This window comes from Streptomyces sp. NPDC001568, from assembly GCF_042893755.1.
Taxonomy (GTDB): domain Bacteria; phylum Actinomycetota; class Actinomycetes; order Streptomycetales; family Streptomycetaceae; genus Streptomyces.
This window is the reverse complement of sequence record NZ_JBIAVF010000002.1, coordinates 1-55,293: the sequence shown is the minus strand read 5'-3', so window position 1 is coordinate 55,293 and position 55,293 is coordinate 1. Positions and strand designations below refer to the sequence as shown.

General features: G+C 73.8%; 49 protein-coding genes and 1 pseudogene (1 of these 50 only partly in view). 23 read left to right on the top strand and 27 right to left on the bottom strand.

The features are described from left to right. Positions 1-585 carry the 3' portion of an alpha/beta fold hydrolase gene (locus ACFY0I_RS03285; protein ID WP_388889459.1) on the top strand. Its footprint begins 243 nt before the window's first position, so the window shows 585 of its 828 coding nt (coding positions 244-828); the start codon falls outside the window, past its left edge; it ends in the stop codon at positions 583-585. A 70-nt stretch (positions 586-655) separates the two neighbouring features. Here the strand turns inward: ACFY0I_RS03285 and ACFY0I_RS03280 are convergent, their stop codons facing one another. Beyond that, positions 656-1,612 carry a helix-turn-helix domain-containing protein gene (locus ACFY0I_RS03280; protein WP_388889456.1) on the bottom strand — a complete coding sequence of 319 codons (957 nt, stop codon included), beginning with the start codon at positions 1,610-1,612 and terminating at the stop codon, positions 656-658. Positions 1,613-1,727: 115 nt separating this feature from the next. Here ACFY0I_RS03280 and ACFY0I_RS03275 point away from each other — a divergent pair, with 115 nt between their 5' ends. Together ACFY0I_RS03275 and ACFY0I_RS03270 are read left to right on the top strand one after the other, a co-directional pair. Continuing rightward, positions 1,728-2,795, top strand: a complete 1,068-nt coding sequence (locus ACFY0I_RS03275; RefSeq protein WP_388889454.1) for a saccharopine dehydrogenase family protein — start codon at positions 1,728-1,730, stop codon at positions 2,793-2,795. Between the two features lie 83 nt (positions 2,796-2,878). Then, a complete protein-coding gene (locus ACFY0I_RS03270) occupies positions 2,879-7,567 on the top strand; it encodes a HEAT repeat domain-containing protein (protein WP_388889451.1) in 4,689 nt (1,562 codons plus the stop codon). On the opposite strand, the gene ACFY0I_RS03265 is transcribed toward ACFY0I_RS03270, so the two are convergent. Then, the gene (locus ACFY0I_RS03265) at positions 7,543-7,998 is read right to left on the bottom strand and encodes a GNAT family N-acetyltransferase (RefSeq protein ID WP_388889448.1); all 456 of its coding nucleotides are present in this window, start codon (positions 7,996-7,998) and stop codon (positions 7,543-7,545) included. The two genes, ACFY0I_RS03270 and ACFY0I_RS03265, sit on opposite strands and share 25 nt — an antisense overlap. Before the next feature lie 226 nt (positions 7,999-8,224). Between ACFY0I_RS03265 and ACFY0I_RS03260 the strand changes: the two genes are divergently transcribed. After that, complete coding sequence (locus ACFY0I_RS03260) at positions 8,225-8,749, top strand: MepB family protein (RefSeq protein WP_388889445.1); 525 nt, start codon at positions 8,225-8,227, stop codon at positions 8,747-8,749. Between the two features lie 96 nt (positions 8,750-8,845). Continuing rightward, positions 8,846-9,337 (top strand): flavin reductase family protein, encoded by a 492-nt coding sequence (locus tag ACFY0I_RS03255; protein ID WP_388889442.1) that lies wholly within the window; start codon positions 8,846-8,848, stop codon positions 9,335-9,337. A 41-nt stretch (positions 9,338-9,378) separates the two neighbouring features. On the opposite strand, the gene ACFY0I_RS03250 is transcribed toward ACFY0I_RS03255, so the two are convergent. The 3 genes from ACFY0I_RS03250 to ACFY0I_RS03240 form a co-directional block, all read right to left on the bottom strand. Then, entirely contained in the window at positions 9,379-10,212 is an 834-nt protein-coding gene (locus ACFY0I_RS03250) for a YhjD/YihY/BrkB family envelope integrity protein (RefSeq protein WP_388889438.1), read from the bottom strand. Positions 10,213-10,427: 215 nt separating this feature from the next. After that, positions 10,428-10,700, bottom strand: a complete 273-nt coding sequence (locus ACFY0I_RS03245) for a DUF4404 family protein (RefSeq protein ID WP_388889435.1) — start codon at positions 10,698-10,700, stop codon at positions 10,428-10,430. Between the two features lie 108 nt (positions 10,701-10,808). Further along, a complete protein-coding gene (locus ACFY0I_RS03240) occupies positions 10,809-11,654 on the bottom strand; it encodes a DUF6597 domain-containing transcriptional factor (RefSeq protein ID WP_388889433.1) in 846 nt (281 codons plus the stop codon). A 62-nt stretch (positions 11,655-11,716) separates the two neighbouring features. Between ACFY0I_RS03240 and ACFY0I_RS03235 the strand changes: the two genes are divergently transcribed. Beyond that, positions 11,717-12,343, top strand: coding sequence for a TIGR03086 family metal-binding protein (locus tag ACFY0I_RS03235; RefSeq protein ID WP_388889430.1), 627 nt, complete (start codon positions 11,717-11,719; stop codon positions 12,341-12,343). 147 nt (positions 12,344-12,490) lie between these two features. On the opposite strand, the gene ACFY0I_RS03230 is transcribed toward ACFY0I_RS03235, so the two are convergent. The 4 genes from ACFY0I_RS03230 to ACFY0I_RS03215 all read right to left on the bottom strand — a co-directional run bounded on the left by ACFY0I_RS03230 (position 12,491) and on the right by ACFY0I_RS03215 (position 14,874). Continuing rightward, positions 12,491-12,757, bottom strand: a complete 267-nt coding sequence (locus ACFY0I_RS03230; RefSeq protein WP_388889427.1) for a DUF4235 domain-containing protein — start codon at positions 12,755-12,757, stop codon at positions 12,491-12,493. Further along, the gene (locus tag ACFY0I_RS03225) at positions 12,754-13,236 is read right to left on the bottom strand and encodes a DUF3618 domain-containing protein (RefSeq protein ID WP_388889424.1); all 483 of its coding nucleotides are present in this window, start codon (positions 13,234-13,236) and stop codon (positions 12,754-12,756) included. Before ACFY0I_RS03225 ends, ACFY0I_RS03230 begins: the two co-directional genes overlap by 4 nt. Continuing rightward, a complete protein-coding gene (locus ACFY0I_RS03220) occupies positions 13,233-13,649 on the bottom strand; it encodes a phage holin family protein (RefSeq protein WP_388890626.1) in 417 nt (138 codons plus the stop codon). The genes ACFY0I_RS03225 and ACFY0I_RS03220 overlap by 4 nt, the downstream gene beginning before the upstream one ends. Before the next feature lie 181 nt (positions 13,650-13,830). Continuing rightward, the gene (locus tag ACFY0I_RS03215) at positions 13,831-14,874 is read right to left on the bottom strand and encodes a YihY/virulence factor BrkB family protein (RefSeq protein ID WP_388889422.1); all 1,044 of its coding nucleotides are present in this window, start codon (positions 14,872-14,874) and stop codon (positions 13,831-13,833) included. A gap of 252 nt (positions 14,875-15,126) precedes the next feature. Between ACFY0I_RS03215 and ACFY0I_RS03210 the strand changes: the two genes are divergently transcribed. Then, positions 15,127-15,612, top strand: a complete 486-nt coding sequence (locus ACFY0I_RS03210) for an ATP-binding protein (protein ID WP_388889420.1) — start codon at positions 15,127-15,129, stop codon at positions 15,610-15,612. A 4-nt stretch (positions 15,613-15,616) separates the two neighbouring features. Here ACFY0I_RS03210 and ACFY0I_RS03205 read toward each other — a convergent pair whose 3' ends face one another. From ACFY0I_RS03205 to ACFY0I_RS03195, 3 genes are all read right to left on the bottom strand, one after another. Beyond that, complete coding sequence (locus ACFY0I_RS03205) at positions 15,617-16,498, bottom strand: YihY/virulence factor BrkB family protein (protein ID WP_388890623.1); 882 nt, start codon at positions 16,496-16,498, stop codon at positions 15,617-15,619. A 73-nt stretch (positions 16,499-16,571) separates the two neighbouring features. Then, positions 16,572-17,393: a DUF1206 domain-containing protein gene (locus tag ACFY0I_RS03200; RefSeq protein WP_388889418.1), complete on the bottom strand. Its 822-nt coding sequence runs from the start codon at positions 17,391-17,393 to the stop codon at positions 16,572-16,574. Beyond that, positions 17,390-17,848, bottom strand: coding sequence for an SRPBCC family protein (locus ACFY0I_RS03195; RefSeq protein WP_388889416.1), 459 nt, complete (start codon positions 17,846-17,848; stop codon positions 17,390-17,392). The genes ACFY0I_RS03200 and ACFY0I_RS03195 overlap by 4 nt, the downstream gene beginning before the upstream one ends. A gap of 447 nt (positions 17,849-18,295) precedes the next feature. On the opposite strand from ACFY0I_RS03195, the gene ACFY0I_RS03190 reads away from it, so the two are divergent. Together ACFY0I_RS03190 and ACFY0I_RS03185 are read left to right on the top strand one after the other, a co-directional pair. After that, positions 18,296-19,450 (top strand): mechanosensitive ion channel family protein, encoded by a 1,155-nt coding sequence (locus ACFY0I_RS03190; RefSeq protein WP_388889413.1) that lies wholly within the window; start codon positions 18,296-18,298, stop codon positions 19,448-19,450. Positions 19,451-19,645: 195 nt separating this feature from the next. Beyond that, positions 19,646-20,026 carry a hypothetical protein gene (locus ACFY0I_RS03185; RefSeq protein ID WP_388889411.1) on the top strand — a complete coding sequence of 127 codons (381 nt, stop codon included), beginning with the start codon at positions 19,646-19,648 and terminating at the stop codon, positions 20,024-20,026. 40 nt (positions 20,027-20,066) lie between these two features. On the opposite strand, the gene ACFY0I_RS03180 is transcribed toward ACFY0I_RS03185, so the two are convergent. After that, entirely contained in the window at positions 20,067-21,221 is a 1,155-nt protein-coding gene (locus ACFY0I_RS03180; protein WP_388889408.1) for an aromatic acid exporter family protein, read from the bottom strand. A gap of 321 nt (positions 21,222-21,542) precedes the next feature. Here ACFY0I_RS03180 and ACFY0I_RS03175 point away from each other — a divergent pair, with 321 nt between their 5' ends. The 3 genes from ACFY0I_RS03175 (at position 21,543) to ACFY0I_RS03165 (ending at position 23,546) form a co-directional block, all read left to right on the top strand. Then, on the top strand, positions 21,543-22,229 hold the full coding sequence (locus ACFY0I_RS03175; RefSeq protein ID WP_388889405.1) for a HemK2/MTQ2 family protein methyltransferase: 687 nt from the start codon (positions 21,543-21,545) through the stop codon (positions 22,227-22,229). A 91-nt stretch (positions 22,230-22,320) separates the two neighbouring features. Next, the gene (locus ACFY0I_RS03170) at positions 22,321-22,518 is read left to right on the top strand and encodes a CDGSH iron-sulfur domain-containing protein (protein WP_388890620.1); all 198 of its coding nucleotides are present in this window, start codon (positions 22,321-22,323) and stop codon (positions 22,516-22,518) included. Beyond that, a complete protein-coding gene (locus ACFY0I_RS03165; RefSeq protein WP_388889402.1) occupies positions 22,518-23,546 on the top strand; it encodes an iron-containing redox enzyme family protein in 1,029 nt (342 codons plus the stop codon). The genes ACFY0I_RS03170 and ACFY0I_RS03165 overlap by 1 nt, the downstream gene beginning before the upstream one ends. 66 nt (positions 23,547-23,612) lie before the next feature. Here ACFY0I_RS03165 and ACFY0I_RS03160 read toward each other — a convergent pair whose 3' ends face one another. The 3 genes from ACFY0I_RS03160 to ACFY0I_RS03150 form a co-directional block, all read right to left on the bottom strand. Continuing rightward, a complete protein-coding gene (locus ACFY0I_RS03160; RefSeq protein WP_388889399.1) occupies positions 23,613-24,056 on the bottom strand; it encodes an STAS domain-containing protein in 444 nt (147 codons plus the stop codon). Between the two features lie 64 nt (positions 24,057-24,120). Further along, positions 24,121-24,564: a hypothetical protein gene (locus ACFY0I_RS03155; protein ID WP_388889396.1), complete on the bottom strand. Its 444-nt coding sequence runs from the start codon at positions 24,562-24,564 to the stop codon at positions 24,121-24,123. Between the two features lie 263 nt (positions 24,565-24,827). Next, complete coding sequence (locus ACFY0I_RS03150; protein WP_388889394.1) at positions 24,828-25,043, bottom strand: DUF6243 family protein; 216 nt, start codon at positions 25,041-25,043, stop codon at positions 24,828-24,830. 345 nt (positions 25,044-25,388) lie between these two features. Between ACFY0I_RS03150 and ACFY0I_RS03145 the strand changes: the two genes are divergently transcribed. Continuing rightward, positions 25,389-26,483 (top strand): DUF4185 domain-containing protein, encoded by a 1,095-nt coding sequence (locus ACFY0I_RS03145; protein ID WP_388889392.1) that lies wholly within the window; start codon positions 25,389-25,391, stop codon positions 26,481-26,483. Positions 26,484-26,523: 40 nt separating this feature from the next. Here the strand turns inward: ACFY0I_RS03145 and ACFY0I_RS03140 are convergent, their stop codons facing one another. Next, a complete protein-coding gene (locus ACFY0I_RS03140; protein WP_388889389.1) occupies positions 26,524-27,510 on the bottom strand; it encodes a helix-turn-helix domain-containing protein in 987 nt (328 codons plus the stop codon). Positions 27,511-27,784: 274 nt separating this feature from the next. Between ACFY0I_RS03140 and ACFY0I_RS03135 the strand changes: the two genes are divergently transcribed. Continuing rightward, complete coding sequence (locus tag ACFY0I_RS03135) at positions 27,785-28,285, top strand: ricin-type beta-trefoil lectin domain protein (protein WP_388889387.1); 501 nt, start codon at positions 27,785-27,787, stop codon at positions 28,283-28,285. 385 nt (positions 28,286-28,670) lie between these two features. Then, positions 28,671-29,807, top strand: a complete 1,137-nt coding sequence (locus ACFY0I_RS03130) for a phosphatidylserine/phosphatidylglycerophosphate/cardiolipin synthase family protein (protein ID WP_388890618.1) — start codon at positions 28,671-28,673, stop codon at positions 29,805-29,807. 37 nt (positions 29,808-29,844) lie between these two features. On the opposite strand, the gene ACFY0I_RS03125 is transcribed toward ACFY0I_RS03130, so the two are convergent. Continuing rightward, a complete protein-coding gene (locus ACFY0I_RS03125) occupies positions 29,845-30,717 on the bottom strand; it encodes a LysR family transcriptional regulator (protein WP_388889385.1) in 873 nt (290 codons plus the stop codon). A gap of 70 nt (positions 30,718-30,787) precedes the next feature. Here ACFY0I_RS03125 and ACFY0I_RS03120 point away from each other — a divergent pair, with 70 nt between their 5' ends. Further along, entirely contained in the window at positions 30,788-31,141 is a 354-nt protein-coding gene (locus ACFY0I_RS03120; protein ID WP_388889383.1) for a nuclear transport factor 2 family protein, read from the top strand. Between the two features lie 107 nt (positions 31,142-31,248). Here ACFY0I_RS03120 and ACFY0I_RS03115 read toward each other — a convergent pair whose 3' ends face one another. Beyond that, a complete protein-coding gene (locus ACFY0I_RS03115) occupies positions 31,249-32,127 on the bottom strand; it encodes an oxygenase MpaB family protein (protein ID WP_388889380.1) in 879 nt (292 codons plus the stop codon). A gap of 343 nt (positions 32,128-32,470) precedes the next feature. Here ACFY0I_RS03115 and ACFY0I_RS03110 point away from each other — a divergent pair. Then, positions 32,471-33,156 (top strand): annotated as a pseudogene (locus ACFY0I_RS03110) (P1 family peptidase). Positions 33,157-33,308: 152 nt separating this feature from the next. Here the strand turns inward: ACFY0I_RS03110 and ACFY0I_RS03105 are convergent. The 6 genes from ACFY0I_RS03105 to ACFY0I_RS03080 all read right to left on the bottom strand — a co-directional run bounded on the left by ACFY0I_RS03105 (position 33,309) and on the right by ACFY0I_RS03080 (position 48,618). Further along, a complete protein-coding gene (locus ACFY0I_RS03105) occupies positions 33,309-34,385 on the bottom strand; it encodes a class I SAM-dependent methyltransferase (RefSeq protein ID WP_388889377.1) in 1,077 nt (358 codons plus the stop codon). Next, the gene (locus ACFY0I_RS03100; protein WP_388889374.1) at positions 34,382-35,617 is read right to left on the bottom strand and encodes a glycosyltransferase; all 1,236 of its coding nucleotides are present in this window, start codon (positions 35,615-35,617) and stop codon (positions 34,382-34,384) included. The genes ACFY0I_RS03105 and ACFY0I_RS03100 overlap by 4 nt, the downstream gene beginning before the upstream one ends. Beyond that, entirely contained in the window at positions 35,614-36,447 is an 834-nt protein-coding gene (locus tag ACFY0I_RS03095; RefSeq protein ID WP_388889371.1) for an alpha/beta fold hydrolase, read from the bottom strand. Before ACFY0I_RS03095 ends, ACFY0I_RS03100 begins: the two co-directional genes overlap by 4 nt. A gap of 3 nt (positions 36,448-36,450) precedes the next feature. Further along, a complete protein-coding gene (locus tag ACFY0I_RS03090) occupies positions 36,451-36,705 on the bottom strand; it encodes an acyl carrier protein (RefSeq protein ID WP_388890616.1) in 255 nt (84 codons plus the stop codon). A gap of 170 nt (positions 36,706-36,875) precedes the next feature. Beyond that, positions 36,876-41,558: a beta-ketoacyl synthase N-terminal-like domain-containing protein gene (locus tag ACFY0I_RS03085; protein WP_388889369.1), complete on the bottom strand. Its 4,683-nt coding sequence runs from the start codon at positions 41,556-41,558 to the stop codon at positions 36,876-36,878. 1 nt (position 41,559) lies between these two features. Beyond that, positions 41,560-48,618 (bottom strand): SDR family oxidoreductase, encoded by a 7,059-nt coding sequence (locus ACFY0I_RS03080; RefSeq protein WP_388889366.1) that lies wholly within the window; start codon positions 48,616-48,618, stop codon positions 41,560-41,562. Between the two features lie 471 nt (positions 48,619-49,089). Between ACFY0I_RS03080 and ACFY0I_RS03075 the strand changes: the two genes are divergently transcribed. Beyond that, on the top strand, positions 49,090-49,302 hold the full coding sequence (locus ACFY0I_RS03075; protein WP_388889364.1) for an I78 family peptidase inhibitor: 213 nt from the start codon (positions 49,090-49,092) through the stop codon (positions 49,300-49,302). A 67-nt stretch (positions 49,303-49,369) separates the two neighbouring features. Here the strand turns inward: ACFY0I_RS03075 and ACFY0I_RS03070 are convergent, their stop codons facing one another. Then, a complete protein-coding gene (locus ACFY0I_RS03070) occupies positions 49,370-50,188 on the bottom strand; it encodes an endonuclease/exonuclease/phosphatase family protein (protein WP_388889361.1) in 819 nt (272 codons plus the stop codon). A 207-nt stretch (positions 50,189-50,395) separates the two neighbouring features. On the opposite strand from ACFY0I_RS03070, the gene ACFY0I_RS03065 reads away from it, so the two are divergent. The 3 genes from ACFY0I_RS03065 to ACFY0I_RS03055 all read left to right on the top strand — a co-directional run bounded on the left by ACFY0I_RS03065 (position 50,396) and on the right by ACFY0I_RS03055 (position 52,246). Next, positions 50,396-50,911 (top strand): hypothetical protein, encoded by a 516-nt coding sequence (locus ACFY0I_RS03065; protein ID WP_388889359.1) that lies wholly within the window; start codon positions 50,396-50,398, stop codon positions 50,909-50,911. A gap of 91 nt (positions 50,912-51,002) precedes the next feature. Beyond that, positions 51,003-51,377: a hypothetical protein gene (locus ACFY0I_RS03060; RefSeq protein WP_388889356.1), complete on the top strand. Its 375-nt coding sequence runs from the start codon at positions 51,003-51,005 to the stop codon at positions 51,375-51,377. 122 nt (positions 51,378-51,499) lie between these two features. After that, positions 51,500-52,246 carry a hypothetical protein gene (locus ACFY0I_RS03055; protein WP_388889353.1) on the top strand — a complete coding sequence of 249 codons (747 nt, stop codon included), beginning with the start codon at positions 51,500-51,502 and terminating at the stop codon, positions 52,244-52,246. Positions 52,247-52,261: 15 nt separating this feature from the next. Here ACFY0I_RS03055 and ACFY0I_RS03050 read toward each other — a convergent pair whose 3' ends face one another. Beyond that, positions 52,262-53,152, bottom strand: a complete 891-nt coding sequence (locus tag ACFY0I_RS03050; RefSeq protein ID WP_388889351.1) for an EamA family transporter — start codon at positions 53,150-53,152, stop codon at positions 52,262-52,264. Between the two features lie 118 nt (positions 53,153-53,270). On the opposite strand from ACFY0I_RS03050, the gene ACFY0I_RS03045 reads away from it, so the two are divergent. Together ACFY0I_RS03045 and ACFY0I_RS03040 are read left to right on the top strand one after the other, a co-directional pair. Further along, positions 53,271-54,119, top strand: a complete 849-nt coding sequence (locus tag ACFY0I_RS03045) for a MurR/RpiR family transcriptional regulator (protein WP_388889348.1) — start codon at positions 53,271-53,273, stop codon at positions 54,117-54,119. A gap of 347 nt (positions 54,120-54,466) precedes the next feature. Next, the gene (locus ACFY0I_RS03040) at positions 54,467-55,111 is read left to right on the top strand and encodes an SRPBCC family protein (RefSeq protein WP_388889346.1); all 645 of its coding nucleotides are present in this window, start codon (positions 54,467-54,469) and stop codon (positions 55,109-55,111) included. Positions 55,112-55,293 lie beyond the last annotated feature (182 nt).

The window sequence follows — 55,293 nt, the reverse complement described above, 5'->3', positions numbered from 1 at the left end:
GACCACCTGGGCCTGCGCCGGACGGATCTCCTCGGCCACTCCGCCGGCGCGAACCTGGCGGTTCAGTACGCGGTCCGGTACCCGACGGGCGTCGGCAGGCTCGCCCTGATCACCCCCGGCACCCGGGCGGTCGACATCCCCGTCACCGGGGAGATGCGCCGGGAACTGGCCCGGCGCCGGACGAACGAGCCCTGGTTTCCCGCCGCCTTCGCCGCCCTGGAGGCGATCACCCGTGGCGCCGACGGCGACTGGGAGGCCGTCGCCCCCTTCTTCCACGGTCGCTGGGACGCCGAGGCGCGCGAGCACCATGAGGCCGCCCGGCCGGGCAACGCGGAGGCCGTCGCCGGCTTCGGCGCCGACGGGGCCTTCACCCCGAAGGAGACGCGCGAGGCCCTCGCCGGCTGCGCGATTCCCACGTTGGTGCTCGCGGGGGAGTACGACCTGAACAGCCCGCCTGCGGCAATGGCCGCATTCGCGGCGCTCTTTCCCGACGTCGAACTCGTCGAGCAACCCGGAGCGGGCCACTACCCCTGGATCGACGACCCCGACCGATTCGCCGCGACCGTGTCGAAGTTCCTCGGCTGACGCCCCACCGGCGCCGAACTCCGTGGCCGCAGCCGCGGTGCGCGGTGCGCGGGCTTTCGCACCGACACCATCAGGCGTCGGCCGCTCGGCTGCGCGCGCGGAAGGTGCGGCGGTAGGTGTCCGGAGGGACGCCGACCGTACGGTTGAAGTGCCGGCGCAGCGTCGTGGCGGTGCCCATGCCGGTCGACTCCGCGATGGCGTCGACGCTCTCGTCGGTGGTCTCCAACAACTCCTGGGCGCGACGGATGCGTTGGGTCAACAACCACTGGAGCGGGGTCGTCCCGGTCGCCACCCTGAAGTGGCGGCCCAGGTTGCGCGAGCTCATCCGGGCCCGGCGGGCGAGGTCCTCCACCGTCAGGGGACGGTCGAGCCGTTCGACCGCCCACGGGAGCAGCTCGGTCAGCGGGTGATCCTCCTGAGCGGGTACCGGGGCGGTGACGAACTGGGCCTGACCGCCGGCCCGGTGAGGGGGTACGACCAGCCGCCGGGCGACCTTGTTGGCGACCGCCGAACCGTGGTCGAGGCGGATCAGATGGAGGCACAGGTCCATCGCGGCGGCCTTGCCGGCGGAGGTGAGGACCCTACCGCTGTCCACGTAGAGCACGTCCGGATCGACCTCGACGCGGGGATGGCGGGATGCCAGGACCCGGGTGTGCGCCCAGTGCGTGGTCGCGCGGCGTCCGTCCAGCAGCCCCGCGGCGGCCAGGACGAACGCTCCCGTGCACAGGGAGGCCACCCGCGCACCCGCCTCGTGGGCGGCGCGGACCGCGTCGACCAGGTCGGCGGGCGGATCCACGTCGACGTCGGCCCAGCCGGGGACGATCACCGTGTCCGCGCGGGCGAGTCGGTCGAGTCCGTGGTCCGGCTCCAGCCGGAACCTGCCGAACCGGACCGGGCCCGGTCCGCACACCAGGACGTCGTACGCGGGGTCGGCCGCGCCGGCGGCGTCGGCGCCGAAGACCTCGTAGGCCACGGAGAGTTCGAAGTGCAGCATCCCGTCGGTGACGGCCAGCGCGACAGTGTCCATGTCCGAAAGTGTACGGCCCATGGCGTTCCGGACACTGGCGGCGGATCATCGGCGGAGAGAGGATGTTGACGGTTGAACAAGCGGTATCGGGTGAGCGAGACAGTGGGAGAACGCGATGGGATCGAGTCACACGGTTGCGGTGTTCGGCGCCTACGGGCACACCGGACGCTTCGTGGTGGCGGAGTTGCTGGACCGGGGATTCGTCCCGATCCTCACCGGACGTGACGCGGACAAGCTGCGCGCCCTCGCGGCGTCCACCCCCGGGCCGGACGTCGACGTCCGGCCGGCAGCGGTCGACGACCCGGCCGCCCTCGACCGGGCGCTGGCCGGAGCCGCCGCCGTGATCAACTGCGCGGGGCCCTTCGCCACGACCGCCGCCCCGCTGATCGAGGCAGCGCTGCGCGCCGGGATCCCGTACGTGGACGTGGCCGCCGAGATCGAGGCCAACCTCGACACGTTCGCGCACTTCGCGGACCGGGCCACCGCCGCGGGAATCGCCGTCGTCCCCGCGATGGCCTTCTTCGGCGGCCTCGGCGACCTGCTCGTCACCGCGGCGATGGGCGATTGGGCGACGGCCGACGAGGCGCACGTCGCGTACGGGCTCAGTGGTTGGCACCCCACCGCCGGGACCCGCACCGCGGGCACGGTGTCCCGCGAGCGCCGGGACGGCCGGCGCGTCGTGTTCGGCAACGGGCGGTTGGAGTACCGCGACGACACCGCGCCGAGCCTGGAGTGGGCCTTCCCCGAGCCGATGGGCGTCCGGCCCGTGATCGGGGAGTTCACCATGGCGGACGTCGTCACCGTCCCCAGTCACCTGGCCATCCCCGAGGTGCGCACCTACATGACGGTCGAGGCGGCGCGGGACCTGGCGGCTCCGGGAACACCGGCGCCGGCCGCGGTCGACGCGCACGGGCGATCCGCGCAGACGTTCCTCGTCGACGCCGTCGTCCGCTCGGGCGGCGAGGAACGACGTGCCGTCGCGACGGGCCGGGACATCTACGCCGTCAGCGCGCCCCTCGCGGTGGAAGCGCTCCACCGGGTCCTCACGGGCCGGACCAGGACGGTCGGCGTCGCCTCCGCCGGCGCGATCTTCGACGCACCCGCCTTCCTCCGCGCCCTGGCCCCGCACATCACGTTCGAACTGCTCGGGGACGAGCGGGCGGTCGCGCACGAGCCGCGTTGATCGTCTACTTCCCGCCCTGCGAGACGCCCGAGGCACCCTGAATCTCGCTGGTGGGGCCCGGCCCGCCCGGCTAGCATCCGACGATGATCACGCCGGCGGACGAACCCCTCCACGACGCGGTGCGCCGAGCCGACTTCAGTCGGCCGACCGGCGACCTCGACCCGCGACTCTGCCCGCCGGCCGCCTTCGGGCCCCTCGTACGGCACGAGGATCCGCACCTGCGGCACCTGGGGCTGGTACTGCTCGCCGAGCGCGTCACCTCCGGCGGGACGGGCGGCGGACCCGAGGCGGCCGAGCTCGCGGAGCTGCTGCCCGTGGAGGTCGACGGACCGCCGGAGGCCGCCCTCGTCCTGGCGCGGCTCCACGAACGACTGTGGCCGCACCTCCCGGCGACCCGGCGGCCGTCATGGCGTACGGCTGAGCTGCCGGCGCGGGTACGGATCGCCTGGCTGCGCGCCGAACTGCTGAACGAACCGACCGTGCTCCGCCATGAGCCGCCGAGCGAGCTGCTCCACCAGGCCGTTCGGGACACGACGGCCACCGCAGCCCGCCGGCCGGAGCACCTCGTCGGCGAGCTGCTGGCCACCCGCGACCCCGAACTGCACGCCGCGGCGCTGCGGCTGGCCCGGGAGGGACTGCACGCCGGACTGTTGGCTCCCGCCCTGGTCCGCGAGCACGTGATCGGCTTGCTCGGCTCCGGCAGCGCGACCGTCGTCGTCGCGGCACTGGACGAACTCGCCCAGCCCTGGGCGCTGTCGCAGAGCCTGCCCGCCGGCCTCCTGTCCTCCTTCCTCGCCGCCGAACCGATGGCCGCACGACCCGAGGCGGCCGCCGCCGCGCTCGTGGTCGCGGCCCACCACGGACACAGCGACCTGCTGTGGCGGGTCATCGAGGACGCGCAGTCGCCGCCGGTGCTTCGCCGGCGCGGGATGGAACTGCTCGGAGACCTGGCGGACCGCGGTGACATCGGCGCGTTGACGGCCGTCGCCGCACGCGATCCGCTCCTGTTCGGCGGCCCCGCGCTGACCTGCCTGCGCGGGCTCCACCGGCGCGGGCACTTCCCCGACGTGCCGCACGTCCCGTCCATCATCGACCTGGCGCTGGCCGACCACTCGATCCCGCCCCAACAGGTGGCGACGATCCTGTTCACCTGCCGACAGGCGATGTGCCGGGCACTCGTGGACGCGGCTCCCGACGACCAGAACTGGCCCCGCCGGCTAGCCCTGTTGGTGGCACTGGCGGGACAGGGGACGGCCGAGCTTCCGATCGGGGACGCCATCACCCGGCTCCTCGCCTCGGCGCCCGCACCCGAACCCTTCCTCCACGCGATCCGTGCCGTGCGCCACACCGACGCCGAGGCCGCCGTGATCGCCCTCCTGCCGACCTCGCCCGCAGCGGCCCTGCACGCACTGGAGGCCATCGGCGGCCACCGTACGGTGACGGCGCTGCGCGAAGGGCTCGGTCTGAGCGCGCAGGACGGCGCGGGCGTGATCGCGCCGCACCTGCGCACCGTCCGCAACCGCGCCCTCGAAGTGCTGTGGCACCTCACCCACGAACCGGCGCAGCGGCGCGCCCTCCTCGTCCGCCTCGATCCCACCGATCTCCCGGCACGCGTCGCGGCGGACCTCGGAGGCCCGGACGAGCAGGAGCTGGCGCTCCTGAGCTCCCATTTGGACCCGGACGAGCCGGTGGCCTCGCTGTGTCGACTGGCCGCCCACGGCAGCGCCGCCACCCTGCCCGCCCTCGCCGACCTGCTCCTGCGCATCGTGACCGAACTGGCGGCCTCCGCGGAACCCGGAGCGAGCGAAGTCCCGCGCCCCGAGCACGGTGAGCGGGCCGGAGAACCGGTCGTACCCCAGGAGATCCTGGACGCCGTCCACGGCCTGGGCCACCGCCTGCACGACCGGGGACGGATCAGGCCGTCCTGCCTCCTCGACGCGGCGAACGCCCGGGAGGCCGGACACGCACTCGTCGCGACGATGGCACTGGACCTGCTGGACCGGCCCGGACTGGCGGGCGCCGAGCAGGCCATCCTGTGCGAACTCCTGCTCCGCGCCCCCTACGCGGGCACCCGGGCGCGGGTGCACCACCTGCTGCGCCACCGGGACCGCCACGTACGCAAGCACGTCATCGCCCTCCTCGCCCGCGATGCCGACGGGCACGACGCGCAGGCGTTGTCGGCGTCCCTGATCGCGCTGACCGCCGCCCGGGACATCCAGACCGTCCGGCAGGCCCTGTGCGCCCTCGGGCACGCGCGGGCCCGATGGGCCTCCACCGCGATCGCCGCATGCCTCGACCACCCGAACATGAACGTCAGGAAGACCGCCGCCGAGGTCCTGGTGCGCACGGGAACAGCCGACGCGGTGCCCGCACTGCTCCGTACGCTCGGACGCCACGACAATCCGGGCCTGCGCCGCGCGCTCGTGGAGGCGCTGCGCGCCATCCTCGGCGCCGCGTACCCGGCGACCGTCCTCGCCGCCGCCGAACAGGGCGAGGGCGCCCGCGGTCGCGAACGGCTTTTGGAAGCACTCGAGGGCGACCTGTCGGCACGCTCGGTCCTTGCCCTGCACGACCAGGTGTCACCGCTCGCACCTTCCCTGCTCGCCCTGGTCGCGGACGGCCGGCTCACCCTCGCGTCCGGCACGGTCGAGGAACTTTCGACGGCCATGACCCAGCACGGGATCAGCAGGCCCGCCGCACCGAGGACGGCCTCGGGCCGGCGGGTGGACCCCGACATCGACCGGTTGCGGAGTGAGGGGTGGGATCCGTTCGTCGCGCTCGACATCGCGGGCAGGAGCGAGCTGCCGCACCCCACCCGGTTGTGGGGGCTGCGGCCCATGCTGGCGGACTTGCTCCGCCTCGCCGGATCCGAACCCACGAACCGGGTCGGCGTACTGCGGCTCACGCTCCGGCTCTGCCCCGCACCGTGGACGCCGGACGAGCTGGCGGCCTTCACCCGGTGCGTCGGCGTCCTCCTCGACGCTCTGGCCGAGGCCGGTCCCGCGGACCGGGACGGCCTCATCGCGGTGGTGGAAGCGGTCGCGCCGTTCCTGCCGGCGCTCGACAGGCCGGCCGTCGTCGAAGCCGTCCGCGCACTGTCCGTCGTACCCGGGGCGAGCCGGTCCACCCTGCCGCTCCTGCGCGGCCTCGGCGCCGTACTGGTCCGCGCCGACCTCGATCGGGCCCTCGCCTCGGCCCGGTCGGCAGCCGACCCCTTGCGGGCCGAGACCGCCGTGCTGCGGGACGCGTTCACCACCGCGCGGCGCGCCGCGGACGCCGGGCCCACCACCGCCGATGCGGAGGCCGATGCCGCAGCCGCCTCCCGGACCCGGGCGTGGCACGCCGCGCTGGCCGTCGCCGCGCGCACACCCGCCGGCCTGGAGGAATTCCGAGGCTCCGGCCGCCCGCGGGAACAGGACGACGTCCCGGGCTCCGGGGACCGCCTGACCGCACTGATCGACATGCACGGCTCCGCCGGCCCCGAAACCCGCGCCGCCCTCATCGACTGGATGACGGCCCTCCAGCCCCTCGACGCACCACCCTGGACCATCACCGAGACCGTTCACGCTCCGGCCCCGAGACCCCGCACCGTGCACATCGACGACCTCGACCAGCCCCGGTCGACCGCCCTGCGGGAGCGACTGTTGGCCATGCTCCGGGCACCCGCCCCGGACCGCCGGAGCGCCGCGGCCTCGGCGCTCCTGGACTGGCCCGAGCCCGAAGCCGGGCGGGCCGTGCTCCGGGCGTTCCTGCGCGGCGACATCGACGTACCCGTCGGCGCCGACCTCGCCCGCACCCTGCACAGCATCGACGAAACCGAACTCCGCGCGGACGGCATCCTGCACGACAGGGTTGCCCTCGCGGCGGGCCGGCTCGATCCGGAGCACCTCGAACCGCTGGTCCCGCTGCTGCTCGAATGGTGGGAGTCCGACCCACCGGCCGGCAGCGCCGCCGCCGGCCTGGCCCTGCGCCGGGTCCCCGCCGACGCACTGGCCGAACGCCTCCGGGCCCGCATCGACGCCGGTGCCCGGGGACACCTCGACCTGCTCGTCGGACGCCCCCTGCTGCGCACCCCCGCGCTGACGCGGACCTGCCTACGCCTGCGCGCCGAGGGCCGGGACGAGCTCGCGGACGGACTGCTCCTCGTCGACGGTCCGCTGCGCCCCCCGGACTGCGCACGCCAGGACCTCGCCACGTCGGCCGCGCTCCGCGACCGGGGCGCCGCCGGGGCCATGTCGACCGGGAGGCCCCAACCCCCGTCCCGACAGGAGCTGTTGGCCCTGGCCCGCACCGGGGACCCGGTACGCATTCGTCGAGCGCTCACGCGACTGGCCGAGGAACACAGCGGTCCGGACGCCGACCAGGACCCCGAACTGCGCGATCTGATCGGTGAGTTGCTGCGTCATCCCAAGCCCGGGGTCCGGATCCGCGCGCACCGGACCTCGCGGGCCCTGCTGGACCGACCGACCCACCTCCACCACACCTCGATCCTGTTGGACGACCCCCAACCGGACCTGGTGCGCACCGCGATCCGCGCGCTCTGCCACGCGAGGTGGGTACCCGCGATCCCCACCGTGACCAGGTTGCTGGAGCACGCCCATCCCCTCGTGCGCAAGGCCGCGGCCGACGGGCTGGTCGCCATGGGTGGGCCGGCGGTCCCCGCCCTGCGGCACGCGGTCGTCCATGTCCGGCCCGACAAACGGCCCCGCTACGCGCGGGTGCTCGACCGGATCACGACCGCCGGGGATCAGACGCCGGGAGCCATGTCGTAGGTGACCCACATGGTCCGGGTGGCGACCTGGTCGTACTTCGACCGCGCCCGGTGGTTGTCGTCGGCGGTGATCCACCGCACCACGCTCCAGCCGCGCTCGGCGGCGATCTCGCGGAGGGCGCCGAGCAGCAGGTCGACGGCGCCCGAACCGCGGTGCTCGGGCGCCACGAAAAGATCGTCGAGGAAGCCGCCCACGGTCGCCGACAACGGCCGGGCGTACGGACGGAAGTGGGCGAGGCCGAGCAGTCGTCCCTCGGCGTCCTCGGCGACGAGCGCCTCGACCTCGTGGCCCGGGTCGTTCACCCACGCCCAGACCGTCCGGGCCGCCCCATCGGTCTGCTCCACCCGGTAGAAGTCCGCGTACCCGCGGTACAGGGCACGCCACTGCGCGAAATCCTCGGGTCGGACGGCTCGGACGGTGATCTGCGGCATCTGCGGGACTCCATGGTCGGACGACGCGGGGCACGTGCTCCGCTTTCGGTACGGGCAATCGATCATCCTGCAACCGGTGCGCCGCCGGATGCGCCGCGGTGTCGAAAGGCGGCCCGCAGAGGCACCCGCATGGACAGGTGACGGCTCCGCCACGGGGTGCCTTCGGCCCTACCGGGCGGTCAGGGGCTCGGGCGACGCCGCGGCAACCGGATGACAGGATGTGGGGATGCCGTCGAACCAACCCTGGACAGGGCTTCATGATGACCTGGCGCAGACGAAGTCACGGGTGTACGACCCCGGCGGCTTCACCTGCTCGCAGCCGATCACCGAACCGGAAGGCACCGAGTACGCGGCCCACGCGTTCACCCTCGACGGGCTGGCGGTCAGGTTCCGCGTGGCCAGGACCACCCCGACGAAGGTCGGCCAGTTCGTCACCGTGTGGCAGCGGTCCCTCGAAGGCCCGATCCGCCCCTTCGACGCCGACGACGGGGTCGACCTCTTCGTCATCAGCAGCCGGGAGGGTGCCCGCTTCGGACAGTTCGTCTTCCCCCGCGAGGTGCTGTGCGAGCGGGGCGTCATGTCGCGGAACGGCGCCGGCGGGAAGCGCGGGTTCCGCGTCTACCCGCCGTGGGTGACGACGGCCAACCGCCAGGCCGGAAACACCCGGAGCTGGCAGGTCGACCACTTCCTGGATCTCGGGGAGCCCGGCTCCGTCGACACGGCACGCGCCCGGAGCCTCTACCACCCGTAGCCGTGTGCCCGGCCGCCTCTCACACCGCCGGGGTTCGGCGGCGATGAGCGGGGTAGGCGTCGCCCGGCGGGGGCGGAGCGGACGAAGGGATCGATCATGGCGGAGACGCGACTCGACGCGTTCGCCGAGGTCCTGGACGGCCCCGTGTACGTGGTCACCGTCGCCTCGGCGGGCGAGCGGTCCGGGTGCCTGGTGGGCTTCGCCTCGCAGTGCTCGATCCGGCCACCGAGGTTCATGGTGTGGCTGTCCACGCTCAACCACACGTACCGCGTGGCCCGCGGCGCCTCCCACCTGGCGGTGCACGTCCTGGACCACGACCAGCGGTCGCTCGCGGAGCTGTTCGCCGGCGAGACGGGCGACGCGGTCGACAAGTTCGCCCGGGTCGACTGGCGACCCAGCGCCGACGGGAGCCCCCTCCTGGCCGGCGCGTGCGGTTGGTTCGTCGGCCGCATCGAGTCACGACACGACGGGGGAGACCACGTCGGGTTCCTCCTGTCGCCCACCGAGGTGTCCGCACCGGCCCCGACCGCGCCGGCCCTGCTGCGCCACGGCGACGTGAAGGACATCGACCCCGGCCACCCCGCCTGACCGGATCCCGGCCCCGCCCTCGGGCACCGCCGCCCCGCCGGCTACATGGGCCCCGTCGACCTCTTCGACCTCGCGGGGCGCTTCAACTCGTCGTGGAGCAGCCGACCGAGGAGCGCGCCGCCGAAGACGACGACGCCGATGCCGACGAGCCAGGACTGGATGACGAGGACGGTGCCGAACGGGCCGTACGTCACGGCGCCGGACGCGATCAGCGGTGAGAAGACGAGCCGGGAGAAGACCCGCAGCCCGAACAGGCCGAACATGGTGGCCACCGCGCCGGGCAGCAGAGCCCTCCAGGGAACCCGACCGGCCAGCAGCAGCCGCTGGGACCACCAGAAGAACAGGGTGCCGATCAGGACGCCGGCGAAGCCGCGGGCGGGGGAGTCGAGCCACGACGGGGTGAACGCCGACAGGTAGAGCACCCCGATCAGCGCCGCCAGCCACAGGACGTGCCGCCACCGGGCCCACCACCGCGCCGGCGGCAGGTCCCAGATCGTTTCGTAGCCGCTCTGCAGCACCGTGCCGAAGGACAGGCCGAAGACCGCGAGCAGGGCGAGACCGAACGCCGTGGTGGTCCGCCACGCCTGACCGGGGAGGGCGAAGAGCCGCTCGATCTCCAGGGTGGCGGGCTCGGAGACCCCGAGTCCGTCCCCGAGCCACTGGGCGAACCCCCGCCCGCCGGCGGTGTCCGCCGCCGACACGACGATCAGCAGCGGTACCAGCGTCAGGAACCCGAGTGCGGCGAACCCCAGCGAGCGCTGCCACAGGTCCAGCTCCCGGACCCGCCCCCAATGGCGTCCGGCCCGCGTCCGGCGGACCGCACTGCGGATCCGGCCGACGAGGGACGGCTGCCGGGGCCCCTCACCCCTGATCATGTCGGTCGGGGGCGCCCCGGGACCCCGGTGCGAGGGACCCGACGGCTCGGCGCCGGCAGGTCGGCGTGAGGTGCATGGCCGCTCCAGCTGCTGCTGCTCCCACGGTAGGACTTCCCGGTGGGGAACTCCACCGCCCCGAGCGCTGGGGGCGGGTTCCGCGTCCGGGCCCGGGGACAGCGGCACCCGAGGGCCGGTCGCGGCGCCGGCCGCGATGCTCAGATGCCGATGTTGGCCAGACTGACGCCGAGGTTGCGCAGGGCGGCCGACAGTGAGGGGTGCTTCACCTCGAACCGCTCGGCGCTCTCGTTCAGCGACTCGCCCACACCCGTGTGGGCCGCCTCCCGGTCCGCTTCCCGGTCCGCCTCCAGCTTGTCGAGCAGGGCCTCCAGGTGATCACGCTCCCGCGGGGGGAGGTGGGGCCCCGTGGCCAGGAGTTCCGCGCGCAGGGCCTTCAGTCGCTCGTCCGTCGTCATCACGTGGTCCGACACGGTGTCTCCCTCGTCACTCGCCGCCCGTACGACGGGGGCTGTCCCCGGGGCGGCTACGGCTCGCATGCCCCGTCGCGGGGTCCGCACGCGCGCCCGACCCCGTACGGATCAGCCGCCGGACAGGGTCGGTCCAGGGGGTCGGACCACCGTCAATGCCTGGGCGTACGCCGTCGGTGGCACGCCGATCCGGGTGGTGAAGTCGCGGACGAGGTGGGCCTGGTCGCTGTAGCCCAGTTCCACGGCGAGCGCCGCCCAGTCGATCGCCCCACCGGCTCCCGCGCGCTCCAGTGCTTCGTGGATGCGATAGCGCAGGATAGCCCACTTCGGGCTGACGCCCAGGTACCCGGAGAACAGCCGCTGGAGCGAGCGTACGGAGAGTCCGACGGCCTCGGCGAGTTCGTCGACGCGGCGTACCGACCGGTCCCGCCGCACCAGGTCGGCCACGGCCATGGCGCGCTCCGCCTGCGGGTCCGGGGCGGGGGACAGGGAGAGGAGGAAGGTGTCGAAAGCGGCGACCCGGGCATCCTCCGAGGCGGGCCCGAGGACGGCGCCGGACGCCGTCGTGGAGCCGGGGTACACCGTCGGCAGGGGCAACCGCCGCCCGGTCAACTCCGAAACCGAGCGGCCCGGAAGGAACGGGCGGAAGCCGCCGGGCCGGAACTGCGCTCCGCACACCCGCCCGCGCCCGCGGAGCTTGCGGGTGAAGAGACCCAGCCCCACCCCCGCGACCTCGCCGCCGTCACGGCTCTCCTCGTCCCGCAGGAAGACGACGTTCACGCAGGGGTGCGGGACGACGTGCGCGGCGTACGGCTCCGTCAGGTCCCAGTCGATCAGCCAGTAGTGCTCCACGTACGGGCGCAGCGGTTCGGCGGGTTCCCGGCGCCGGAACCGGACCCGCGCGAACAGGTCGGGCGCGGCGATGATGCCACGGCTGTCGGTGCGCGGAGGAGCCATGAACCGATCGTATGTCGCGTTCCTTCAAGCCGTGGTTCCACTGCCGTGCCTAGCCTCGCCCCATGAACGAAAAGATCAGTGACCTGCTCGAAGCGGCCGCCGGCGGGGCCTCGCGCGTGGTCCGGGGCGTGGACGACCGGCAGCTGGGCGCGCGGACGCCGTGCGAGACGTACGACGTGGGCGCCCTGCTCGACCACCTCTTCCACGTGGTGATCGGCTTCCGAGCGCTCGCGGCCCGCGAGGAGGCCGACTTCACGCACACCCCGCACTACTTGGACGAGGGCTGGCGCGACCGCTTCGACGTGGAGACGGCGCGGCTCGTCGAGGCGTGGGCGGTGCCGGGCGCCGACACGGGAACCACGGGCGCCATGAACCTGCCGGCCCGGACGGTCGGGTCGATGGTGCTCCTCGATCTGACCGTGCACGTGTGGGACCTGGCCCGCGCGACGGATCAGGAGTTCACGCCCGACGAGGACGGCGTCCGCGCGCTGGACGCGCTGGTGACGGAGATGGGTCCCACCGCCCGGCAGATGAAGATGTTCGCGGACCCCGTCCCGGCGCCGCCCGGGTCGAGCCCCTTCGTGCGGCTGCTGGCGGCGACGGGACGGGACCCGCACTGGACGTCCGACCGGGAAGCCCGCGCGAAGACCGGCGAGGCGGCCGGCCGGGGGAGCGGGCCCACCGCCTGACCGGCCCGCCGCCGGGGAGCGGGCCCAGCGCCTCACCGGCGGCCGGACGACGTTCGGGGCCGGAAACGGCTGGGCGCCGGGCCGCCGGCAGGATGCGCCTGGTGCGCGTGTCCCCGCCTGCGCCCCGGCGCCCCGCGCCGCAGCGGGTCAGCCCGGCCAGGTTCCCGTCACGCGCCTCGTCGCGACCGCGCCCGACCGGTCGACGGCGGCCTTGACCACCGCGAAGATCGCACCCTGGATCGCGGCGGCGGTCAGGATCTCCTGCCAGCTGCGGTCCTCGTCGATGGCGTCGGGGGCGTCGCCCTCCCCTTCGATCAGCTTCCAGGCCTGCTTGAAGGCCATGCCGGCGATCATGCCGCTGACGGCGCCCAGGGCAAGCCCGACCGGACGGTAAGCGATCTTGGCTGCGTTCACTTGCGACCCCGGCCGCGGCGGATCAGCAGGAACACCACGAGCACCGCACCGACGGCGAGCAGCGGGTTCCGATTGGCCCGCACCGCGGTCGCGGCCTGACCGGCTCGTTCGAGGATCGGGTCGGGCGTCTTCTCGGACGCCAGCTGCCCCGCCCGCGCCGTGGTCTCGCGGACCTGCGCGGCAGCCCGGGAGGCCTTGTCCAGGATCGGGTCGGGCGTCTTCTCCCGCACGAGCTCCGCGGCGTGTTCGGCCTTCTCCCGGATCTGCTCCGTGACGAGTGCCGCCTTCTCCGCCGCTTCGTGCTTCACGGCCGCGGTCTTCTCCTTCGCCTGAGCCTTCACGTCCGCCTTGGCCGCGAGCGCCTCGACGGTCTGCCCCAGTTCGTCGCGCGTGTGCGCGATCTGCTCCCGCAGTTCGGCGGGGGTGGGCGCGGCGGTGGGCTCGACGTGGGGCTGCGCCCGGTCGTACTCGTTCGTCATCGGTGTGCCTTCTCCCTGATCACGGCCACATCGGCCTTGACGCTGTCTATGGTCTGCTCGGGCGTGGCCGGTACGGCCCGCGCGATCTGCTTCTTGCCGGCCATGGCCAGAACGGCCGCCGTCGCGGCCAGCACCACGGCGACGATCAGGGCGGAGAGCCACCAGGGCACCACCAGGGCCAACGCGGCGATACCCGCCGCCACCAACGCCTGCGCCGCCAGGACGCCGAGGAGGCCGGCCCCGCCGAACAGGCCGCCGCCCGTCCCGAACCGCTTGCCCTTCTCCGTCATCTCCGCCCGGGCCAGGCGCATTTCCTCCCGGACCAGTTCCGAGATCTGTTGCGAAGCCCGTGAGACCAACACGCTCACCGACGGATCGGCGGCGTGTGCCCGCTGTTCGGTCGTAGTCACGATTCGTCCACCTCGTCCTCGACTTGTTCCGGCCCCGCTCGTGCCGCCGGACGGATACCGGCTCGCGGGGCGCGGGGTCGTGCGTTCCGTCATGTGCCCGTCCATCACGCGGCTACCCGGTAACGGGGCGGCCATCCGCTCGCCGGCCGGCAGGTCTGGGTGCGATGGCCGGCCGGCTCGCCGATCACTCCATGCGGCGGCGCTGCTCGTCGCTCCACGCTGCGGTGTCGCGCGGCCTTACGTAGGGCTCCTCGTCCTCGGGCAGGCCGCCCGCGATGGCGCGCTGGCGGGCGAGTTCCGCGTCGAATTCGAGACCCAGGAGGATGGCCAGGTTGGTGATCCACAACCACACGAGGAAGACGATGATGCCCGCGACCGTGCCGTACGTCTTGTTGTAGGAGGCGAAGTTCGCGACGTAGAACGCGAAGCCCGCCGAGGCGAGCATCCAGATCGCCAGCGCCAGGAAACTGCCGGGGGTCACCCACCGGAAGCCCCGGCCCTTGGCGTTCGGCGCGGCCCAGTACAGGAGCGCGATCATGATCGTGACGAGCAGCACCAGGACCGGCCACTTCGCGATCGACCACACCGTCAACGCGGTGTCGCCGATGCCCAACGCGGAGCCCGCCCGCCGGGCCAGACCACCGGTGAAGACCACGATCAGCGCGGCGGCGCAGGCCAGGACCATCAGCGTCACCGTCAGCGCGAGGCGCAGCGGAAGGACCTTCCACACCGGGCGCCCCTCGGGCACGTCGTAAACGGCGTTCGAGGAGCGGATGAACGCGGCGATGTAACCGGACGCCGACCACAGCGCGACGACCAGACCCACCACTGCCATGAGGGATCCGACGCCGCTTCGACCCTGCAACTGCCGCACCGCGTCGCTGAGCACGTCGTTGACCGAACCGGGGGCCAGCTGCTGCACGTTGTCGAGCACCTGCTGGGTCGTCGACTCGCCGGCGATGCCCAGCAGGGACACCAGGACCAGCAGGGCCGGGAAGAGCGCCAGCACCCCGTAGTACGTCAGCGCCGCGGCGCGGTCGGCCAGCTCGTCCTCGGTGAACTCCTTGATCGTCCCCCGCAGCACCGCCCCCCACGATCGTTTCGGCAGTGAGGTCGGCTCGTCGGGGGCCCGCCGCTCGATCTCCTCGCCGGGCCCGGCGCCGTCACTTCCAGGGGTGTCCCGGTCCGCGTGTCCGCCACCGCGACCTGTCTGCGAGATGCGTGTCATACCTTGCGGCTGTCCACCATCACGCCACTCATGCCGCTCCGAGGCGCGCCGAACGTGGCGCGGCGCGCGGGCGCCGTCATGCACCCGTACGGGGAGACCCGTGAAGCAGACGGTGTTCGGGCGGCCAAGGCGGGCATACGCGGTCCGGGGACGACGGTCACCCGCGGCGGCCGCCCGGCGGCCCGCGGACGGAGCCGCTTCCCCGCACCGCACGGCAACTCATCGCACACAGCAACGCAAACGGTCGGGGTGATGACAGTGAACACGACGGGAGCAGCCAAGGGCGGACCTCCGGGCGCGGCGGTACCGGTCATGGGGCAGAGCCGCAGGCTCACCCTGGGCAGCATCCGGGGCGCGGTCGGCAAGGGCCGCGACTTCACCCGCCGGACCCTGCGGGACTGGGGGTGGGACCACGACGAGAGCGCCGAGGACGCCCTGCTCGTCGTCTCCGAGCTGGTCGCCAACGCCACCCTGCACGCCGGTGGCTGCCACGAGCTCGTCCTGACGGCCGGAGAGGCCCTGCGCATCGACGTGGTCGACGGTACGGCGGTGCCGCCCCGCCCCCGTTCCGTACCCCGGCCGGGCGTACCCGGCGGCCACGGCCTGCGCATCGTGCAGGTGCTCTCCGACCGGTGGGGTTCCTACCGCCACGGCAGCGGCAAGGTCGTCTGGGCGGAGATCGACGGTCGCCGGTTGGCCGGCGGCCGGGGCCCGGCGTTCCCGGCCCCGGCCGTGTGAAGGCTCAGGCGGCCTGCCGCAGGGCTTGCGGTGTCCGCGCGCGTTCGGCGTTGAACTGGGCTCCGGTGAGCAGGGCCAGATTGGCGAACCAGAGCCAGACCAGGAACACCACGATGCCGGCCAGCGAGCCGTAGAGCCTGCCGTAAGTGCCCAGCTCCGTGTAGAGCGTGAAGAGCCCCGAGGCGGCCAGCCAGAGCAGCGCCGCCAGTACGCCGCCGGGCAGGCCCCGCCGCGTACCCCGGCTCTGGGCCGGGCCGGTCCGGAAGAGGATCAGCACCAGGAAGGTCACGACCACCAGCAGCACGGGCCAGCGCAACAGCGCGATGACGTGCGGGCTGTCCCCACCCGTGACCTGCACCACCCACCGACCCACCGGTCCGGAGACGACCAGACCGACGGCGCCGGCGACGAGCAGGACCAGCAGCGACAGCGCGTTGACGACCAGCATGTGGGCGGCCCGCAGCGGGGGCCGCGTCTCGGGTACCCGGTGCATGGTGTGCAGGGCGCGGCGGAACACCGCCAGATAGCTGCACGCCGACCACAACGAGCTCACCACACCGCTGATCAACAGGGCCACCATCGATGAGCGCTCCGCCAGGAGACCGCCGAGCGCGTCGCGCAGCACCTGCGCCGACTGGGGCGGCGCGTAGGAGGTCAGTTCGGTGATCAGCCGGTCCGTCGTCGAGCCACCCAGCAGCCCCACCAGGGAGACCGCGATGGCGAGCGCGGGCAGCAGCGCGAGCACCGCGTAGTACGTCAGGGCGGCCGCGTGGTCGGCGAGGTTGTCGTTCCAGACACGGACGGCCGTGCGGCGCAGCTCGGCGCGGGTGCGGGCCGCGAGGCCGGCGGTGGGCCGGCCGACGGGGCGCGGGGCGGTGCGGGGGATCTCGGTCACGCTGCGCAGGTGCCCGACAGGGCCCCGCGCATGCGTCCGCTACCGCCCCCGCGCCGCCCCGGGATCAGACCTCGCGCCAGCGGGCCATCGCCCAGGAGAACACCCCGAAGAGCATCAGCCCGAGGGCGACCGCGACCAGCAACCAGGGCCCCGCCGCGGTCTGGGTGAACGACCTCAGCGTGTCGTCCATGCCCTTCGCCTGCGCGGGGTCGTAGCGCACCGCCGCGTACACGATGAAGCCGCCGACCGCCGCGAACACGGCGCCGCGGGCCAGTCCACCGGCCACCCCGACGAAGGTGACGGCCTTGCGCACCCCCTGCGACACGCCGCCCATGGAAAGGTGCTTGAGGAACGTGCGCCGGGCCGCCTGTACCGCGATGACCACGCCGGCGACGGCTATGCCGAGTCCCGCGGCGCCCACCAGCCACTGACCGGCGGGGAGGTCGAGCGCCTTGGCCGTCACATCGCGTGACTGCTGGTCCCCGGAGCTTCCGCCGCGGCCCGTCGCGAACGACAGCACGGAGAAGGCGACGACGGCGTAGAAGACCGTCCGGCCGGCCGAGGCCAGCCGCTTCGTCGCCTTGCCGCCGTCGGGTCCGGCCGCGCCGAACACCGCCTCCGACAGGCGCCACAGCATCATTCCGACGAGCCCGATGCCGACGGCCCAGATGAGGACGATGCCGAAGGGCTTCTCCGCGAGTTCCTGGAGGGCGCCCTGACGGTCGGCTTCCTGGCCCCCTTCACCGAAAGCCACGCGCAGGGCCAGCAGCCCGATCACCACGTACAGCACCCCGCGCGCCACCAGTCCGCAGCGCGCGGTGACTTCCCTGCCGCCCCCGCCGCGAGCGGCGGAACGCAGGCCCTTGTTCACAGTGGCGTTTCTCATACCGGTCGGACCTCGCCCCGCCAGGCGCCGGTTTCGGTTCCGCGCGACTCGATGAACACCTTGAACCTCTTCAGATCGCCGGCCACCTGGCGCTTGACGACGCCGAGCTTGTCGGCGGCGGTCTCGGCCAGACCCTCCGGCATCCAGGTCATGTGCAGGACAACCTTGGTGGTGGTCGCGTCGATCGGTTGGAAGGTGACCATGCCCGCCTGGCGCGGTTCACCGTCCACCGTCATCCACGTGACGCGGCGGTCCGGGAGCTGGTCGGTGATCTGCGCGTCGAACTCGCGATGCACCCCGTTCACGTTCGTCACCCAGTGGGTGAGGGTGTCGGTGTGCTGGTCGACCCGCTCGACGCCTTCCATGAAGGCCGGGAACGCGTCGAACTGCGTCCACTGGTTGTAGGCCGTGCGTACGGGGACGTTGACCTCGACGTACTCCTCGACGTGCGACATGCGCACCCCTTCCGTGTCGTGGGCGACCCGCACCGTGGTGCGGACCGTCGCGCTGAGGGTCCTTTCAAGGCTCGGCTACCCGCCGCCTTGCGCCGCATGCGCAGGTGACCGGGCCCGCGGCCCAGGTCAGGCGTACCGGCGACGTACGGGCCCGGAACGCAGGACGGCGGCCGCACGCGGCGCCCGGGGGGATGGGACACCGGCGTGCGACCGCCGATCTCGGCGACTCGCCGCCCCGCTCGAGCGGTGACTCGCCGACACTGACCCGTATGGCCCGGATCCGCGGGGCCAAACCGTGACACCGGAAAAAGATTCCCGCCGATCTCCGCCCCCGGCCCGTCGCGCGCGTCGCGGTGCCGTGGTGCCGTCGGTGGCGGACGCGGTGTCGGCTCCACTCGGCGGGGCAAGCGCGTGGGAGTCCATGCCGCCTACAACCGCTGAGGAGATATGAACAACGCTCTTCGCCTGCTGACCGTCCTGGGGGGCTCGCTCCTGCTGACCTTCGTGGCCGGCTGGGCCGTCGACCTGCTGCTGCGCCGAGCCGACGCGCGCCACCCCGAAACGCCCCTGTGGAACCTGCTGCGCCGCTGCCGCCGCTCCCTGCAGATCGTGCTGCTCGCCGCCCTGCTCCGGGGCGCGTACCGGCAAATAGCCTGGCCGCCGCTGCAGGACAACGCCGCCACCGTGGGCCGGATCCTCTCGCTCACCCTGATCGGCGCGGGCGCCTGGCTGATCGTGGCCGTGACCTCCGCCGTCGTCGAGTCGGCTTACGTCCGCTACGCCACCAGCACCCGCGACCCGGCCCGGGTGCGCCGCGTCCGCACCCAGGTGACGCTCATCATGCGGGTCGTGACGGTCGTGGTGGCCGTCGTCGCGATCGCCGCGATGCTCCTCACGTTCCCGAGCTTCCGCGCACTCGGCACCTCGATGCTCGCCTCCGCCGGAATCATCGGAATCGTGGCGGGCGTCGCGGCCCAGTCCACCCTCGGCAACCTGTTCGCCGGCTTCCAGATCGCCTTCGGCGACATGGTCCGCATCGGGGACACGGTCGTGGTGGCCGGTGAATGGGGCGTGGTGGAGGACGTCACCCTCACCTTCCTCGCCGTCCGGACCTGGGACGAGCGCCGGATCACGATGCCCGTCTCGTACTTCACCACCCGCCCCTTCGAGAACTGGTCCCGGGGCGGTGTCCAGATGACCGGCACCGTCTTTTTCCACTGCGACCACTCCGCCCCCGTGGACCTCATGCGCGACAAGGTGCACGAGATCCTGAACCACTGCCCGGAGTGGGACGGCCGGGGGTGGGACGTCGCCGTCACCGAGACGACCCCCTCCACCATGGTCGTGCGCGCCATCGTCACGGCCAAGGACGCCGACGACCTGTGGACGGTGCGCTGCGCGGTACGGGAACAGCTGATCGGCTGGCTCACGGAGAAGCACCCCGACGCCCTGCCCCGTCTGGCCTTCGCCCCGGCGCCGCAGTCGGGCGCCGGACCGCTCGCCGGTCCGTTCGGCGAACGGTCCGACGGTCGGTTCGAGAGCCGGTTCGAGAGTCGGTTCGACGGGCCGGCCGTGCGCGGTGCGAAGGGCGGGAAGGGCTGACGCCCTCCGCGCACCACGTGATGCACGGAGCGAAGCCCTGTGTGAGCGTGGAAGTGCCCGACCCAGGAGCGGGTGCCGAACCCGACGTGAGTGGCAGGGGTCCGGCCGGGCCGCACGGCCCGGCCGGACCCCTGCCACTGCCGCACGTTCAGCGGCGAAGCAGGGCACGGCACCGTAAAAGAGAGGTGGCACCCGATGCACAGCCAGGACCAGGACGACCCGGCGGCCGAAGTGGGCGTGACGGTCGGCGACTGTTCTCCGCAGGACGCGCACACCATCCTCGACCTGCTCGAACACTCCTTCTCCGGTGAGTCCGGTGAGTCCGGCGCGGGACGCTCCGCCGCGGGCGACGGTGGCACCGCGACCGTGTGGAGCGCGACCCTCGACGCGGCGCGGCCGGCGGAGGGGCGGGCAGCCCCCGTTCGGCTCACGGACGCGGTCAGCGTCACCCTCCAGGGAGGCCCCCGCGCGGTGGAACGGGTGAAGGAGGCGCTCGCCGGTCACTTCACGGTCGAGGACACGGGCAGCGTATCGGGCGACCAGGAGCAGCAGATCGGACTCCGCGTCCGCTCCTGACCGGTCGGCTGGATCCGGGAGCAGCGGCCGAACACCAGGCTCAGGACACCCCGGTGAGGGCCTGCCGCCCCGAGCGGAGATCGGCCAGCAGGCGCGCGGCGTCCGTGAGGAGCGTGCCCTGCAACGCGTGGACGGACGGCGAGGCATCCGCGGCGGTCCGTTCCCGCCGGTTGACCAGGTCCAGTGTCCCCGCCGCTTCGTCGATCCTCTCGTCGAGCCGGTCCCGATCCGTGGGGGAGGTCCGGCCGATCTCCCTCATCGCGGAGGCCAGCGCGCGCAGCACCGCGCCGTAATCGGGCCGGAAGGACGTCGGAAGGCCGCTGAGCTCCCGGCCGTCCAAGGCGTGGTGCAGGGTGCGGGTCATCGAGCGCAGATGATCCGTACCGCGTTCCGCGACGGTGATCGCCTCCCGGGCGCGGATCAGGGCCCGGTCCGCGCCCTCGATGCTGCGCCGCGGGTTCAAGTGACCGTTCTCGATCTCGGCCTCGATGCCCTGCCGGATGCGCTCGCACTCGGCGGACAACAGGCGCCCGTCACGGCGCCACCGGTCCAGGCGCTCCCGATCGGGGTCGCTCGTTTCGAGGGTGTCGGCCAGGTCGTCCAACCGCTCGCTCATCATGGTGCAGAGGTCCGCCACGGCCTGTTGCCGGTGCCGCGCGTGCCGGGCCGGAGCGAGAACCAGGTGGGCGGCGAGGCCGCAGAGCGCGCCGATGCCCACGGACCCGGCCAGGTGGCCGATGTAGCCGATCTGACCCTGACCGGAGGAGAACGCGAAGAATCCGACGATGGCGACCTGGGTGCCCTGCCGCCCGAACCGTTCGATCCTCCCGACGCACAGCGCGAGCAGCGTGAGCAGGCCGAACGTCCAACCGTGGATGCCGGCGACCGCCGCCAAGGTGGCGGCGAGAGTGGCCCCCGCCGCCACCGCCAACAGGTATTGCACGCAGTCGCGCACCGAGCGGTACACGGTCGCCTGCAACGCCAGCAGCGCGGTGAACGGCGCGAACGTCGAGACGGCCGGTGGCAACAGGTAACGCGCCAACACCCAGGCGGCCATCGCCGCGATCACCGTCTTGGCGCCGAGGACCAGTTCGTCCCGTTCGCTCCCCGCCGCGCGCACCGCACGCCGTACGTACCCCGCCCGCTCCATGGCCGCCGCCGTCATTCGTTCCCGCACATCCACCCACTTGGGCAAGACGGACCACCTCCTCGGGCCCGTATGCCCCGGCGCCCGGAAGGAAACGTCGGGGAGACGTCCCCGGCCGGGGCGGCCACCCCCCTCGCCATCGGCCTCACGGCGGGGGGCGTGGGGCGTGCTCCACCGCACGTTCCGACGCGACGGACGGCTTCGACGACACCCCGGGTTCGTGGGAATCGAGCAAGCCGAACCGCCCGTTCGTCTGTTCCTCCGAAGATCGACGCGCACGGGGTGATGCGTCCCCCGAAGGGCAGTCGCAGGGTGTCGTCCATCGCCGCGACCCGCTCGGCGGGCCGCATTCGAATCCGGAGGTACGCGGTGTCCAGTACGGCTCTGCCCTTGGGCACGCTCCCCACCGGTCTGCTGGCCCTTCCGGGGGTCTACCAGCCGCAGGCGGACACCCGACTCCTCGCCGAGGCGCTCACCCACGAGGACGTGGGGCCCCGCACGAACGTCCTGGAAATCGGTACCGGCACCGGGGCGCTCGCCCTGCACGCGGCGGGCAGGGGAGCGCGCGTCACCGCGGTCGACGTCTCCTGGCCCGCGGTGGCGACGGCGCGGCTCAACGCCCTGCGCCGGCGCCTCGCGCTGCGCGTACTGCACGGCGACTTCGAGGCACGCACCGCGGGACACCGTTACGACCTGGTGATCAGCAATCCGCCGTACGTCCCGGCCCCGCAGGCCACGCTGCCGTCGCACGGTCCGGAGCGGGCCTGGGACGCCGGCCTCGACGGGCGCGGGGTCATCGACCGGATCTGCGCGGGGACCCGGGACCTGCTGCGTCCCGGCGGCGTCCTCCTGATGGTCCACTCCGCGATGTGCGGGGCGCAGGAGACCGTCGACCGGCTGGCCCGCACCGGGCTGGCCGCCGAGATCACGGCGAAGGCGACCGTGCCGTGGGGCCCCGTCCTGTGCTCCCGGCGCGCCTGGCTGGAGCGGCAGGGCCTCGCGGCCGAGGCAGAGCAATGGGAAGAGCTGGTGGTGATCCGTGCCCAGTACCTCTGACAGCGCCCCGGGCGGCGCCGGCGTCAACCCTGCGGGTGACGCCCTCCCGCGCGAGGAACACCAGGTCACCCCGGACGCGCGGGCCCGCCGGGTGTCGGTGGACCCGCAGGGCCCCGTACTGGTCGAGGGCCCGGTCGAGATCGTCCTGGACGACGGGACGGTCGCCCGGTCCGACCGCTTCATGGTCGCGGTATGTACCTGCCGCCGCAGCCGTACGTACCCCTGGTGCGACACCAGCCACCGCCGCCGCGAGCGCGCCGCCGCGACCCCCGACGACAGGAACGCGTGATGACCCCTCCCGGCCCCGGCACCACGACGACCGCCCCCGGCCCCCGTCTCGTCGAGGGGCGGGGCGAGCTGTCCCGGGCCGTGATCGAGGCGCTCCGGTCGGGCGGCGCCCCGGTCCACACCCCCGGATCCGTACGAGAGGCGGACCCGTGGGGTGATGACCTCCAGCTCGCCCTCCACCTCCTCTACGAGCTGCACTACCGGGGCTTCGACGGCGTGGACGACGACCGGGAGTGGGACCCGGACCTGTTGCGGCTGCGCCGCGAGATGGAAACCCGCTTCCTGGACGCCCTGCGCACCGAGCTGACCGACGCCCCCCGGTCGGTCGAGGAAGCCTTCGCCCCCCTGCTCGTCGAGCCCGTCGACCTCTCCGGCAGCCTCAGCCGCCACCTCGAAACCGACGGTGAACTGTGGCAGCTGCGCGAGTACGCGGTCCTGCGCTCCCTCTACCACCTCAAGGAGGCCGACCCCCACGCCTGGGTGATCCCCAGGCTCACCGGTCGGGCCAAGGCCGCCATGGTGGCCATCGAGTACGACGAGTTCGGCGCCGGCCGGGCCGACCGCGTCCACGCGCGGCTCTTCGCGGAGCTCATGACCGACCTGGGACTGGACCCCGCCTACGGCCGCTACCTGGACCAGGGATCGGCCCCGCTCCTCGCCACCGTGAACCTGATGTCCCTCTTCGGCCTGCACCGGGCGCTGCGCGGAGCCCTCGTCGGCCACTTCGCGTGCGTCGAGGTCACCTCGTCGCCCGGATCCAGGCGCCTGGCGAACGCCATGCGGCGCTGCGGGGCCGGACCGGCCGCCGAGCACTTCTACGCCGAGCACGTGGAGGCCGACGCGGTCCACGAGCAGGTCGTCCGCCACGAGGTCATCGGCGGTCTCCTCGAAACCGAACCGGAACTGGAGGCGGACGTCGCGTTCGGCTGCGCGGCGACGGTGTTCCTGGAGGACCGCCTCGCGCAGCACATCCGTGCGGCATGGGATCGGGGACGCAGCGCCCTGCGCACGCCCCTGCCCGAGCACTGAGCGCCCCCGAACAGTGCGCGCCCGCCCGGCGGTGTCCGATGAGCGTCCCGGCGGCGCGCCGGGACGTCACGCCCGGAGCGCCGCTTCGACGTCCGGCGTGAAGCGCAGGATCCCCGCGAGCCCGCTGATCTCCAGGAGCCGGCGCAACTGAGGGGGGAACGGGCCCGCGACCGTGAAGCGGGGGAGCCGGTGATGGGCTTGGACGAGGAGGCGGAGCAGCCCGGAGTCGGCGTAGACGATTCCGGAGACGTCGATGATCGTGCGATGTGCCGGGGTGGCCTGGGCATCGGCCAGGGCCCTGCGCAAGGGCGCCACCGTCGCACTGTCGAACTCCCCGGCCAGCACGAGCACCAGAGAGCCGTCCCCACGGCTCGGCAACCGGGTCACGCCCGTCCCCCCGAGCGCGGCGGCCTGCCAGGACCGGAAGGTCGGCCGTCCGGTCCTGGCGGGCCGACGGCGCGCGGCCCGGCCGGAGCGGAAGCCGAAGCCGAAGCGGAAGGGAAATCTCATCGTGCACCGGCTCTCACGACCGCGGTGCGGGACCGGGGGACGGGCCCGCCGGAATCGGCGGGCGTCATCGGGGAGCCGCTCCATGGCCGAACCAGTGGCCCCGGCGACGGGGCGCCTCGGCCACCGGTTCACCGGTTGCGGGCGGGAGGTCGTCGCCGTTCGGGGTCATGGCGCGGGCGTCGTCCCGCTGCTTGATCAGGTCGTCGCGCTCGCGGTCGACGACGACGCTCTCACGCCGGGAAGCGCCGAGCTCCCGACGGGCGCGCGCGGAACGGCGGGCCGAACGGCGGGCACCGACCATCACCAGAGCCAGGCCCAGCAGTGCCGCGGCTCCCACGATGATTCCGATCAGGAACAGGGATCCGGTCGAGCCGGTGGCGTGGTAACCGAGGATCGAGAAGTCACCGCCGGCTTCGAGCCCGTGCCCTGCCCCGAAATTGCCGAAGATTCCGATCAGACCGACGATGGCGGCGACGATCAGAATGATGAGTCCGAGGATGAGGATCATGAAGTCGCTCCTTTGATCCGTGCCCGGTGGGGGGCCGGACACGGCTGGCGCCTACCCCTGCTGTGCACCGCCAAGCGGAACCGGGGCCCGCTCAGGAATCGAGGCCGCCGGGGACGCGCGAGGGCGGCACCGGGCCGCGTCCGGCAGGGCAGCGGTCACCCCGATCGGGCGGCCCGCCCCCGTACGGCAGCAGGGCCCGAACCTCGCGCCGGCGAGGTTCGGGCCCTGCTTGCTCCGTGCGGTGCCGCTTGGGCGGCGGTGCGTCAGCTCTGTGCGGCGTCGTCCCCGGTCCGCTCGGCGCCCTCGGCGACGCCCGCCTTCTCGCGCATCTTGCGCACCAGCTCCGCCTTCTGGTCGGCGGCGTTCTTGCGGTCGAGGTTGCGGTGCGGACCGTTGTTCTGCCGTTCGGCGCGGGACAGCTTCTTGCGCTGGCCGCCGCCCTGGCCCACGGGGTTGTTGATGTTCTTGCTGTCGGTCACGGGTTCTCCCGGTGGTGCTGTGAAGTGCTCTACGGATTCATCGGTGGGGGACGGGCGCGGCGACGTCGAGGGGCGTCAGCAGGGGCCCATCACGCTCTCACTCGTAGATCGGGTTTTGGAAGAACATGACAAAGAGATTACCCGGTCCCCTCGGCCCCGCGCGCCAAGCGAAATCCGCCCGGTAGGCCGGGTCCCGGTTCGCCCGCCCGGCCCGAGCCGTCCCGCGAGGATGACCGCGGCCCCGTCGAGCCGTGACGCGGGTCGTCCCGGATCCGTTGGGGGAGCGTGACAGTGGGACGGGGATCGGGACTGCGTCGGGCGACGTTCTTGAGGGCGGCTGCCGCCTTGGCCCTGGGTCCGGCCTCGGTCGCGGCGGATCCCGGCGACGGCAGGATCGGAGGCGGGACGGCGAGCGGATCCGGTCGCGCGGGCGACCGGGCGCACCGGGCAGGCCCCCTCCTGGTCACGAAGGTCCGGGACCTGACGGGCCCCGGTCTGACGACCCGGTTCCGTATGGAGGCCACCGACCTCGGCATCCCCGTCCGGGTGCCGGACGGCCGGATCCTCTTCGTCTTCGGCGACACCTTCGAGGAGGCCCGGGTCGGCGGCGGTTGGTGGCGTTCGCCCGTCGGCCTGTACTCCGCCACCACACGCCTCGACGAGGGCGTCGTCTGGAGCGGGGCCGTCGGTGGGCAGCATGCGCGCCAGCTCTGGGCGTACGACCACGAGAACCCGATCTTCACCACCGTGCTGCCGTCCGACGTGCTCCTCGTCGACGGGATCCTGTTCCTGCACGTCACCGTGCACCGCGGGTGGGGGAGTGTGCTGTGGAGCGAGATCTGGCGCTCGGACGACTCGGGTTCGACCTGGCGGCACACCGGCGCCCGGTTCCCCGGGAACGCGCACGGCGGACTGTTCCAGCTCCTGACCTGGGCGCTGGGGGCGGACGGCTACGTCTACGCGTACTCGACGGGCTTCGGCCGGAACGGCCCGGTCCTTCTGCACCGGGTGCGCTCGAACGCCCTGACGGACCCCGCCGCCTACGAGCCGTGGGGGTACCGCGAAGGGGCCTGGGCCTGGGGGAACGCGCCGACACCGGTCCTGGAGGGGGGCTTCGGTGAGCTGTGCCTGCGGCGACTGGACGGGTACTGGCTGCTGGTCTGCTTCAACGCCGCCGACGCCCGCATCGAGGCCCTCGTCGTGGACCGGCCGACCGCGGACCTGACCCGGGCCCACCGGCACACCCTGATCCGCGATGCGCCCTGGGGACAGGAGGACGACACGCACGCGGCACAACCGTACGGCGGCTACCTGATCCCCGGCTCGAGCCTGGACGACCTGCACCTGACGGTCAGCCAGTGGCGGACCGGCCCCGCGGGCTGGCCGTACCGCGTGATGCAGTTCCGGGTCCGGGGGCTCGGCGCACCAGCGGCGTCCTGACCCCGTGGCCCGGACGAGCGGGTTGCGCGCCGGCGCCGCGTCAGGTCCAGCGTTGCGGGTCGGAGCCGTCGCAGGTCCGGACGGACAGGGCGCCGGAGCCGCCCGTCAGGCAGGTTCCGGTGGCCAGGTTGCGGACCTGCACCGAACCGTCGGCGCGACCGACGACCGTCCAGCCCTGATGGGTGGACTTGTCGCACGAACGGGCACGGGGAGCGGCGCCGCTGTTGTCGAGGCAGGCGCCGGTCGCCCGGTTGCGCAGCGCGCCGGGGTCCCCGTCATAGGGGCGGAACTCCCATTCCTGGTAGTGCAGCCCGTTGCAGGGCCACATCCGCAGTCCCTCGATGCTGTCGTCCAGGCAGGCGTTGCCGGCCTTGTTGCGGAACACCCGCAGAGCGGACTCGGGCTCCGCCGGCGGAAGCAGCAGGAACGTGACGACCGAGCCCAGAGCGATGCCGGCCAGCAGCCCGCCCGCCGCCCACCGCATCCGCGCCGCGACGGTGGATCGGCCCGGCGGTGCGGGGTCGGCGTCACCGGGTTCGGGGGCCGACCCGTGAAGGGGTACGAGCGCGGGCACGACGTCGGTGTCCGAGGCTGCCGGCGAGGGTCCCGATCCGGCGTCGGGCGAAGGAGAGGGCGCGGGTACGGTCCGCCCCTTGTCCGGACCGGCAGGCGATTCCCCCGCGCGACCGACCGGGACGCCGGCCGGGACCGTCGCGACCGACGGGTCGGCCGGGGCGGGCAGGGTCGCCGGCGCCGCCCCGGGCCGGTGCTGGCCGCCGTCCGCCGCCTCCCACAGGCCGCGGTACGCGAGGGGATCGGCCCCCAGGGCCCGGCAGATGTCGCGCACCACGGCCCAGGGCGGCACCGTGGCGCCGCGGAAGTACCGGGACAGGGAGGAATCGCTGATCAGCACCCGCTGTTCGAGGTCCCGCAGCGTCATCCCGGACGTCCGCTGCAACCCGCGCAGCGCACCTCCGAGTTGCCGGGCGGCGGTGGCGCGCGCGTGCACGCCGTCGAGGTGGCTCATCCGTACCGTCTCCCCATCGCAACGTCGCAGAAGCGTCCCGGGCGGCGCGCCGCGTCCCGGGATGCGCCCGTCCCCGCAGGTCAGAAGGGTAGGGATCCCGACATAGGTGAAGCAACCGGGACAAGGTTGCGGCTCGATGTGAACCGCCACAAACTCGGAGCATTCCGTCGGCGGTTCACCCCCACGTGGTGACCAGGCGGCTCCCCCTCCCGGTCTCCGTGCGGCAGGGGTGTGTCCGCTGCCGGCCCGCTCTTCCTCGAAAGGTGCACCAGGAATGCGTTTCGACTCCCGTACGGTCAGGAACCTGTCGGTCGGCTTCGCGCTCACGCTCGTCCCCCTCGCCACCACCGAGAGCGCCGTCGGCGCCGCCCGGGCGGCGGCAGCCGCCGGGGTGGTCTACAAGGTCCAGCTCAGCAACCGCTGCCTGGACGCCGACACCAACACCATCAACAACAACCCGGCCCGGGCGCAGGTGTGGGACTGCAACCACGCGGCGAACCAGCGCTGGGTCCTGCACGCGTCGGGGGAGCTGAAGGTCGACTTCAACGGCAAGTGCCTGGACGCCGACACCAACACCATCAACAACAACGGCGCCGTCGTCCAACTGTGGAACTGCAACGGTCAGCCGCAGCAGTCCTGGTACCGCGGCGCCGACAACTCGATCCGGCTGAAGTACAACGGCAAGTGCCTGGACCACGACACCAACCAGAACCGCAACGGCGGGAAGGTCCAGCTGTGGGACTGCAACGGTTCGCCGCAGCAGTCCTGGCGCTGACGCCGGCCGTCCCGGCAGCGCCCTGACAACCCGCAGCGCCCTGACAACCGCACCACACCCGTGGCGGCGCCGAGGAGCCCGTGGCTCCGAAGCGCCGCCACGGCGCGTCCACCGATGGCCCGCGGATGGCCCGCCACCGTCCGACGCGAAGAGCGGGACGGTGTTTCGGCTGACGGATACGGTCGGGCGCCACCCGGTGCGGCGGACGAGGCCACCCGTTCGCCGTGATGTGTGTACAGTCGGCTCGCCCCTGCGCCGGACAGACGTTCGGGCGTTCGAGTCCGGTGATCGGTGAGGTGGAGTGATGACGAGTACATGTAGCGCATCGGAAGGAGCAGGAGTGTCGGCCGCGCCCGCCCCGGGGTCGGGCGACGCGAAGCAGCGGATGCGGCGCCGCCTCGAAAGACTGATCGGCATCGCCGCCACCGAAGGCAACTCCCTCGTCGTACTGCGCAACGGGGACGAGATCTTCGACGGGATGCTCGCCGCCATCAGCGCCGCCGAGCACACCGTCGACATGATGACGTTCGTGTACTGGCGCGGGGAGATAGCCCGCCGCTTCGCCGAGGCCCTGGCGGACCGGGCCCGTAGCGGTGTTCGGGTGCGCCTGTTGCTGGACGGGTTCGGCAGCCGCCTGATCGAACAGGATCTGCTGAAGCTGATGGAGGACGCCGGGGCGGAGGTGACCTGGTTCCGCAAGCCGCTCCACCTCTCCCCGCTCAAGCAGAACCACCGCTGCCACCGCAAGGTGCTGGTGGTCGACGAGGAGACGGCCTTCACCGGCGGCGTCGGCATCGCCGAGGAATGGTGCGGCAACGCACGGAACGCGGACGAATGGCGCGACACCCACGTTCAGGTGCGGGGGCCGGCCGTGGACGGGATCGCCGCGGCCTTCGCCCAGAACTGGGCCGAGTGCCACGACACCCTCTTCGACGACCGGGACCGCTTCACCGAGCACAAGTCGTGCGGCGACGCGGTCGTGCAGGTGGTCCGCGGCTCGGCCAGTTTCGGCTGGCAGGACATGCAGACGCTGATGCGCGTCGCCATCGAGTCCGCCCAACACCGCTTCCGCCTCGCGACCGCCTACTTCGCCCCCGACGCCTACTTCATCGAACTCCTCTGCGCGGCCGCCCGGCGCGGAGTCGAGGTCGAGATCCTGCTGCCCGGCCCCCATACGGACAAGCGCGTGTGCCAGTTGGCCGGTCAGCACTTCTACGCCGACCTGCTCGCCGCCGGAGTGAAGATCTTCCAGTACCAGCCGACGATGATGCACGCCAAGGTCATCACCGTCGACCGGATCGTCGCGCTGACCGGCTCCACCAACTTCAACCGCCGCTCCCTGGACCACGACGAAGAGGTCATGCTCGCGGTCCTGGACGAGGAGTTCACGGCCACCCTCGACGGTCACTTCGACGAGGACCTGCAGGTCAGCGAGCGAATCGACGAGGAACGCTGGAGCCGTCGCACCCCGGCCCAGCGGCTGCGCGAACTGGCCGTCGCGCCCATACGCCGCTTCCTCTGACGCTCAAAGCGCCCGCTCCTCCTCCGGGGGAGCGGGTTCAGGGAACGAGCGCGGCGCGCAGTCGCGCCAACGTCAGACGGGCGGCGGGGGAGCGCAGGTCCGGACGGATGGCCAGGCCGAGGCAGGCCTGCGTCGCGGCGTCCGCGATCACCAGCGGGCGCATGCCCTCCTCGGCCCCCGAGGACGGGCTCAGGACGGCGACCCCGGCCCCACGTCGGGCCAGCCCGAGCAGTGTCTGCGGGGAACTGGCCTCGATGTCCACACGCGGTTCGATCCCCACCTGAAGGCACGACCGCTCGTACGCCTCCCGGATGCCCGTGCCGTGCGGCAGGCAGAGCACCTTCTCCTCCTGGACGTCGGCGAGCCGCACCGGCTTCCGGCCGAGCCGGTGCCCCTCGGGCACCACCACGGCGATCGGCTCGTCGATGATCACGCTGACGTCCAACTCGGGCTCGGCCCGCCCGGCGAAAGCGACCAGGGCCAGGTCGAGCGACCGCGTGAGCACCTGGGACCGCAGGGCCCGTGAGTCGTCCTCGTGCAAGCTCAACACGATGCCGGGGTGGGCGCTCCCGAGCTCGGCGACGGCATCGAGGAAGCCGGGGATCGAACAGCCCGTGATCATGCCCAGACGGACGCGCCCCCGAGTGGCCTGCGCGAATTCAGCCGCCGTGTGCTCGATGCTGTCGAGCGTCGCCAAGGCCTCCCGGGCGAGCGGCAACACCGCCTCGCCCGCCGCGGTCAGCCGTACCCTGCGACCCGAGCGTTCCAGGAGTTGCTGCCCCAACTCCTTTTCCAACTTCCCCACTTGGGTGCTGATGCCGGACTGGCTGACATGCAGCCGCGCCGCCGCGGCCGTGAACGTGCCCTCGTCCACCACCGCAGCGAGGTATCGAAGCTGATGGAGTTCCATAACTCAGGATGATACTGAACATCCGAATCATCTATTGGACGGATGGCAGTGCGGTCGACACCATGGACGTATGACGACTCCGGCACAGATCTCCGAGACGTATTTCTCCGCCTGGCAGGCCGGCGACTTCGACACCCTGCGCGCAATCCTGGCCGACGATGTCGAGTTCATCGGCACGCTCGGCCGCGCCTCCGGCGTCGATGACTGCCTCGGCGGCCTGCGCGGCCTTCGCCGGATCCTGGAACGGATCGAGGTGCACGCCCGGGTGGCGAGTGACACGGACGTGATCACCTGGTTCGACCTGCACACCGGCGGTGCGCAGCCCACCCCCACGGCGAACTGGAGCCACGTGGAGAACGGGAAGATCACCAGGATCCGGGTCACCTTCGACCCGCGGGAGATGCTCGCGACCCTCGACCGTTGACCGACTGCGCCCGTCCACGGGCGCGGTCGACGGGGGCCACGACCGTCCTGACCCGACGCCGTGCCCGTGCGCGCCGGGCGAGACCGCGCGCTCAGCGGCTCGGCGGCTCAGCCGCTCGGCGGGCCGGGTGGCGGAGCCATGGCCCAGCGGATGGCCTTCGTCAGCGCGTGGCCGGTGGGGCGCACGCAGAGCCGCTCGGTGCGGGGGGCGTAGGGGAGGTCGAGGGGAAGGCGGGCCCAGAGCGGCAGGAGGGAGACCGCGTTCACGGCCAGCAGGGCGTACGGCGGTTTGACGGGCCACGGCAGCGGGGGCTCGCGCAGGATGAAACGCGCCGCCTCCCGGGCCTCGGGGGTCGCCCGCAGCTCGGACCGGTACGCCGTCAGTCGGGCAGCCAGCTCCGCCCGATCGCACGGAGGATCCGGCACGCCGAGTGCGCGGGCGACGCGCGCCGTGTCGGCGAGGTAGCCGTCGCAGCCCTGCGCGCTCAACGGATGGGCGCCGAAGCGCTGATGGGCGCGGAGGAAGCTGTCCACCTCCGCCACGTGCACCCACCCCAGGAGATGCGGGTCGGCGGCGTGGTACCGCTCGCCGGAGGACGTCGTGCCGCGCACGCGTTCGTGCACGGCACGAACCCGTGCCACGGCGTCCTCGGCGTCGCGGGCGGTGCCGTAGGTGGTGACGGCGAGGAAGGTGCTGGTGCGCTGGAGGCGGCCCCAGGGATCGCCGCGGAACCCCGAATGGGCCGCGACGGCGGCCATCGCCAGCGGGTGCAGCGACTGGAGGAGCAGTGCGCTCAGGCCTCCGATGAACATCGAGGCGTCGCCGTGCACGGTACGGATGGGCCGATCGGGCCCGAACCAGCGCGGGCCGGGAGTGCCGTGGATGCGGGCGCGGGTGGCGGGGCCGGAGGGGCCGGCCACCCGGCCGAACAGCCCCGCGCCGATCCGCTCCCGCAAGGTGCGGACCGGGGGCGCGGACGTGTTCATGCCCCCATGGTGCCTCCACACCCGCGCCCTTTGCATGCGGTCCGACCCGTGAGCCCCGACCCGTGAGCCCCGGCCCGCGACCCCGACGCCTCACGACCCGGCCCGGGTGCGGGGGTGGATGGGCCGAGCCGGTGGAACCTGCCCTGTTCCGTTCGGCAGCGACCACCTCACTGCCGGACGCATGAAAATCCATGACGGCCGCAGGAGAGATTCGTCGGCAGTGGCCCGGGGCGACGGTGCCGGGTGCGAGGACGGGTCCGCGCGAGGCGCCGAGGGTCCGGCCGGGCGTCGTACCGGGCCAGAGGGCTCGCCCGGCACCGCGGCCCGGTGGTATGCCGGGGGTATGGAAGCCAAGGGGCCCACCTCGGGGGCGGACGCGATAACGAGGGTGCGCGGCATCAGGGTGGGCCACGCGCAGCTGGCGGGCCGTGGTGCCTTGTCGGGGACGACCGTGGTGCCGGCGCCGAGCGGCGGCGCCGTGGCCGGGGTGGACGTGCGCGGGGGCGGGCCCGGAACGCACGAGACGGACGCGTTGGATCCGCGCAACCTCGTACAGCGGATCGAGGCGGTGGTCCTGACCGGTGGGAGTGCGTACGGACTGGTGGCCGTGCACGGAGTGGTCGGCTGGCTGGAGGAACAGGACCGCGGCCACCGCGTCGGGCCGGGCGTCGGGCAGGTGGTGCCGGTCGTGCCCGGCGCGGCGATCTTCGATCTGGGTCGCGGAGGGGATTTCCGAGCCCGATCCGACGCGGCGCTCGGGCGCGCGGCGGTGGAGTCGGCGGCTCGCACGGCCGTTTCGCCCGGGCGATCCGGCCGGTGCACCTGATGAACGACGGGGACACGGCGTTCGCCCTGGCCACGGGCGAAGTGGAGATCCCCGACGTCGCCGTCATGAACACGGTCCTGGCGGCTGCCGCGGACGCGGTGACGCTCGCCATCGTCCGCGCGGTGCGCGCGGCGCAGGGCCACGACGGCCCGGGGGGCCGCTTCCCCTCCTACCGTGACCTGTACGTACCGCCGACCGGATGAAGGCGCGGCGAGCCCTCACCGGGCCAGGGCCGCGGTTCCACGGTCCGTTCGCCTCGGGCGGCCCCGCCGCCATCGGGCGAGATGGGCGAGCAGGATGCCCCGGGCCGCCCGGAGCGGGGGGATCGGCGGACCCCCGGGGGTGGCCGCCGGGGCTACTCCTCGCGCCTGGCGATCAGTCGGTACGCGTTCGTCAGCCGTAGCCGGCCCGCCAGCGGGCCCGCGACCAACCGGTCCAGGGCGGTCGCCGCCAGCAGCAGCGGCACCCCGGCGAGGAGCACGGCCGTACGCAGCGCCCGACGCCAGGCCCCGGGCGGCGGGGACAGCCACGGCAGGTCCTCGCGCGGGGCGACCGCGTCCAGCGCCACCCACGCGGCGGCCACCAGGTCGACCGGGTCGTGCGCCTGCGTGTGTTCCTCCGCAAGAACCGTGAAACCGCTCTCCACGAGCCGCAGGCGCAGGTTGGCCACCGGCACGAGGTGCAGGTGCTGCGGCTGCAGCCAGGGCAGCCACCAGCGGCCCAGCAATCGCGCGAACCGGCTCTCGGGATCCGGCACGTCGATCACCAGCAGACCACCCGGCCGCAACACGGCGCGGGCGGCCGTCAGTTCGCGCTGCGGCGCGTCGCAGTGCTCCAGGTAGTGGAACATGCTCACGACGTCGTACGAGCCGGGCAGCCGGTCGGCCAGCTCGGGGAACGACCCCCTGCGCCCCAGGCGTACCCGACCGGCCCGCTCGGCGAGCTCCGCGCCGTCGGAACGGTCGAGCCCGTCGAAGGTCACCGCGGGGAGCACGGCGCGGGCGCTCTCGCAGAAGTGGCCGTGGCCGGTGCCGACGTCCAGCCACTCGGCCGCCCCCGCGAGGTGCGGCCGTACGGACAGCGCCCTGGACCGGTAGGACCCGGTACGGCCGCCGAACACGCCGCCGAGCCGCTCCTCACCGAGGCCGTCGTAGAAGTCGCGGTAGTAGAAGGCGAGCCCGCGTTCGTTCAGCCGCGGGTTCTGGAAGAGGTGCCCGCAGTCGTGGCAGCGGTCGAGGGCGAAGTCACCCGGCTTGTGCTGGAACAGGTCGGTGGTGCGCAGGTGCCCACCCAGCCGGGCCGAACCGCACCAGGGACACCGGTGGGCACGCGGCTCGAAGAACACCTCGGTGCCGTCCGCGAGTTCCTTGCGGTAGGCGGCGCGCAGCTCGGCCACCCGGAGCGTACGGGCCTTGCGCGATGCGGAGCTCATGTCTCGTCCTTCCGGCCGTCGGCGAGTCGTTCCAGGTGACGGGCGGCCGCCGGGGCGCCGCCGGCGCTGCGGAAGGCCCGCGCGATCGTACGGGCCGCGGCGCGGGGGCGCGGGTCCCGCAGGACGGTGTCGACGGCCGCTCCGATGCTGTCCGCCCCGGCCCGCGCGAAGCGGATCCGTACGCCGGCCCCGGCGTCGGCCACCTGCCCGGCGATCACCGGCTGGTCGTCGCGGATGGGCGCGACCACCAGGGGGACGCCGTGCCACAGGGCTTCGCACACGGTGTTGTGCCCCGCGTGGCAGATGACGGCGTCGGCGCGGGCCACCAGCTCCAACTGGGGGACCACCGGCAGGGCGATGACGTCCCGGTCCGCAGGACCCGATCCGGACCCGTACCCGGATGCGGCCCCGGACCCGGACCCGAGCGTGCCCTCCGGGTCGACGACGACGGCCTGTACCCGGTCGGCCCGGGCCCGCAACGCCTCGGCCGACCGCTCCAGGAACCGCGCCCCCGCATCGGTGTTCGCGGTCCCCAGGGTGACCAGGACCAGCGAACGTCCCGGATCGAGCCGCTCCCAGGGGAAGGGAGCGGAGGGGCGGGCGGTCAGCGACGGGCCGACCCAGCGCACCCGGTCGCCGCCCCGCACGGCCGGACCCGCCAGCTCCGGCGTGCTGAAGGCGAGAACGAGGTGCGGGGAGAAGCGGGGGTCGCCGCTCCCCGCCGGATCACCGATCCGGGAGCGCAGAGCGCGCAGCAGGGTCTCGTTCCAGGCGGCGACCCGGGGCATGGCCGCCAGGACGTCCGTGAACTCGGCCGAGGTCGTCGCCGAGGTGGCCCACGGCAGCCGCAGGTCCTCGGCGACGAGGGCGCCGGCCAGGGCCTGCTGGTCGGCGACGACCACGTCGGGCCGGAAGGACGCGATCGCCTGCCGCACCCCCGGGGCCATCGCCTCGGCGAGCGGTACGAGGAAACGCTCCCACAGGAACCGCAGTGCCTCCGGCCCGCGGATCTCCGCGGGCCGGGCGACGGGCGGCTCCCCTTCCGGCCCCCGGCCCGCACCGGGAGGCGGGCAGGGATGCACGACGGCGTCCGGTCCCGCGAGCCGGCGTACGAGGGCGGGCTCGCCGGCCCACGCCACCCGGTGGCCCTGGGAGACGAGCGCGGCGGCGACCCCCACGGCCGGGTTGATGTGCCCGACCAGCGGCGGCACCACGAACAGGAAGCGGCTCACCGGGCACGCACCCCGGGGCCGACGGCCGGGCGGGAATGCCGGCCGACCCAGTCCAGCACGAGATCCCGTACCCGGCCGGGCGCCTCCACCAGGACCGAATGCCGGTGGCCGGGCAGCAACTCGGTCGTGCAGTGCGGGAGCAGCGCCCGCATGCGGGGTGCCTGCGCGGCCAGGTCGGAATCGGCGCCGTACACGGCGAGGACCGGGCAACGGATCGCCCGGATGTCATCGTCACCCAGAACCGCGCTCGCCGGGATGTCCCGGGCGAGGGTGGTGTCGCGCACGAGCCGTCCGGCGGACTTCGCCAACCGGGCGGTGTGGCCGCCGTGGTGGGCGGCGATCCAGTCGAGGGCCGCGTCCTCGTTCACGTCCATCTCGTGGCGGACCCGTTCCAGCAGCCCGGCGAGCTTGACCGCCCAGGACGCGGTGGCCGGCTCCGACTCGATCACCACCATGCCGGCGACCCGCTCCGGCCGACGCAGGGCCTGGCCGAACGCGACCGTCCCGCCGTACGAGTTGCCCACCAGGTGCACCGGGGTCCGTACGTCGAGCCGGTCCAGGAGCGCGTCCAGGTCGTCGACGAACGCCCCGAGCGTGTATCCGCGCTGCGGCCGGCCGCTGCGGCCGTGGCCGCGGTGGTCGTACATGACGACGTCCAGACCGGCCGCGGCGAACGCCGGGGCGACGGTGAAGTAGTAGCTGGCCAGGCTGTCGGTGAGCAGGCCGTGGAGCAGTACGACGGTGGCGCCGGCGGCAGGCCCCGTGGCCGTGGGGCGGGCGGGCAGGCGCTGGACGTGCAGCCGGACGTCACCGGTGTCGACGATCGCCATGGCTCAGTCCCGCCCCGCGGCCTTCAGGCACAGGCAGACGTACTCGACGAGCCTGCCGACGCTGAGTTCGATGATCTCCTCCAGCTCCATGGAGGCCACGAACTCGGCGAAGTTGACCAGGCGGCCGTAGCGGTCCTCCAGGAGCCCGGCGAGGGTGACGAGGTCGATGCTCTCCAGTTCGAGGTCGCGACCGAACCTGGTGTCCATCCCGATCTCGGTGTCGTCGAGTCCGTATTCGCCGAGGACCTGTTCGATCATGACCGTCAGATCGGCGAGGACCGACGCCTCGTCGGCGCGTACGGAGTCGGCGCCTACGGAGTCGGCGGCCACCGATGCGTCCGGCACGGATGCGTCGGGCACGGGATCGGCGCGCACGCGGTCGGCGGGCCAGGGTTCGGCGGGCGCGGGGCCGCCGGGCCGGGTGGTGGTCACGTCTGGTTCCCTTCGTTGCGGATGGTGCCCGCTGCCGGCTGGTCCGGGTCCGGGCCGGTGGTCCAGGCCACGACGTACGCCCGCGGTGGCAGTCCGGGCGGGTTCGCGACCCGCTCACAACTCACCCGGTACGTGCGGGCGGGCGCGGACGGTCCCTCCGGTGTGCCCCGCGGGCGCACCGTCACGGTCAGCCGGTCCGCCCGAGCCGCCGTCACCTCGAAGTCGCGGGGCCGGCCGGCCAGGCCGGTGCCCTCGGCCTTGGCGACGGCTTCCTTCGCGGCCCAGAACCGGGTGAACCACACGGCCGGTGATTCCTCGTCGGCGGCGGGCAGGGTCGCCAGCAACTCCCGTTCGGCCGGCGCGAGCGCGGTGGCGACGGTGGCTTCGGCGGGCTCGGAGATCTCCTCGATGTCGATGCCGGGACCGCCCCCGTCGCCGGCGGAGCCGTCCGCCCGGGCCGTCCGGTGTCGGGCGATGGCGACACCGGCCTCGGCGCGGTGCGCGATCGACACCGCCAGCGGCGGGAGGTCCCGGCCGTGGCGCCCCGTGACGTACGGCCGGCCCGACGCCTCGTTGCGGACGAGGAGTTCGGCCGGGTAGACGGGACCCTCGCCGTCCTCCCAGAGCAGGTGGCGCACCGCGTCCTTCGCCGCGATCCGGCCGAGCAACCACTGTCGGCGGCCCCGGGGCGGTCGCCCGGCGTACGTCGTGCGCTCCGGGCCGCCCAGCGCGTTGCGCATGATCAGCTCCCGCGAGGCGAGGTCGGGCCAGCGTTCGTACACCAGCGACCAGCCCCCGGGCCGCGCGGCGGACAGGGTGTTGCGGTCCGGGAACCGCTCGACGGGTCGGGTGGTGGGGTCGTTGTCGAAGCGGCGGTCCTGCCAGCCGGAGAGCTCTGCCCACACCCGGCCGGAGACGGTGAGCACCGCGTCCGCTTCGAGGACCGCGTCCGTGAGGGACACGATCCGGATCACGCACTCCACCGGTGTGCCGGGGGCCGGATGCGGGCCGAAGAAGCGCATCTGCCGCATCCGTACCGGGAAGACCACGGTGCGCTCCGTGTGCGTGGCCATGATCCAGTAGCCGAGCACCTGCCCGACGTTGTCCAGCAGCGCGCCGGGCGCGGGCGGCGTGGTCAACGTGGCGCGCACGTGCCGGTCGCCGATCGCGGACAGCCTGGTCATGCCCCGGTACGCCGGACCGTGGAACATCCACCGCTCGCGGTAGACCTGCTCCGCGGTGTGCGCGGGGACGCGCTCGGAGCCGGGGTCGGGAGGCTCCGGCGCGGCGGGTGCCGGGGCGTGTCGCTCGGCGAGCTCCACCACGGCGCGGGCGTCGGGGCCGAACGACACGGCGACCCGGTCCGCGCCCTGCGGGGTCACGGTGACGGGCACGTCCACGGGTTCGGCGGCCGTGAGCCAGCGGTCGAAGCAGGCGTCGTGCACCGCCACGGCCACGCGGCCGGGTGCGGAGCGCTCGGCGGCCGCCATCAGGTGGGCCACGATCGTGGTGGCGGGCACCACGGGCCACCGGTCGGCGACGTCCGGCCAGCCGGCGCGCTGCGGGAAGAAGCAGTGGTCGAGCAGGTACGGCATCCCGTCCACGCCGACCCGCACGCCCTCCCGCCGGACGGTGGCGCAGGACGCGTCGGTGGGCCGCGCCGGTGGTGGGGCCGCGGCCTGCGCGCTCCGGGGTGCGCGGGCCGCGGAGCCGGTGGGTCGCGGCGCCGGAGGTCGGCGCCCCCCGGCGGCCCGTCCCGCGGCGGCGATCAGGGTCGCGGCCGTCCGCGCGGTTTCGTCCAGCAGGGCGGACAGTTCGGCCGCCACCGGTGAGGCGGACGCGGCCGACGCGAGGACGGCGGCCGGATCACGGGTCAGCGCCGCCACGAGCACGGGATCCGGCGGCAGGTCCACCAGCGCGGCGCCCAGGTCGAGGCGGACGCCCCGCCGGCCCGACCCCCCGGAGTGCGCGGGGGCGGCGGGAACCGGCAACCGGCCCGTCATGCCGTCCGGCCCGGGCCCGTCCAGCGTCCGGGGGTCGGTCTCCGCCCCGGCGGTCCACAGCGCGGTGGCCACCCGGCGGAGCTGCGCCATGCCGGTGCGGTGCGGGGAATTGGCGGCCACGACCAGGTGGTCGCGCCCGGCCAGGGTGTCACCCACGAGGGACCCGAGCTGCCCCGGACCGGCCTGTACGAAGGCGCGGAAGCCGGCCTCGTACAGGGCTTCGGTCAGGGAGCGGAAGCGGACCGGTTCGAGGAGGTGTCGTACGAACAGGGCGCGGACGGCGGCCTCTTCGGCGGGGAAGGGGGCCGCCGTGGTCCCCGACCAGACGGGGACGTGCGGGGCCCGCAGCCGCATCCGGTCCGCGGCCTCCTCGAAGGGGGCCAGGCACGGTTCGAACATCGGGGTGTGGAAACCGGACCGGAACGGCAGGACGCGCACGAGGACCCCCTCGGCGCGCAGCCCGCTCGCGAACGTTTCCACGGCCCCGGGTGGCCCGCACACCATCGACTGGTTCGGGGCGTTGTCGTGGGAGAGGACGACGGACGGGTGCCCACCGCCGGCCAGCAACCGGGCCACCCGGTCCGCATGGGCGCCCACGGCGGCGTACGCGAGGTCGGCGGCCCGTACCGCCTCCGGGTCGAGGGCTGCCATGAAGGCGTCCACGGCCGTCTCCTCGTACAGCCCGCCGACGACCATCGCGGTCCATTCCCCGACGCTGTGCCCGGCGACGGCGTCGGGGACGACGCCGATGCGGCGCAGGGCCGTGTCGAGCAGCCGCCCGACGGCCACGACACCGAGCCCGTGCCGGCCGAGGCCGCCGGGCCCCGCACCCGACTCCCGCCCGTCGGAGAGGGGCGGCCGGGGCAGCCCGAAGTGGTCGGCGATGTCGTCGACCCGGGGCGCGAACTCCCCTTCCAAACCGGGGAACAGGAACGCGGTCCGGCCTCCCTCCGCGCCGCCCAGGAGCGGACGGGGGCTGAAGAAGACGTCGCCGCGCCCCTGCCACGCCTCGCCCTTGGCGACCACACGGCGGGCCAGCGCGAGCCGTTTGGGCGTGGGGCCGACGATGCCCAGCCGTACGGGCCCGCCGGCGCCCGGAGGTGTCGCCGGATCGGGGGCGTCCAGCAGGGCGGCGAGCACCTCGGGCGTCGCCGCGTCCAGGAGCAGCACCCGCTCGCTCTCCGCGACCGCCACCCGGCGGGCCGGGGCGGCGGAGGGGCGATCGCGGACGGCGGGGGCCTGTTCGAGAACGACGTGCGCGTTGATGCCGCCGAACCCGAACGCGTTCACGGCGGCGCGACGCGGCCGCCCCGGCCCGCTCGCCCAGGGCGCCGCCTCGGCCAGCGGGCGGAACCGGGTGGCGGCCAGCGCCGGGTGCGGGTCCTCACAGTGCAGGGTGGGCAACAGGGTGCCGTGGTGGACGGCGAGGGCGGCCTTCACCAGCCCCGCGACCCCGGCCGCCGGCATGGCGTGGCCGATCATCGACTTCACCGAACCGATCACCGCGCGGTCCGCCGGATCCGCCCCGGACGGCAGCGCCGGCCCGAACACGTCCAGGAGCGTGGCCAGTTCGGCCGCGTCACCGGCCGGAGTGGCCGTACCGTGCGCCTCCAACAGCCCGAGGGACCCGGGCTCGGCGGGATCGAGGCCCGCGGCCCGCCACGCCGCCCGCACCGCCCGGCTCTGCCCGGCGGGATCGGGATTGACCAACCCGGAGGCGCGGCCGTCGCTGCTGACGCCGGTGCCCCGGATCACGGCGTACACGCGGTCGCCGTCGCGCTCGGCGTCGGCGAGGCGCTTGAGGACCACCACGCCGGTCCCCTCGCCGATGAGGATGCCGTCGGCGCCCCGGTGGAAGGGGCGGATGCGCTCGCTGGGGGAGAGCGCGCGCAACTGCGAGAAGACGCTCCACAGCGTGATGTCGTGGCAGTGGTGCACGCCCCCGGCCAGCATCACGTCGCAGCGTCCCGAAGCCAGCGCGGACACCGCCTGGTCCACGGCGAGCAGCGACGAGGCGCACGCGGCGTCCACGGTGTACGCCGGGCCGCGCAGGTCGAGCCGGTTCGCGACCCGGGACGCGGCGAGGTTGGGCACCAGCCCGATGGCGTCCTCCGGCCGGTCGGGACCGAGCCGGTCGGTGAACGCCGCCCGCACGCGCTCGAGTTGCTCCGCGTCCAGGTCCGGCACGAGGTCCCCGAGGGTCCGTACGAGTTGCCGGGCCGTACGGACGCGCTGGTCGAGCCGGACCAGCCCCGGCGTGAGGTAGCCGCCGCGCCCCAGCACGATCCCGACCCTGTCGCGGTCGGGCAGCCGCTGCGCGCCGCCCGCGTCCGCCAGGGCGCTCGCCGCGACGTGCAGCGCGATCAGCTGGTCCGGTTCGGTACCGGGCACCGAGTGCGGCATGATCCCGAACCGGGTCACGTCGACCTCGGCGACGGCGTCGACGAAGCCGCCGCGGCGGCAGTACACCCGGTCGGCGGCGGCCGGTTCCGCGGCGCTGCCCGGGTGGTAGTAGTCGCGGTCCCAGCGCCCCGCGGGCACCTCACCGATCACGTCGACGCCGGCCCTCAGGTTGTGCCAGTACGTCGCCAGGTCGGGCGCGCCGGGCAGCATCACCGCCATGCCCGTGATCGCGACGGGGGCGTGGGTGGCGCCCTCGGGGGAGGGGAGGTTCATCTCACCACTCCGAGGCGGTGTGGACGACCGCGCGGACCGTGTCCTCACCCCAGGCGAGCTCCCGCAGCAGGGCCAGGGCGCCCTCCTCGGGATCGATGAGCGAGATCCCGCGCCGCGCGTAGTGGCGGGCCAGTTCGGGACCGACCATGCCGCCGTGGTCCTCCGACGGCGCCCACGGGCCCCAGTGGACGGTCAGCGCGCGTCCCCCGGTCCGTGCGGCCCAGGCGGTGCCGAGTGCCTCCAGCGCGTCGTTGGCCGCCGCGTAGTCCGCCTGGCCCCGGTTTCCGAGCACGGCGGCGATGCTGCCGAACAGCACCACGAACGCGGGCGGTCGGGGCAGCTGGTCCACCGCGGCGAGCAGCGCCGCGGCGCTCTCCGTCTTGGTGCCGAAGACCTGCCCGAACGAGTCGACGGACTTCTCCGCCATCAACCGGTCCTCGATGACCCCGGCGGCGTGGACCACCCCGTCGACGCGCCCGTACTCGGCGTGTATCTCCTTGACCGCCTGGAGCACGGCGGGCGCCTCCCGGCAGTCCACCCTGCGGTAACGGGCCCGACTGCCCGCCGCGTGCAGCGCGTCCAACGTCGCGGTCACCTCGCGCCGGGCCAGGACCAGGTCGGCCGCGCGGTCGACCTCGGCGGGAGCGCCGTAGCGGCCCGTGGCCGCGAGCACGGTCCGCAGGGCCGCCCGGTCGACGGCGCCGGCGGTCTCCGGGTCCTCGGGCCCCTCCGGCGCCGGAGTGCGCCCGAGAAGCTCGATCCGGCACCGGGAGGCGGTCGCGAGGGCCACCGCGCACCGCGCGGTGATCCCCCGGGCGCCGCCGACGAGGACCACGACGCCCTCCCGGTCCAGACCCAGGGCCGCCACCTCTGCCGCGCCCTCCCCGGCCGGCCCCGCTCCCGTGGCGCCGAGGGCGCCGAGCGGCGCGGGGGTCGGCTCCGTCGTGAACCGACCGGCCGGAGTGCGCAGGACCACGGGCACGGCGTCGTCCGCCAGGAGTTCGGCCACCAGCGCGTCCGCCGCGCCGGCCGGTGACTCGGCGGCGCCCAGGTCCAGCCCGACGCTGCGTACGCCGACGGCCGGGTACTCCCGGGCGGCGGAGCGCACCAGGCCGTCCACCCCGGCGGCCCGGACCCCGGGCACCGCGTGGGCGAGGAGCAGCCGTCGGGCTCCGCCGCGCAGGACGTCCCGTACGAGCGGGAAACCGGCCGGGAGGAACGGCGAGCCGTCCTCCCCGAGGGCCGTGAGGACGACGACGCCGTCCACCGACTCGTTCGTCCCACCCGGAACCTGATCGGCCGCGACCACGACCGGCTCGGCGCCGAGCGCGGTCAGGCGGGCGGACAGCTCCGTCGCCACCCCGCGGAAGAGGCCGGCGCCGTCGCCCACGAGGGTGTACCGCGCTCCGGCGAGCCCGGCCCGTCCCGACCCGGTCCCCGGTTCGGGCAGCGCCACCGGCAACATCCGGAACCGGCGGGGGGCGGCGACCAGGAGCGGCCCGTCCGCCGATGCGTCGTGAGGTGACGGTGCCGGTGTCGGCGGTTCCTCCGTCGTCGTGACCTCCGAGGGGGCGATGACACGGGTGACCAGCCAGTGCGCGATGGCCGAGGCGGTTCGGGCCCGGGTGAGCTCTTCGAGCTCCGCGTCGTCCAGGGAGAGCGCGGCGGCTCCGTCGAGAGCGCCGCCCAGGCGCCGGGCCAGCTCACCGGCGATCTCGGCGCGCTTGATGGAGTCGACGCTGAGGTCGGCCTCCAGGTCGAGGTCGGGCTCCACCATGTCCAGGGGGTAACCGGTGCGCTCGCTGATGAGTTCCAGAACCGTACGCAGCACACCCTCCTCGGTGAGAGCCCCGGACCCGGCCGCGGCCGGCGCCGCGACGGCCGGCGCCGCGACGGCCGGCGTCCGCGGTACGGGCACGGGCACGGCGTGCGTCGCGGGAGCCGCCGGGAGCCGCGGTACCACCTGCGGCTCCCGTGGCGCGGTCCCGACCACCAGGGGGCCGGCCTCCGGGGCGGTACCGAGGTAGGCCAGCAGGACGTCGCGCTGCGCCGCGATCATGTCCCGACTGGTCCGGAGGAATTCGGCGACCAGGGCGTCGGCCGTACCGGGCGCCGGTTGACCGGGAGGGGTCGTCACGGGGATCTCCACGATTCGTCGGGCGGGTGCGAGGGCGCCGGGGAGGGTGTCGCCGGCGGCGGTGCGTACGAGGTGTCCGTCGACCGTCCAGCCGGGGCGGCGCGGTGCGGTCGTCCGGTCGATGTCGACGGCGTCCCGGCCCCGGAACATCCAGTCCGTGACCACGGGCAGTCCGGCGGCGGCGAGCCGGGCGAGCGCGTCCAGCAGGTCCGGGAGGCCGCTGCCGGGCCGGGGCTCGCAGGCGACGACGCGGTGGGGGCGGTCGCCGAGGATGTCGGTGACGAGCCGGGTCAGGACCCGGCCCGGGCCCACTTCGACGAAGGTGCGCGCACCCGCCTCGTGCATCGCCTCGATCTGTGCCACGAAGCGCACCGGGGAGCCGATCTGCGCGGCGAGTTCGTCGCGCACGGCGTCGGCGCCGGCTTCGTACGGGCGGGCGGTGCGGTTCGCCCACACCGGGAACTCGGCGGCTTCGAGGAGTTGTTGTTCGAGGGCCTGTCGGAAGACGGGGCCGGCGGCGGCGAGCAGCGGACTGTGGAAGGCACACGCGACCGGCAACCGCTTCGCGCCGAGGCCGGCGTCGCGCAGCGAGCGCAGCGCCGCGTCGACCGCGGCGGTCGGGCCCGAAACGACGCTCTGCCGGGGTGCGTTGTGGTTCGCCAGGACGAGCCCCCGCGGCAGCCGCGACCCGAGGACCCGCTCGATCTCCTCGGGTGTGGCCGCGACGGCGGCCATGGCGCCCGGATCGTCACCGGCCGCGCCGAGCACGGCGGCGGCCCGCGCGGCGCTGAGGCCGGGCAGCGCGTCGGCGTCGAGGACGCCCGCGGCGCACAGGGCGACCAGCTCGCCGTAGCTGTGCCCGGCGGCGAGGTCGGGCCGGACACCGGCCCGGGTGAGGACGTCGTACGCGGCGAGTTCCACGATGCCGAGGGCCGGCTGGGCGGCCCGGGTGTCGGTCAGCGCCAGCCGGGCGCGCTCCCGCCCGGCGTCGTCGAACGAGGCCGGCGGGTGCAGGGCGGTCGGAACGTGTTCGGCGCCACCGGTGTCCAGCAGCCGGCCGAGCTCGGGGAAGGTGGTGAACAGGTGCGCCGACATGCCCGGGCGTTGACTGCCCTGACCCGGGAACAGGAACGCCGTGCGGCCGGGGCCGTCCGCCCCCCGCTCCGCGAGGTGGACGTCCGGCGCCGGACCACCGACGCCGCTCCCGGGAAGGACCGCCGAGTCCGGGACGGCGGTCGCGTCGGACGGCACGTCGCCGAGCGCGTCGAGGGCGTCGAGCGCGTGCCCGAGCCGCCGGCACAGATCGGCAGTGTCGTGCGCCACGAAGGCGGCCCGTACGGGGCCCTGGGTGCGGGCGGCGCGGTGCGAGGCCGTGGCGGCCAGGTCACGCAGCCGCCACGGGGCCGTCTCCGATTCGGCCGCGGCGGCGAGGTCGAGCAGCTCGGCGGCGGCGCGGCGGGCCGCGACCGCGGTGGCGCCGCGGAAGGTGAACAGCTCCGCGGGCCAGTCGTCGCGGGAGTGGACCGGCGGCGGCCCGTCGCCGCCGTGCGCGGCGAGCACGACGTGGAAGTTGGTGCCGCCGAAACCGAAGGCGCTCAGCCCCGCGAGCCGCCGTTCGGCCGCGACGGGCCACGGCAGCGCCTCCCGGTGGAAGACGAACGGGCTCTCGCCCTCCTTCCAGCCGGAGACCGGCCGCTCCAGGTGCAGCGTGGGCGGCCGGACCCCGGTGTGCAGGGCGAGCGCGGTCTTGATCAGACCGGCCAGCCCCGCGGCGCACTTGGTGTGCCCGATCTGCGACTTCACCGACCCCAGGACGCACGCGCCGCTCGCCGCACCCGCCTCGGCGAACACCTCCGTGAGCACGCCCAGTTCGGTACGGTCGCCCACCACGGTGCCGGTGCCGTGCGCCTCCACGAGGGTGACCTGCGCGGGCGAGACCCCGGCGTTGCGGTAGGCGCGCTCCAGGGCGGCGCGCTGGCCCTCGGGACGGGGCGCCGTCAGCCCGAGCGAGCGGCCGTCGCTGGAACTGCCGACCCCCTTGATCACGCCGTACACCCGGTCGCCGTCGCGCTCGGCGTCCGCCAGCCGCTTGAGGACGACGCAGGCGACGCCCTCGCCGAGGACGATGCCGTCCGCGCCGGCGTCGAACGGCCGAGATCTGCCGGTGGGCGAGAGCGCGTGCACGGAGGTGAACAGGGCGTAGTCGTTGATGCCGTTGTGCAGGTCGGCGCCCCCGCACAGCATCAGGTCGCTGCTGCCCAGCACCAGTTCCTTGCAGGCGGCGTCGACGGCGGCCAGCGAGGAGGCGCAGGCCGCGTCGACGGTGTAGTTGGCGCCGCGCAGGTCGAGACGGTTGGCCACCCGCCCGGAGATGACGTTGGCGAGCATGCCGGGGAAGGTGTCCTCGGTGAACCGCGGCAACTGCTCGTCGAGTTCGGCGGGGACGTGCCCGTAGTAGGAGGGGAGCACCGCCCGCAGGGTGGTGGCGTTGGACAGGTCGCTGCCCGCCTCGGCCCCGAAGACGACACCGGCCCGCGTACGGTCGAAGGACCGGCCCGCGTCCCCGTACCCGGCGTCCTCCAGGGCGCGCCGGGCCGATTCGAGGGCCAGGAGCTGTACGGGCTCGATGTTGCCCAGCGAGGCCGGCGGGATGCCGTAGCGCAGCGGGTCGAAGGGGATCCGGGGCAGGAAACCACCCCACTTCGAGGCGCTGGCGGCCCCGGGCCCGGGGGAGTGGTGCACGGCCGGGTCCCAGCGCTCCGGGGGCACTTCGGTGACGGCGTCCCGGCCGTCGAGGACGAGCGACCAGAAGGCGGCCAGGTCCGGTGCCTGCGGGAACATGCAGGCCATGCCCACGATCGCCACGTCCAGCGGTGCGGGTACGGGCTCGGCGGCGCGGACCTCCCCGACGGCCGGGCGGATGCGCCGGAGTTCGGCGGACCGCCGGCCGAGGAAGGCGACGGCCCCGTCCGTGACGGACGCGTGCAGCGCGGCGACGGTGGTGGTCGAGCCGCGCAGCACGGCCACCTCGCCGGCCATGAACATGCCCTCGGTGTACTGTCGTTCCTCGTCCACGGGCGCCAAGGCCCCGGCGGCGTCGCGTTCGACGCCCTTGCTGGCGATGCGCAGCCGGCCGACGTTGAGCCGTTCCAGGCGCTCCCAGATCTCGCGCCCGGGCACGCCCTCGGCGCGCAACCCGGCCTCCACGTCCCGGAAGCCGTCGCTGAACGGGCTGGGAACGCACCGGGTGGCGTGCCCGGGGGCGGTGCGCAGCAGCGCCGTCCGCTCCGCGGCGAGGACCTGGCGTTGGAAGAGGGGCCGCACGGCCCCGCAGGCGACGGCTTCCTCGGTGAACAGGTAGGCCGTGCCCATCAGGACACCCACCGCGCAGCCGCGTGCGGTGAGCGGCGCGGCCAGTGCGGCGACCATGGCCGCCGAGCGGGAGTCGTGGACCCCGCCGGCGAGGAACACCTCGATGTCCGGGGCACCGGCCCGGCCCTGCTCGCCGCCCCGATCCTGGTCCATCCAGTCGGCGATCACGGCGAGTTGGGCCTCCCAGAGCGGGAAGCTGTTGCGCGGCCCGACGTGGCCGCCGCATTCTGCGCCCTCGAAGACGAACCGCCGGGCGCCCTGCTCCAGGTACTGGCGCAGCAGTCCGGGGGAGGGCACGTGGAGGAAGGCCTTGATGCCGTCGGATTCCAGGGCCCGCGCCTGCGAGGGTCGGCCCCCGGCGATGATGACGTGGGTGGGCCGGTGGGCGCGTACTGCCTCCAGCTGCGCGGTACGGGTCTCCTCGGGGGCGAAACCCAGTACGCCGACCCCCCAGGGCCGGCCGGTCAGCGCGGCGCCCGCCTCGGCGAGCAGGGCATGGGCCTGGTCACGGCCGGCGAGTGCCAGGGCCAGGAAGGGCAGGGCGCCCTCGTCGGCCACGGCTCGGGCGAAGTCGGCGCCGTCGCTCACGCGGGTCATGGGGCCCTGGGCGATCGGCAGGCGGGTGCCAAGGGCGCGGCCCATGGGTGATCCGGGGAGCAGGACGTCCGCTGCGGTCTCCCCCTCGGTGGCGGCCGACACCGCTTCGGAGACGGCGTGTACGGCGCTCGCGGCGTCGCCGAAGAGGTCCGCGAATCGGGTCGCGAGGAACCCGTCCTGGCCCACGGGCAGCAGCCGCGTGTCCGGGTCCCGGCCGCCGAGCAGGGCCGCCACCCGTTCCGGGTCGTCGGGAAGTTCGTCCGCGGCCCGGGAGCCGGGGGCGCGGCGGTGCAGGAACCGGTGGCCGGCCAGGACGGTGGTCTCCGAGCCGTCCATCCCCCGCAGGACGGCCGCGACGGATTCGGGGACCGCCGACTCGGCCAGGAGCGCGAGTTGGGTGTCGAGCACCACGCCCGCGGCCCCTCCCACCACGGCCGCGGCGGCCGTACCCGGCGCCATGCCGCCGCAGGCCCACACCGGCGGACCGTCGGGGCCGACCATCCGGAGCAATTGTTGGAGCAGGACGAAGGTGCCGAGTTCGCCGATCCGCCCGCCGCACTCGCTGCCGCGCGCGATCAGACCGTGGACGCCGGCGTCCAGGGCGGCTCGTGCCTCGTCCGCCCCGGTCACCTCGGCCAGGACCCGCACGCCGCTGGGCAGCGCGTCGGGACGCCATGTCGCGCCGACGCCGAGCACCAGGGTGTGCGGCGGCGCGCCGTCGCGGGCGAGCTCGTCGAGGGGTAATCGGCACCGCGGACCGACGCGGACCCCGTACCGGCCGGGCAGCCACCTGCGCAGGTCGGCCCACTCCTTCCGGGCCGCGCGGTCCCCGCTCCCGAGGTCCAGCACGCCGAGACCCCCGCCGCGCGTCACGGCGGCCGCCAACCGCGCGTCGGGCTCACCGAAAGGAGTCAATCCAATGACCAGGTCCAGGACGTGCTCTGCCGACGTCATAATTCTCCGAATGTGCGATGCATTACCCGGGGGGAAATTTCGGTCAAACGAAAGCGCCGAAGGAAGGCATGGGGTCGCGCGCGCCCGCAACAGGAATTCGGGCAGTTCGGTGGACGTAGCGAAAGTAGCGGCAAGTTACTGAAGGGTCAACGCTGCGGCCCTGATCCGCAGGGGGTGCCAGGTCGCGGCTCGCCTCCGAAGGGCGGCCCATTCCGGATATCGACGTTCCGCGCGTCATGCGGCAACAGGAATCAAAGGCGTGAATTCAATGGGCATCCGCCTGCGCCTGGACGCCGAAAGTACTGGTCAGTAGGGCTCTCGCCCGGACATGATCGGATGCCGCCCTTCCGGACACCTGTCCGATTACCGTTCCCGGTCGGCCCCGGTCCCGCCGCACGCCGACCGGGTCGGCTCCACGCCGCCCCGGACCCGGCGGGCATCCGAGCGGGAGAGTCGGGGCAGGAGGGACCCATGACTTCTTCCGCCGTCCCCGCCACTCCCGACGAAGACCCGGCCTGCTACGTCGGCCTCGAATCGACGGAGGCCGAACGCCGGGCACGCCTGCGCGGCTGGTCGCCCCTGCGCCTCCTCCCGCCGGGCTCCATGGTGACCCTGGAGTACCTGGAAGGACGCCTCAACTTCGAGGTCGAGGAAGGCAGGGTGCGACGCGCCTGGAAGGGCTGACGGGCGCGACGGGCCCGGCCGAGGCCGTCCGCGCTCCGGTCGGGTTCGAGTCGTTGTCGGGCGGGGTTCAGGTGAGGTCCAGGTCGGCGTGGACCATGTCGTGGTCCGAGTACCGGCTGGGATGCACACGCTGCGCCCGCGCGGTGACGTCCCGCAGGAAGACGTAGTCGAACTTGCTGCGCCAGTCGGTGGTCGGCTCGCACCCCTGGTCGGGCGAGGGGTGGCACCGGGGGTCCGCGTCCGAGGCCAGCGCCCACATCCCGCCGAGTTCGGGCGCGTCCGGCACGGCGTTGAAATCACCGAGAACGATCGCGCGGTCGTGCCGGGCGACCTCCGCGGCGAGCACGCCGATCTGGTCCGCCCGGACGGCCTCCTGTCGTCGTTGGGCGAGGTGCGTGTTGAACACCCTGACGGATCGGCCGTCCACGGTGGTGGTGACCGCCATGTACCCGCGGTCCTCGGATCCGCCGTCGGGGTATTCCACTTGCTTGTGATCCGTCATCGGCGCCGCTGAGAGGATCGCCTGGCCGAAGCCTCCCGGGCTCCACGGCAGTCCGCCGCAACGGTTCCGGTTCTGCAGCACCATGCCGTACTCGACGTGGTAGTCGAGCCCGTAGAAGTTCCTCAGGTACTGCCGGATCTTCTCGACGTCACGCACGCACGCCTCCTGGAGGCCGATGACCTGGGGTGCGTACGTGGCGATCTCCACCGCCCGACCCAGATCGTGCCCCACCCGACCGCACGGGTTGCAGATGTTCCACGTGACGACCCGGTTCGGTACGACGCCTTCGGCGGCGTGGGCGGGCAGCGGCCTGGCGATGAGGGCGCTGCCCGGGGCGCTGGGACCGAGCAGCGCCACGCACGCCACCGCCATGGCTCCCGCCATCCACCACCTCATACCGGTTCCCCTCACCGCGACCTCCTCGGAACGGATGCGGACGGCGCCACCCGGGCCGGGCATCTCGTGCCGAGGGTAGGGGACGGGGCGCCGACGGCGCGTGCCCGCCCGGCGGCACCGGGACGTGCGCGCGGCCTCCGGCGGACGGGTGCGTGAGTCCCCCCGCTGAACCGGCAGCGGAATCGGGCCGTCGCCGTGACAACCGATCGCCGCGCTTCCACGTCCTCCTCGCAGAGCCGTCTCCCGCAGACCGGGTGCGGAGCAAGGTCTTGGAGGAACGTCATCGACATCGCCACCACCCCCGACCGACCCGACCGCGTCGCGCGGCCCCGCCGGACGAACGGGATCGGCAGGGTGCTGCTCGGCGCCGTCGCGGGGATCCTGTTGACCGCCGCGTTCCTGACGGTCCTTTGGTGGCCCCGGACCGAGGTGACGTACAGCAGCACCGCCCCGGCGGCCGTGAAGTACGAGGACGAGGCACCGCACCATCTGGGGCTGGTGCACGAACACACCTTGTCCGGACGGCATTCCTACAAAATGATCATCGGTAGGTATACCGGGGCCTCCTACGGCCACTGGCTGGACGTGGACCCCGTGTTGGGGGCGAAGGGGATCGAATCGACGACATGGACGGAATCCGGAGTACGCGTCCGTTTCCCGACCGGCCACGAAATCTTCGTCCCGGCCCGCTTCTTCCTCCACGGCCGGTAGCCCCGGGCCCGCCCGCTCCCGTCCCAGTCCTCCATCGGGCGTTCGGCGTCATCCGCCACGCCGGAGATCCATCCACCTTCAAGGACCCTTCATGACGCGCTCACTCGACGGCCTCACCTTCGCCCCCCTGGCCGACCAGGCCCCCGGACAGGTCGGTCGGCGGACCCGGTTCGAATACCACGAGCGGGACGGGCGGATCTGGGCCGAGTACGCCGGCGGTGACGTGGTGCGGGGCCACCTGGTCGGCACCCGGGCCGGCGACACCATCGACTTCCGCTACGTCCAGCTCCGCGGCGACGGTACGACCGCCTCCGGGCACTGCGTCTCCCTCGTCACGGAGCTTCCCGACGGCCGCCTGCGCCTGGAGGAGACCTGGACGTGGGAGTCCCGGTCGGGAAGCGGCACCAGCACGGTCGAACAGCTCGGGTCCGACAGCGGGCAGGGCCGGGGCCAGGCCGGCCCCTGACCGGCAGCGGCGCGCGGCGGGCCCCGCTCCGGCCCGCCGCCGCCCCGCCCGCGAACTGCCGGCCGAGGAGACGGCCGATATCCTGAGGTCCTCGCTCGGGGCTCCTCACGAAGGGCAGCGCGATGAACGGGCAGACCAATCGGCGTCGGTGTCTCGTACTCCTCGCGGCTCCGCTCCTCGCCTCCTCCGTTGCCCTCACCCCCGCCCTGGCGGCCACGGGCAGCGCGACGGCGCAGCCGGGAGCCGCGCCCGCGGCGCCCGCCTGCCAATTGCTGCCGGGCGGTAACGCAGGGCCGGGCGGGGCGTCGTCCTACAAGCTCCACCTCGGCGGATTCCCCGCGAACCAGGCCGTACGGGTGGAGGGGCCGAAGACGTCCCTGCAGGTCAAGGTCAACGGCAAGGGCGTACTGGACCGGCAGGGTCTGCGCCACGGCACCTACAGCGTGAGCTACAAGGCCGCCGGGTCCCAGCAGGCCAAGCGCGTCACCTGCGCCACAACGCCACCGCAGAAGCCGGGCGGCGGCAAGCAGGACGTACGGGTCACCAAGGTCGAGGTGGTCATCCTGACGCCGGCCGGCAGCGTCATCGACTGCACCAAGGGCACCACGGCCGAGTTCGACGGCAAGATCACGGCCACCGGAACGGGCAAGGTCCGCTACTACTGGACGTTCGCCTCCAGCTCCACCCCGGTCTCCCCGGGCTCCGTCGACTTCGCTCCGCCCACCACCGGCCACGCCCTGCTGCACGTGGTGGAGGTGCCGCCCCAACCGAACGCCACGACGGTGAGCACCTTCGTGACCCTGCACCTGCCGGACCAGAAGCTGAGCGCGCGGAGCGGGCAGGTGACCTTCACCTGCGAGAAGAAGTGACCCCGCGCCGCCGGACTACTGGCTGGTGAGCTGGAGCACGGCGATGCCCGTCAGCACGGTGGCGCTCGCGGCGATGCGACGGTGACCGAGGCGCTCACGGAAGACGAACGCGCCGATCAGTGCCCCGAAGACGATGCTGGTCTCGCGCAGGGCCGCGATGGTGGAGAGGTCGCCGCGGGACTGCGCCCACACCACGAGCCCGTACGCGAGCAGGGAGAGCAGTCCACCGGCCAGGCCGCGGCCCCACAGCGGCCGCAGCGTCGCGAACAGGGCGGGCCCGCGCCGGGCCCAGGCGATCAGGGGGAGGACGAGTCCCTGGCAGAGGAAGAGCCAGGCGATGTATCCGAAGACGCTCCCGGACACGCGGACGCCGGTGCCGTCCACCAGGGTGTAGGAGGCGATCATCACCCCCGTACCGACCGCGGCGGCGAGGGCCGGGAGCTGGGCGCGGCCGGGCAGGCCGTCGGCCAGGGCGAGTCCGGCCAGACCGCAGGACACCACCGCGATCCCGAGGGCCTGCCCGACGGGCAGGGAGTGGCCGAGGAGGGTCGTGGAGACCAGGGCCACCACGACGGGCGAGGTGCCCCGGGCGGTGGGGTACATCTGGCCGAAGTCACCGAGCTGGTAGGCGCGCAGGAGCAGCAGTTGGTAGGCGACCTGGAGGGTGGCGGAGGCCGCGATGTACGGCCAGGCGGCCGGTGCGGGCGGCGGGGCGAAGCAGACGAGGACGGCGCCGCAGCCGGCGGAGGCGAGGCTGATCAGCGTGAAGCCGGCCAGCTTGTCGCGCAGGCCGTGGGTCAGGCCGTTCCAGGTGGCGTGCAGCACCGCCGAGGCGAGGACGACGACGGGCACGGCGGCCGGGCCCGTCAGGGAGGTCAGGTTGCCGGGCACGCGTGTGCTCCCCACGGTGGTTCCTGGTTCCACGAAGGCCGTCCGGAAGGCCGCGAGAGGTACCGGCACGCCGCGGAGCGTCGAACCGGGTCGCCGAACGTCGTGGAACAGATTTCCCCACTACAGTAGCTCCATGGAAATTCATTCCACCTCGGGGGGCGGGCTCGCCGCTCACATCCGGGCCCACCTGCCCGAGCTGCGCGACACCGAGGCCCGGGTGGCACGGGTCGTTCTGGAGCAGGGCGCGGAGCTGGTGCACCTCAGCGTCAGCGACGTCGCGGCGCTGGCCGGCACCGCGCCGTCCTCGGTCGTACGGGCATGCCAGCGACTGGGGTTCCGCGGGTACCAGGAGCTGAAGATCACCGCTGCCCGGCAGGCACCCGCCCCGGAACCCTCCCGGGAGCGGGACCCGGCCGCCCGCGCCCTCGCCGACACGGTCCGCGCGGCCCAGGAGGCCCTGGGCGGGATCGCGGCCACGGTGTCCCCGGACCGGCTGCGCACGGCGGCCGAACTCGTGGACGCGGCAGCCCGGGTCCTGGTGGTCGGCGCGGGACTGTCCGGGGCCGTCGCACTCGACACCGCCTACAGGCTGCGCGCGCTGGGCAGCGCGGTCGACGCCCCGGCCGACCCGCTGACCGCGCAGCTGGCCGCGTCCCAGCTCACGGCCCCCGCGGTCTGCCTGGCCATCAGCCACACGGGAGCCACGCGCAGCACGGTGGACGCCGCCCGGCGTGCGCGTCGGGCCGGGGCGCAGGTGGTGGCCGTCACCAGCTACGCCCGTTCGCCCCTGAGCGAGACCAGCGACTGCACGCTCGTCGCGGGCGGCCAGGACCTGGTGTTCGGCCTGGAGACCGTCGCCGGACGGCTGGCCCACCTCACCGTGATCGACGCCCTCGCCCTGACCCTGCTGGGGTTGCGGGGGGCGCCGGCCGAGGCGGCCCTGCGCCTCGCCGCCGACGTCACGGTCGACCACTCGTACTGACGGGCCCCCGCCGGACGGCAAAAGGCACGAGAGCGCGCTGAGCGACACCGGCCGGGCGCGGATCCACGGAGTCCTGGCGGCAACGGCTGGAGCGGATCGGGCCGGACCGGATCACCACGGCCTCGCCGAGCGTCACCTACCGCACCCCGGAAGAGGGCATGGCGGACCCGGCAACTCGCCATCCTCACCACCCCCGGAACATCGGCGAGTGAGAAGGTCTCGCAGAATCCATTGCCCTTCACGGCAACGGAGTTATAGCCTCTAACAATCGCTTGAATCTATTTCGCACGGCAGGCCCGGCCATGCGGAGGACCACGCCCGCCCACCCGACGCCCAGGGAGAACGCCATGCCCCGCACCCGCACCCGCTCGGCTGTCCGCGCCGCACTGTGCACCGCTTCGCTCGTCACCGGAATCCTCGGCGCCGGCGCGTTACCCGCCGAGGCGGCGGTCTCCCGCGTCCCGGACCCCACGGCGTCACTCACCTGCCGCGGAGTCGGCGTCGACCCCGACGCCCGCGTCCGCCACCGCGCCGAAATCCTCATCGACGCGCCGCTGCGCACGGTCTGGAAGTTGCAGACCGACATCGAGCGCTGGCCGTCCTGGCAGGCCCCCGTGACATCGGCGGAACGCCTCGACCACGGTCCCCTGCGCCGGGGTTCGGCCTTCCGGTGGACGACCCCGCTGCCGCCCAATCCGACTCCGGCCACCCGTCTGGACATCACCTCCACCGTCGAACAGCTACGGCCGCACTCCTGCCTCCGCTGGACCGGGCCGGGGGTCGGCGAGGGGCTGCACATCGACGGCGTTCACGTCTGGAACTTCGTCCAGACCTCCCGAGGCGTCAGGGTGATCACGGAGGAGACCCACACCGGCCCGCAGGTCGACGCGGACGTACCCACCGCGACCGCCCTGCTCCGGCAGGGCCTCGAAGCCTGGCTGAACGACCTCAAGTCCACCGCGGAGGCCGCCGGCCACCACCGGCCGCGCTGACCCGCGCCCGGCGGGCCCTCCGCCCTCGACGTGACCGGTTGACGGGGTGGGGGGCCCCGGCCGCGGGGGCCCCCCCCCCCCCACCCCCCCCCCCCGGGGGCCCGGGGGGGGGGGGCCCCGGGGGGGCGGGGGGCCCGGGGGGGGGGCCGCCCACACCGGCGCGGCCGCGGCCCGCCAACCCA

Excerpts from the sequence above, each read along its gene's own strand:
- ACFY0I_RS03280 (WP_388889456.1), bottom strand. The coding sequence starts at position 1,612 with ATGGACACTGTCGCGCTGGCCGTCACCGACGGGATGCTGCACTTCGAA.
- ACFY0I_RS03275 (WP_388889454.1), top strand. The coding sequence starts at position 1,728 with ATGGGATCGAGTCACACGGTTGCGGTGTTCGGCGCCTACGGGCACACC.
- ACFY0I_RS03270 (WP_388889451.1), top strand. The coding sequence starts at position 2,879 with ATGATCACGCCGGCGGACGAACCCCTCCACGACGCGGTGCGCCGAGCC.
- ACFY0I_RS03265 (WP_388889448.1), bottom strand. The coding sequence starts at position 7,998 with ATGCCGCAGATCACCGTCCGAGCCGTCCGACCCGAGGATTTCGCGCAG.
- ACFY0I_RS03260 (WP_388889445.1), top strand. The coding sequence starts at position 8,225 with ATGCCGTCGAACCAACCCTGGACAGGGCTTCATGATGACCTGGCGCAG.
- ACFY0I_RS03255 (WP_388889442.1), top strand. The coding sequence starts at position 8,846 with ATGGCGGAGACGCGACTCGACGCGTTCGCCGAGGTCCTGGACGGCCCC.
- ACFY0I_RS03250 (WP_388889438.1), bottom strand. The coding sequence starts at position 10,212 with ATGATCAGGGGTGAGGGGCCCCGGCAGCCGTCCCTCGTCGGCCGGATC.
- ACFY0I_RS03240 (WP_388889433.1), bottom strand. The coding sequence starts at position 11,654 with ATGGCTCCTCCGCGCACCGACAGCCGTGGCATCATCGCCGCGCCCGAC.
- ACFY0I_RS03235 (WP_388889430.1), top strand. The coding sequence starts at position 11,717 with ATGAACGAAAAGATCAGTGACCTGCTCGAAGCGGCCGCCGGCGGGGCC.
- ACFY0I_RS03225 (WP_388889424.1), bottom strand. The coding sequence starts at position 13,236 with ATGACGAACGAGTACGACCGGGCGCAGCCCCACGTCGAGCCCACCGCC.
- ACFY0I_RS03215 (WP_388889422.1), bottom strand. The coding sequence starts at position 14,874 with ATGACACGCATCTCGCAGACAGGTCGCGGTGGCGGACACGCGGACCGG.
- ACFY0I_RS03210 (WP_388889420.1), top strand. The coding sequence starts at position 15,127 with ATGACAGTGAACACGACGGGAGCAGCCAAGGGCGGACCTCCGGGCGCG.
- ACFY0I_RS03200 (WP_388889418.1), bottom strand. The coding sequence starts at position 17,393 with ATGAGAAACGCCACTGTGAACAAGGGCCTGCGTTCCGCCGCTCGCGGC.
- ACFY0I_RS03195 (WP_388889416.1), bottom strand. The coding sequence starts at position 17,848 with ATGTCGCACGTCGAGGAGTACGTCGAGGTCAACGTCCCCGTACGCACG.
- ACFY0I_RS03190 (WP_388889413.1), top strand. The coding sequence starts at position 18,296 with ATGAACAACGCTCTTCGCCTGCTGACCGTCCTGGGGGGCTCGCTCCTG.
- ACFY0I_RS03185 (WP_388889411.1), top strand. The coding sequence starts at position 19,646 with ATGCACAGCCAGGACCAGGACGACCCGGCGGCCGAAGTGGGCGTGACG.
- ACFY0I_RS03165 (WP_388889402.1), top strand. The coding sequence starts at position 22,518 with ATGACCCCTCCCGGCCCCGGCACCACGACGACCGCCCCCGGCCCCCGT.
- ACFY0I_RS03160 (WP_388889399.1), bottom strand. The coding sequence starts at position 24,056 with ATGAGATTTCCCTTCCGCTTCGGCTTCGGCTTCCGCTCCGGCCGGGCC.
- ACFY0I_RS03155 (WP_388889396.1), bottom strand. The coding sequence starts at position 24,564 with ATGATCCTCATCCTCGGACTCATCATTCTGATCGTCGCCGCCATCGTC.
- ACFY0I_RS03140 (WP_388889389.1), bottom strand. The coding sequence starts at position 27,510 with ATGAGCCACCTCGACGGCGTGCACGCGCGCGCCACCGCCGCCCGGCAA.
- ACFY0I_RS03135 (WP_388889387.1), top strand. The coding sequence starts at position 27,785 with ATGCGTTTCGACTCCCGTACGGTCAGGAACCTGTCGGTCGGCTTCGCG.
- ACFY0I_RS03130 (WP_388890618.1), top strand. The coding sequence starts at position 28,671 with ATGCGGCGCCGCCTCGAAAGACTGATCGGCATCGCCGCCACCGAAGGC.
- ACFY0I_RS03125 (WP_388889385.1), bottom strand. The coding sequence starts at position 30,717 with ATGGAACTCCATCAGCTTCGATACCTCGCTGCGGTGGTGGACGAGGGC.
- ACFY0I_RS03120 (WP_388889383.1), top strand. The coding sequence starts at position 30,788 with ATGACGACTCCGGCACAGATCTCCGAGACGTATTTCTCCGCCTGGCAG.
- ACFY0I_RS03115 (WP_388889380.1), bottom strand. The coding sequence starts at position 32,127 with ATGAACACGTCCGCGCCCCCGGTCCGCACCTTGCGGGAGCGGATCGGC.
- ACFY0I_RS03105 (WP_388889377.1), bottom strand. The coding sequence starts at position 34,385 with ATGAGCTCCGCATCGCGCAAGGCCCGTACGCTCCGGGTGGCCGAGCTG.
- ACFY0I_RS03095 (WP_388889371.1), bottom strand. The coding sequence starts at position 36,447 with ATGGCGATCGTCGACACCGGTGACGTCCGGCTGCACGTCCAGCGCCTG.
- ACFY0I_RS03090 (WP_388890616.1), bottom strand. The coding sequence starts at position 36,705 with ATGATCGAACAGGTCCTCGGCGAATACGGACTCGACGACACCGAGATC.
- ACFY0I_RS03085 (WP_388889369.1), bottom strand. The coding sequence starts at position 41,558 with ATGAACCTCCCCTCCCCCGAGGGCGCCACCCACGCCCCCGTCGCGATC.
- ACFY0I_RS03080 (WP_388889366.1), bottom strand. The coding sequence starts at position 48,618 with ATGACGTCGGCAGAGCACGTCCTGGACCTGGTCATTGGATTGACTCCT.
- ACFY0I_RS03075 (WP_388889364.1), top strand. The coding sequence starts at position 49,090 with ATGACTTCTTCCGCCGTCCCCGCCACTCCCGACGAAGACCCGGCCTGC.
- ACFY0I_RS03070 (WP_388889361.1), bottom strand. The coding sequence starts at position 50,188 with ATGGCGGGAGCCATGGCGGTGGCGTGCGTGGCGCTGCTCGGTCCCAGC.
- ACFY0I_RS03060 (WP_388889356.1), top strand. The coding sequence starts at position 51,003 with ATGACGCGCTCACTCGACGGCCTCACCTTCGCCCCCCTGGCCGACCAG.
- ACFY0I_RS03055 (WP_388889353.1), top strand. The coding sequence starts at position 51,500 with ATGAACGGGCAGACCAATCGGCGTCGGTGTCTCGTACTCCTCGCGGCT.
- ACFY0I_RS03045 (WP_388889348.1), top strand. The coding sequence starts at position 53,271 with ATGGAAATTCATTCCACCTCGGGGGGCGGGCTCGCCGCTCACATCCGG.
- ACFY0I_RS03040 (WP_388889346.1), top strand. The coding sequence starts at position 54,467 with ATGCCCCGCACCCGCACCCGCTCGGCTGTCCGCGCCGCACTGTGCACC.